Source organism: Archangium violaceum Cb vi76, assembly GCF_000733295.1.
In the GTDB taxonomy this organism is placed as follows: Bacteria; Myxococcota; Myxococcia; order Myxococcales; family Myxococcaceae; genus Archangium; species Archangium violaceum.
In genome coordinates this window covers 1-57,671 of sequence record NZ_JPMI01000255.1, presented here as the reverse complement: position 1 = coordinate 57,671, position 57,671 = coordinate 1, and the positions used below count along the sequence as shown (strand labels likewise).

The 57,671-nt window shown below is 67.8% G+C and carries 49 protein-coding genes and 1 pseudogene (1 of these 50 running past the window's edge); 24 read left to right on the top strand and 26 right to left on the bottom strand.

The window, feature by feature from the left end:
• Nucleotides 1-105, bottom strand: partial view of a mucoidy inhibitor MuiA family protein gene (locus tag Q664_RS35080; RefSeq protein WP_043405857.1) — the beginning only. Its footprint begins 2,145 nt before the window's first position; only the first 105 of its 2,250 coding nucleotides appear in the window; it begins with the start codon at nucleotides 103-105; the stop codon falls past the left edge of the window.
• A 130-nt stretch (nucleotides 106-235) separates the two neighbouring features.
• On the opposite strand from Q664_RS35080, the gene Q664_RS35075 reads away from it, so the two are divergent.
• On the top strand, nucleotides 236-2,008 hold the full coding sequence (locus Q664_RS35075) for an NAD-binding protein (protein ID WP_084610560.1): 1,773 nt from the start codon (nucleotides 236-238) through the stop codon (nucleotides 2,006-2,008).
• A gap of 66 nt (nucleotides 2,009-2,074) precedes the next feature.
• Here the strand turns inward: Q664_RS35075 and Q664_RS35070 are convergent, their stop codons facing one another.
• Together Q664_RS35070 and Q664_RS35065 are read right to left on the bottom strand one after the other, a co-directional pair.
• Entirely contained in the window at nucleotides 2,075-2,542 is a 468-nt protein-coding gene (locus Q664_RS35070; RefSeq protein ID WP_235216998.1) for a MogA/MoaB family molybdenum cofactor biosynthesis protein, read from the bottom strand.
• 190 nt (nucleotides 2,543-2,732) lie between these two features.
• Nucleotides 2,733-3,050, bottom strand: coding sequence for a Rieske (2Fe-2S) protein (locus Q664_RS35065; RefSeq protein WP_043405848.1), 318 nt, complete (start codon nucleotides 3,048-3,050; stop codon nucleotides 2,733-2,735).
• Between the two features lie 142 nt (nucleotides 3,051-3,192).
• On the opposite strand from Q664_RS35065, the gene polX reads away from it, so the two are divergent.
• On the top strand, nucleotides 3,193-4,935 hold the full coding sequence (polX, locus tag Q664_RS35060) for a DNA polymerase/3'-5' exonuclease PolX (protein ID WP_043405846.1): 1,743 nt from the start codon (nucleotides 3,193-3,195) through the stop codon (nucleotides 4,933-4,935).
• A 25-nt stretch (nucleotides 4,936-4,960) separates the two neighbouring features.
• Here polX and Q664_RS35055 read toward each other — a convergent pair whose 3' ends face one another.
• Both Q664_RS35055 and Q664_RS53090 read right to left on the bottom strand, forming a co-directional pair.
• Entirely contained in the window at nucleotides 4,961-5,671 is a 711-nt protein-coding gene (locus tag Q664_RS35055; RefSeq protein ID WP_043405887.1) for an immunity 52 family protein, read from the bottom strand.
• A gap of 15 nt (nucleotides 5,672-5,686) precedes the next feature.
• The gene (locus Q664_RS53090) at nucleotides 5,687-7,387 is read right to left on the bottom strand and encodes a Tox-REase-5 domain-containing protein (protein WP_052519047.1); all 1,701 of its coding nucleotides are present in this window, start codon (nucleotides 7,385-7,387) and stop codon (nucleotides 5,687-5,689) included.
• 404 nt (nucleotides 7,388-7,791) lie between these two features.
• Here Q664_RS53090 and Q664_RS35045 point away from each other — a divergent pair, with 404 nt between their 5' ends.
• Both Q664_RS35045 and mrtX read left to right on the top strand, forming a co-directional pair.
• Nucleotides 7,792-8,394, top strand: a complete 603-nt coding sequence (locus tag Q664_RS35045; protein ID WP_326938761.1) for an MXAN_2756 family trypsin-like serine endoprotease — start codon at nucleotides 7,792-7,794, stop codon at nucleotides 8,392-8,394.
• Complete coding sequence (gene mrtX / locus Q664_RS35040; protein ID WP_043405844.1) at nucleotides 8,391-9,113, top strand: myxosortase MrtX; 723 nt, start codon at nucleotides 8,391-8,393, stop codon at nucleotides 9,111-9,113. Before Q664_RS35045 ends, mrtX begins: the two co-directional genes overlap by 4 nt.
• Nucleotides 9,114-9,121: 8 nt before the next feature.
• Here the strand turns inward: mrtX and Q664_RS62755 are convergent, their stop codons facing one another.
• Together Q664_RS62755 and Q664_RS62750 are read right to left on the bottom strand one after the other, a co-directional pair.
• Nucleotides 9,122-9,454, bottom strand: a complete 333-nt coding sequence (locus Q664_RS62755; RefSeq protein WP_326938760.1) for a hypothetical protein — start codon at nucleotides 9,452-9,454, stop codon at nucleotides 9,122-9,124.
• Nucleotides 9,455-9,572: 118 nt separating this feature from the next.
• Nucleotides 9,573-9,962: pseudogene (locus Q664_RS62750) on the bottom strand (class II glutamine amidotransferase); the annotation flags it as partial.
• 213 nt (nucleotides 9,963-10,175) lie between these two features.
• On the opposite strand from Q664_RS62750, the gene dnaK reads away from it, so the two are divergent.
• Nucleotides 10,176-11,792, top strand: a complete 1,617-nt coding sequence (gene dnaK / locus Q664_RS35030; protein ID WP_043405841.1) for a molecular chaperone DnaK — start codon at nucleotides 10,176-10,178, stop codon at nucleotides 11,790-11,792.
• Here the strand turns inward: dnaK and Q664_RS61525 are convergent.
• Nucleotides 11,735-12,688 (bottom strand): hypothetical protein, encoded by a 954-nt coding sequence (locus Q664_RS61525; protein WP_235216993.1) that lies wholly within the window; start codon nucleotides 12,686-12,688, stop codon nucleotides 11,735-11,737. The genes dnaK and Q664_RS61525 overlap by 58 nt on opposite strands.
• Here Q664_RS61525 and Q664_RS35020 point away from each other — a divergent pair.
• The gene (locus Q664_RS35020) at nucleotides 12,663-13,352 is read left to right on the top strand and encodes a J domain-containing protein (protein ID WP_235216992.1); all 690 of its coding nucleotides are present in this window, start codon (nucleotides 12,663-12,665) and stop codon (nucleotides 13,350-13,352) included. The genes Q664_RS61525 and Q664_RS35020 overlap by 26 nt on opposite strands.
• A gap of 18 nt (nucleotides 13,353-13,370) precedes the next feature.
• Complete coding sequence (locus tag Q664_RS35015; protein ID WP_043405836.1) at nucleotides 13,371-14,126, top strand: CvpA family protein; 756 nt, start codon at nucleotides 13,371-13,373, stop codon at nucleotides 14,124-14,126.
• A gap of 12 nt (nucleotides 14,127-14,138) precedes the next feature.
• Here Q664_RS35015 and clpX read toward each other — a convergent pair whose 3' ends face one another.
• Nucleotides 14,139-15,212, bottom strand: a complete 1,074-nt coding sequence (gene clpX, locus Q664_RS35010) for an ATP-dependent Clp protease ATP-binding subunit ClpX (protein WP_043405833.1) — start codon at nucleotides 15,210-15,212, stop codon at nucleotides 14,139-14,141.
• Between the two features lie 223 nt (nucleotides 15,213-15,435).
• On the opposite strand from clpX, the gene speA reads away from it, so the two are divergent.
• The 3 genes from speA (at nucleotide 15,436) to Q664_RS58270 (ending at nucleotide 20,207) form a co-directional block, all read left to right on the top strand.
• Nucleotides 15,436-17,451, top strand: a complete 2,016-nt coding sequence (speA, locus tag Q664_RS35005; protein ID WP_043405831.1) for a biosynthetic arginine decarboxylase — start codon at nucleotides 15,436-15,438, stop codon at nucleotides 17,449-17,451.
• A 313-nt stretch (nucleotides 17,452-17,764) separates the two neighbouring features.
• Nucleotides 17,765-19,171 (top strand): hypothetical protein, encoded by a 1,407-nt coding sequence (locus Q664_RS58275; protein WP_152622516.1) that lies wholly within the window; start codon nucleotides 17,765-17,767, stop codon nucleotides 19,169-19,171.
• Nucleotides 19,146-20,207, top strand: a complete 1,062-nt coding sequence (locus Q664_RS58270) for a hypothetical protein (protein WP_160174568.1) — start codon at nucleotides 19,146-19,148, stop codon at nucleotides 20,205-20,207. The genes Q664_RS58275 and Q664_RS58270 overlap by 26 nt, the downstream gene beginning before the upstream one ends.
• On the opposite strand, the gene Q664_RS63035 is transcribed toward Q664_RS58270, so the two are convergent.
• The gene (locus Q664_RS63035; protein ID WP_075207602.1) at nucleotides 20,201-21,166 is read right to left on the bottom strand and encodes a DUF4365 domain-containing protein; all 966 of its coding nucleotides are present in this window, start codon (nucleotides 21,164-21,166) and stop codon (nucleotides 20,201-20,203) included. The genes Q664_RS58270 and Q664_RS63035 overlap by 7 nt on opposite strands.
• 296 nt (nucleotides 21,167-21,462) lie before the next feature.
• Between Q664_RS63035 and Q664_RS35000 the strand changes: the two genes are divergently transcribed.
• Entirely contained in the window at nucleotides 21,463-23,331 is a 1,869-nt protein-coding gene (locus tag Q664_RS35000) for a penicillin-binding transpeptidase domain-containing protein (protein WP_043405828.1), read from the top strand.
• Nucleotides 23,332-23,358: 27 nt separating this feature from the next.
• On the opposite strand, the gene Q664_RS34995 is transcribed toward Q664_RS35000, so the two are convergent.
• The 6 genes from Q664_RS34995 to Q664_RS34975 form a co-directional block, all read right to left on the bottom strand.
• On the bottom strand, nucleotides 23,359-24,120 hold the full coding sequence (locus Q664_RS34995; RefSeq protein WP_043405826.1) for a hypothetical protein: 762 nt from the start codon (nucleotides 24,118-24,120) through the stop codon (nucleotides 23,359-23,361).
• A gap of 16 nt (nucleotides 24,121-24,136) precedes the next feature.
• Nucleotides 24,137-25,507: a TAXI family TRAP transporter solute-binding subunit gene (locus Q664_RS34990; RefSeq protein WP_052519046.1), complete on the bottom strand. Its 1,371-nt coding sequence runs from the start codon at nucleotides 25,505-25,507 to the stop codon at nucleotides 24,137-24,139.
• Between the two features lie 110 nt (nucleotides 25,508-25,617).
• Nucleotides 25,618-26,382 (bottom strand): hypothetical protein, encoded by a 765-nt coding sequence (locus tag Q664_RS34985; RefSeq protein ID WP_043405823.1) that lies wholly within the window; start codon nucleotides 26,380-26,382, stop codon nucleotides 25,618-25,620.
• 173 nt (nucleotides 26,383-26,555) lie between these two features.
• Nucleotides 26,556-28,268: a sodium:solute symporter family protein gene (locus Q664_RS34980; RefSeq protein ID WP_043405820.1), complete on the bottom strand. Its 1,713-nt coding sequence runs from the start codon at nucleotides 28,266-28,268 to the stop codon at nucleotides 26,556-26,558.
• A complete protein-coding gene (locus tag Q664_RS60230; RefSeq protein WP_200883810.1) occupies nucleotides 28,265-28,435 on the bottom strand; it encodes a hypothetical protein in 171 nt (56 codons plus the stop codon). The genes Q664_RS34980 and Q664_RS60230 overlap by 4 nt, the downstream gene beginning before the upstream one ends.
• The gene (locus Q664_RS34975; RefSeq protein WP_043405817.1) at nucleotides 28,432-30,918 is read right to left on the bottom strand and encodes a PIG-L family deacetylase; all 2,487 of its coding nucleotides are present in this window, start codon (nucleotides 30,916-30,918) and stop codon (nucleotides 28,432-28,434) included. The genes Q664_RS60230 and Q664_RS34975 overlap by 4 nt, the downstream gene beginning before the upstream one ends.
• Before the next feature lie 89 nt (nucleotides 30,919-31,007).
• Here Q664_RS34975 and bshC point away from each other — a divergent pair, with 89 nt between their 5' ends.
• Together bshC and bshA are read left to right on the top strand one after the other, a co-directional pair.
• Complete coding sequence (bshC, locus tag Q664_RS34970; protein WP_043405814.1) at nucleotides 31,008-32,636, top strand: bacillithiol biosynthesis cysteine-adding enzyme BshC; 1,629 nt, start codon at nucleotides 31,008-31,010, stop codon at nucleotides 32,634-32,636.
• A gap of 17 nt (nucleotides 32,637-32,653) precedes the next feature.
• The gene (gene bshA / locus Q664_RS34965) at nucleotides 32,654-33,814 is read left to right on the top strand and encodes an N-acetyl-alpha-D-glucosaminyl L-malate synthase BshA (protein ID WP_043405812.1); all 1,161 of its coding nucleotides are present in this window, start codon (nucleotides 32,654-32,656) and stop codon (nucleotides 33,812-33,814) included.
• On the opposite strand, the gene Q664_RS34960 is transcribed toward bshA, so the two are convergent.
• The 7 genes from Q664_RS34960 to Q664_RS34930 form a co-directional block, all read right to left on the bottom strand.
• The gene (locus Q664_RS34960) at nucleotides 33,815-34,660 is read right to left on the bottom strand and encodes a DUF2911 domain-containing protein (RefSeq protein WP_200883809.1); all 846 of its coding nucleotides are present in this window, start codon (nucleotides 34,658-34,660) and stop codon (nucleotides 33,815-33,817) included.
• A gap of 83 nt (nucleotides 34,661-34,743) precedes the next feature.
• A complete protein-coding gene (locus Q664_RS34955; RefSeq protein WP_043405806.1) occupies nucleotides 34,744-35,916 on the bottom strand; it encodes a metallophosphoesterase in 1,173 nt (390 codons plus the stop codon).
• Nucleotides 35,917-36,003: 87 nt separating this feature from the next.
• The gene (locus Q664_RS34950) at nucleotides 36,004-38,328 is read right to left on the bottom strand and encodes a hypothetical protein (RefSeq protein ID WP_043405804.1); all 2,325 of its coding nucleotides are present in this window, start codon (nucleotides 38,326-38,328) and stop codon (nucleotides 36,004-36,006) included.
• A gap of 101 nt (nucleotides 38,329-38,429) precedes the next feature.
• The gene (locus tag Q664_RS34945) at nucleotides 38,430-39,014 is read right to left on the bottom strand and encodes a hypothetical protein (protein ID WP_235216989.1); all 585 of its coding nucleotides are present in this window, start codon (nucleotides 39,012-39,014) and stop codon (nucleotides 38,430-38,432) included.
• Between the two features lie 71 nt (nucleotides 39,015-39,085).
• A complete protein-coding gene (locus Q664_RS34940) occupies nucleotides 39,086-39,526 on the bottom strand; it encodes an OsmC family protein (protein ID WP_043405872.1) in 441 nt (146 codons plus the stop codon).
• 27 nt (nucleotides 39,527-39,553) lie between these two features.
• Entirely contained in the window at nucleotides 39,554-40,765 is a 1,212-nt protein-coding gene (locus Q664_RS34935) for a deoxyhypusine synthase family protein (protein ID WP_043405802.1), read from the bottom strand.
• A gap of 44 nt (nucleotides 40,766-40,809) precedes the next feature.
• A complete protein-coding gene (locus Q664_RS34930; protein ID WP_052519045.1) occupies nucleotides 40,810-41,097 on the bottom strand; it encodes a hypothetical protein in 288 nt (95 codons plus the stop codon).
• A gap of 104 nt (nucleotides 41,098-41,201) precedes the next feature.
• Here Q664_RS34930 and Q664_RS34925 point away from each other — a divergent pair, with 104 nt between their 5' ends.
• On the top strand, nucleotides 41,202-42,029 hold the full coding sequence (locus Q664_RS34925) for a PHP domain-containing protein (RefSeq protein ID WP_043405800.1): 828 nt from the start codon (nucleotides 41,202-41,204) through the stop codon (nucleotides 42,027-42,029).
• A 114-nt stretch (nucleotides 42,030-42,143) separates the two neighbouring features.
• Here Q664_RS34925 and Q664_RS34920 read toward each other — a convergent pair whose 3' ends face one another.
• Entirely contained in the window at nucleotides 42,144-43,733 is a 1,590-nt protein-coding gene (locus tag Q664_RS34920; protein WP_043405798.1) for a methyl-accepting chemotaxis protein, read from the bottom strand.
• Between the two features lie 212 nt (nucleotides 43,734-43,945).
• On the opposite strand from Q664_RS34920, the gene Q664_RS34915 reads away from it, so the two are divergent.
• The 9 genes from Q664_RS34915 to Q664_RS34875 all read left to right on the top strand — a co-directional run bounded on the left by Q664_RS34915 (nucleotide 43,946) and on the right by Q664_RS34875 (nucleotide 53,000).
• Complete coding sequence (locus Q664_RS34915) at nucleotides 43,946-44,329, top strand: NADH-quinone oxidoreductase subunit A (RefSeq protein ID WP_052519044.1); 384 nt, start codon at nucleotides 43,946-43,948, stop codon at nucleotides 44,327-44,329.
• Between the two features lie 15 nt (nucleotides 44,330-44,344).
• Entirely contained in the window at nucleotides 44,345-44,902 is a 558-nt protein-coding gene (locus Q664_RS34910) for an NADH-quinone oxidoreductase subunit B (RefSeq protein WP_043405797.1), read from the top strand.
• Nucleotides 44,903-45,092: 190 nt separating this feature from the next.
• Nucleotides 45,093-46,436, top strand: coding sequence for an adenylate/guanylate cyclase domain-containing protein (locus tag Q664_RS34905; RefSeq protein ID WP_063934810.1), 1,344 nt, complete (start codon nucleotides 45,093-45,095; stop codon nucleotides 46,434-46,436).
• An 88-nt stretch (nucleotides 46,437-46,524) separates the two neighbouring features.
• Nucleotides 46,525-47,037: an NADH-quinone oxidoreductase subunit C gene (locus Q664_RS34900; RefSeq protein WP_043405863.1), complete on the top strand. Its 513-nt coding sequence runs from the start codon at nucleotides 46,525-46,527 to the stop codon at nucleotides 47,035-47,037.
• Between the two features lie 35 nt (nucleotides 47,038-47,072).
• Complete coding sequence (gene nuoD / locus Q664_RS34895) at nucleotides 47,073-48,338, top strand: NADH dehydrogenase (quinone) subunit D (protein WP_043405796.1); 1,266 nt, start codon at nucleotides 47,073-47,075, stop codon at nucleotides 48,336-48,338.
• Nucleotides 48,335-50,206, top strand: a complete 1,872-nt coding sequence (locus tag Q664_RS34890; protein ID WP_043405795.1) for an NADH-quinone oxidoreductase subunit G — start codon at nucleotides 48,335-48,337, stop codon at nucleotides 50,204-50,206. Before nuoD ends, Q664_RS34890 begins: the two co-directional genes overlap by 4 nt.
• A 2-nt stretch (nucleotides 50,207-50,208) precedes the next feature.
• Nucleotides 50,209-51,684: a complex I subunit 1/NuoH family protein gene (locus Q664_RS34885; RefSeq protein WP_043405793.1), complete on the top strand. Its 1,476-nt coding sequence runs from the start codon at nucleotides 50,209-50,211 to the stop codon at nucleotides 51,682-51,684.
• Nucleotides 51,685-51,701: 17 nt separating this feature from the next.
• Nucleotides 51,702-52,463 (top strand): NuoI/complex I 23 kDa subunit family protein, encoded by a 762-nt coding sequence (locus Q664_RS34880; RefSeq protein WP_043405790.1) that lies wholly within the window; start codon nucleotides 51,702-51,704, stop codon nucleotides 52,461-52,463.
• A gap of 177 nt (nucleotides 52,464-52,640) precedes the next feature.
• Entirely contained in the window at nucleotides 52,641-53,000 is a 360-nt protein-coding gene (locus Q664_RS34875; RefSeq protein ID WP_043405787.1) for a (2Fe-2S) ferredoxin domain-containing protein, read from the top strand.
• Nucleotides 53,001-53,162: 162 nt separating this feature from the next.
• Here the strand turns inward: Q664_RS34875 and Q664_RS34870 are convergent, their stop codons facing one another.
• Entirely contained in the window at nucleotides 53,163-55,733 is a 2,571-nt protein-coding gene (locus tag Q664_RS34870) for an adenylate/guanylate cyclase domain-containing protein (RefSeq protein WP_200883808.1), read from the bottom strand.
• Nucleotides 55,734-55,846: 113 nt separating this feature from the next.
• Between Q664_RS34870 and Q664_RS34865 the strand changes: the two genes are divergently transcribed.
• Nucleotides 55,847-56,725, top strand: a complete 879-nt coding sequence (locus Q664_RS34865; RefSeq protein WP_052519043.1) for a hypothetical protein — start codon at nucleotides 55,847-55,849, stop codon at nucleotides 56,723-56,725.
• A 66-nt stretch (nucleotides 56,726-56,791) separates the two neighbouring features.
• On the opposite strand, the gene Q664_RS34860 is transcribed toward Q664_RS34865, so the two are convergent.
• The gene (locus Q664_RS34860) at nucleotides 56,792-57,661 is read right to left on the bottom strand and encodes a hypothetical protein (protein ID WP_235216996.1); all 870 of its coding nucleotides are present in this window, start codon (nucleotides 57,659-57,661) and stop codon (nucleotides 56,792-56,794) included.
• Between the last annotated feature and the right edge of the window lie 10 nt (nucleotides 57,662-57,671).

Genomic DNA, 57,671 nt, shown 5'->3' with positions numbered 1-57,671 from the left:
CGTGGGCGGCTTGCCCCCGGAACAGTCCAGCGAGAGCAACCGGGTTACCCGCGCGCCCTGATGGTAGAGCGTCACGGTGTCGAGGCGGGACTCCACGATGGGCATGCACCCTCCCGAAATGCGTTGCGCGGCACGCTAGAACGCGGCTCCTCGAGCGGGCAAGGATTGAAGGCGTTCCCCTGGCTGCTTCCCGCCCTGCCCTTCCGTTCCTGGGAGCGAGGTAGACTCGGGGCACATGCGACGTCTCCTTGCCTTCCTCCGCGATCATGAGCCCGGAATGGTCGTGGCGTGGGTGCTCTCCACCCTCGGCCTCGGGGTCGTGGGGCTCCGCGACTACCTGGGAGATCCCCTTTTCGGTGTCTCGGATCTGCTCTACCAGTCGGTGCAGCTCTTCGTGCTGCAGCTCCAGGTGTTGCCGGGCAGGACGCCCTGGACGCTCGACGTGGCCCGCTGGTCCTCCGCGGCCGTGTCCTTCTACGCGGTGCTGCGCGCCGGCTCCGTGCTCTTCGCGAGCGAGCTGGAGCGGCTGAGGTTGCGCCGGCTCTCCGGCCATGTGGTGGTGTGCGGCCTGGGGCGCAAGGGTCACCAGCTCGCCCAGGACTTCCTGTCCCGCGGCGAGCGGGTCGTCATCATCGAGAAGGACGAGGAGAACGACTCCCTGCTCGCGGCTCGGGAGTCGGGCGCGCTGGTGCTGCCGAGCGCGGCGGCCGACGAGGCCATCCTCCGCCAGGCCCGCGTGGCGCAGGCCTCGCTCCTGCTCGCGGTCACGGGTGATGACGGCGCCAACATCGAGACGGCCCTCACCGCGCGCCGGCTGGTGCGCGAGCGGGCACCCGGACGCACCACGCCCCTGCGAGTCCTCGCCCACGTGGGCGATCTCCAACTGTGCTCACTGCTTCGTGCCTCGAAGGTGCTGACAGGGCCGGAGCCGGTGGAGGCCCAGCCCTTCAACATCCACGAGGCGGCGGCCCGCGTGCTGCTTCGCGACAACCCGCTGGACCGGGAGCGGATGGAGCCCGGGGACCCGCGCTTCGTGCACCTGTGTGTGGTGGGTTTCGGGCAGATGGGCGAGAGCGTGGCGCTACAGGCCGCCCGGTTGACGCACCTGGCCAACGGCTCCCGCCTGCGGGTGACGATCGTCGACCGGAAGGCCGAGGAGCGGCGGCAGCGATTCCTCGGCAGGTGCCCGGGATTCACCCAGGTGGCGGACCTGGACGTGCTGGAGGGCGACGTGGAGTACGCCGAGGTGCTCTCGCGGCTGGAGGAGTGGGGACAGGATCCGCACCGGCTCCTGAACATCGTGGTGTGCTTCGACGATGACCGCCGTGGCCTCGCCTGTGGGCTGACGCTGGTGGAGCGGCTGCGGGGACGGCGGGTCCCGGTGCGGGTGCGCATGTCGCACGAAGCGGGGATGTCGGCCCTGGTGCATGGCTCGGGCGAGGGCCGCTGGAACGGGCGGATCAGCGTCTTCGGGATGATCGACCGGCTGTGCAACCGCGAGAGCATCCTGGGCGAGACGTTGGATCTGCTCGCGCGCACGGCGCACACGGACTACCTGCGGCGCAAGCTGGCGGAGGGAGAAGTCCTGGGGGCGCGTCCGGCACTGAGGGAGTGGCCCGAGCTGGACGAGTTCTTCCGCGAGTCGAACCGCCAGCAGGCGGACCACATCCCCGTCAAGCTGCGCGCCGTGGGTTGCCGGAGCGAGCCCACCTCATCGGGCACGGGAGGATTCGCCTTCACCGCCGAGGCGGTGGAGCTGCTCGCGCGCATGGAGCATGACCGCTGGTGCGCACGGTACCTGCTCGATGGTTGGCACAAGGGCCCTCGTGATGACGAGGCGAGGACGCACCCGTGCCTCGTTCCGTGGGAGGACCTCGAGGAGACGTACCGGGACAACGATCGTGCCGCGATCCGGCAGATTCCCGGGCTGCTCGCGCTCATCGGCCAGCGCATCGTCCGGGAGCGAGAGGAGAACGGGGAGGCAGTGAGGCCGAGGCTCGCGGGGTGATGAAGAGGACCGGCCAGACCTCGCGTGGCGATGGAAGCCCGCGAGGCCCGGCCGGACGTGCGTGACTCAGCGGGTCAGCTCACGCACCGCGTGACCCAGCTCGGGGAGGATGAGCTTGCGCAGCGCGAGCCGCACCGCCTTCGGAGAGCCCGGGAGCGAGAAGAGGATCATCCCCTGGTACGTCCCCGCGGTGGCCCGCGACATCATCGCCGCGCTGCCGATCTCCTGGAAGGACAGCATCCGGAACAGCTCGCCGAAGCCGGGCAGCGTCTTCTCGAAGAGGCCCTGCAGCGTCTCCACCGTGCTGTCCCGGCGGCCGATGCCCGTCCCGCCGTTGAAGATGACGGCCCGCGCGCCGGACTCCTGGGCCTCCTTCAGCATCGCGCGGATGGACTCGGGCTCGTCCTTGATGACGCGGTAGCCGCTCACCGGGTGCCCCTCGGCCTCCAGCAGCTCGCGCAGCACCCGCCCGCTCTCGTCCTTCGACCCGTCCCGGCTGTCCGAGCACGTCACCACGAACGTGCTCACGTGCACCGGCGCGTGCGCCTTGTGCTCCGCCACCGGCCCGGAGCCGTGCTCGTGCCCATGGTGGTGGTCATGACCGTGTCCGTGGTCATGGCCGTGGTCGTGGCCATGCTCGTGCCCGTGGGGGTGATGGTGATGTCCGTGACCATGCTTGGGGTCATGGTCGTGATCGTGTCCCTCGTGTCCCATGGCGCGCCTCCTACAAGTCCTTGTCGGGCAGATCGACGATCAGCTCTCCGTCGGCGACCTCGATCTTCACGGCGGGCTGGTCATCGCACACGCCCGGCGAGGTCTCGTTCTTGCCGGTGTCCATGTCGAAGCCGACCTCGTGGCAGGGGCACACGACCATGTTCCCCTCCAGGCGTCCACCGGAGAGCAGACAGCCCCCGTGGTTGCACCAGTCATCGAGCCCCTTGTAGCGCCCGTTGATCCTGGCCACACACAGGCTGCTCTTGCCCACCTCGTAGCCCCGCATCTCCTTTTCGGCGAAGTCCGCCGGTCCGAGCTTGATCTTCATCGACTCCGTCTTTCGTGGCTCTCTGGAATGAACGACCCGGGCTCTTGTATCCCGGCCGGGCCCGGGTCGGGGAGTGCTTGTCGGTGAACCTCACGTTTCCGCTCGCCTGCACCCCCGTCTCGAGGGCATTACCTTCCTCCCTGTGACGCCTCCCGATAAAGCCGCCGTGGTCCAGGTCCTCCGGGACATCTCGCTCCTCCTCCAGATGAAGGGGGAGAACCCGTTCCGCAGCCGCGCATACGACACCGCCGCCGACCGCATCGCCGGGCTCTCCGAGGACCTGGGAGTGCTCGTCCGCGAAGGCCGCCTGAAGGAACTGCCAGGGATCGGCCAGGCGATCGCCGACAAGGTCTCCGAGCTGCTCACCACCGGTAAGCTCGCCTACTACGACACACTGCGCGCCGAGTTCCCCCCAGGGGTCCTGGAGCTCGTCCAGGTGCCGGACCTGGGCCCGAAGAAGGCCCTGGCCCTGGCGCGCCAACTCGGTGTGGACGGAGTGGACTCGCTGGAGAAGGCCTGCCGCGAGGGCCGGGTGCGCAAGCTCTCGGGTTTCGGGGAGAAGAGCGAGGCGAAGATCCTCGCGGGCGTGGAGCTGTACCGGCGGACCCGGACACCCCGGCGGCTGCTCGGGGACGTGATGCCGGTGGCCGAGCGGCTGCTGGAGTCCATCAAGGCCACGCCCGGCGTCATCCGCGCGAGCGTGGGAGGCAGCCTGCGCCGGCGGGCGGAGACGGTGGGAGACGTGGACCTCATCGCCTCGGCGGCGGACGCCAACACGGTGTTCGATGCCTTCGCCCGCGCGCCCGAGGTGGCGAACATCATCGGCCGGGGCGAGAGCAAGTGCTCGGTGCGGCTGCACGAGAAGGACCTCCAGGTGGACCTGCGCGTGCTGCCGGACGAGGACTTCGCCACCGCCCTGCACCACTTCACCGGCTCCAAGGCCCACCACGTGCGGCTGCGGGGGATTGCCCACGACAAGGGGCTGAAGATCTCCGAGTGGGGCGTGCACCGCGCCGATGGCACCAAGCTGAGCGTGCCGGACGAGGCCGCGCTCTACGCACTGCTCGGCATGCAGTACGTCCCGCCCGAGCTGCGCGAGGACACCGGGGAGCTCGAGGCGGCGCTCGAGGGCCGGCTGCCCGGGAACCTGGTCACGCTCGAGGACCTGCGGGGCGCCGTGCACGCGCACAGCACCTGGTCCGACGGGAAGAACACGCTGGAGGAGATGGCACGCGCCGCCCAGGCGATGGGGCTCGAGTTCCTCACCGTCACCGAGCACAGCCAGGCGGCCATCTACGCCGGAGGCCTCAAGGAGGACGATCTGCGCCGCCAGTGGGACGAGATCGACCGCGTCAACGAGACCGTCCAGGGCATCCGGCTGCTCAAGGGCATCGAGGTGGACATCCTGGAGAGCGGCGCCCTGGACTACTCGGACGCCGTGCTGGAGAAGCTGGAGGTGGTCATCGGCTCCATCCACGTGCGGCACGGCATGGATGAGGAGCAGATGACGCGCCGGTTGCTGGCGGCGTTCGACAACCCGCACCTGCACATCCTCGGGCACCCCACCGGGCGGCTCATCCACAGCCGAGAGCCCTACCCCGTGCGCATGGAGGCGGTGCTCGACAAGGCCGCCGAGCGCGGCGTGGTGGTGGAGGTCAACGGCAAACCGGAGCGGTTGGACCTGAAGACGGAGCACGTGCGCATGGCGCTCCAGCGTGGGGTGAAGCTGGTGGCGAGCTGCGATGCGCACAAGGTGTCGGACCTGGCCAACCTGGCCTTCGCCGTGGCCACCGCGCGCCGGGGCTGGGCCCGGAAGGAGGACCTCCTCAACACCCTCCCCGCCCAGCAGTTCGTCTCCACCCTCCGCGAGCTGCGAGCCGCCTGACGCGGGGATGATGTCGCGGGCGGCCCTACGGGTTGTACTCGGTCAACAACCCCGCCCGCTCAAGCAACGTGCGGACCGTATCGGCCAGAGCGACATGCTCCGGGTTGTTCACGGTGAAGCGCTCGGGGGTGAGGATGATGAGGGTTCCCTTGTCTTCTACGGATTCGACGCGCACGGGCTCTGGTAGAGGCGGCACCTCCCCACGGTTGCGTGAGAGATACATGAGCCAACCTGTGTAGGGCTTGCTCGCGGGCTCATCCCTCAGATCCTGGTAGGCTTTCGAGAAGACGCCACCATCAGCTGGCTCCCAGGCCAGGACCATCGCGCGAAGCACCTGAATCAGGACGTGCGTGGTGAGAACACGCCCGGCACCTGATTCCTCCGAGGGCAGGTGGAGAAGGCAGTTGTTTGGAGGGGGAGTCACGGCAGAGCCACAACTGAGCGTCACCATCCCACCATGCCCATCCTCCTTGTGTCCCGTCCAAGCACCAAAGCCAAACCCAAACGCCCCCTCATTATATTTCTTGCTCTTGAAAAATCGCAGGAACGTCTCGTAGCTGGGCTCGAACTGGAGTTGTAGTGCTTTTTTGATTGAGTTCGCCTGCTCGAACCAATTCATGAAGATGGAGTCACAATCCGAGAGGAGACGAAAGAAGGTCTCCGCGCGTTGTGCGCATTGCTCAGCGGACTCGCGACGCGTCGGCCAATATGTCCCGGCGTAATAAGTCTCTCTCATGTCCATCGTACAGAACTAGGGTGGCGTGTGGACCACCTCTATACCCTCGACTCGTTCCTGCTTGAACAATCTCTTGAGGATGTCCACCATTCTGGCCTCGGCTACGTGCCAACGAATGCGGATACCCTTGGCCACCCGAAGTTGCCGCTGGGCCTGCCTGACGAGCCGCTTGGCGCCTCGGAAATACTTCTTGGCATTGAGGTCGGCATCGAAGTGCTTGTCATAGCCCAAGCCCTTGGTCTCCTGCAGCAGGCGCTGCTCCAGGTCGAAGCCGTCGAAGTCGGCCTTCTCGCCATTGCGCCACACGCGGTACACCCAGCCCGCCGGAGCCTTCGTCACCTTGTGCTGGAAGGCGCGCGAGCGCGGCGACATCCGCTCGTTCTTGGGCACCCACTGCCCCGGGCCTCCCACCGGCGGTACCCAGCCGCCCCCCTGGCCCGGGCCCACCTTGGCCAGGTGCAGGCCCCAGGCGATGCTCAGCCCCTGGCCCGCCACCGCCATGGTGCGCCCAGGCACCGCCACCAGCCGCAGCACCAGCTCGCCTCTCTTCGTCAGCGTCAGCAGCGGCACCGACAGCCGGCCGAGCTTCTCTCCCCATGTCACCGCCTTCACCGCCCCCGCCCCCGAGGTGCCCACCGTCAGCAGCACGTTGGCCAGCAAGCGTGAGCCCTCACGCACCTGCTCGCCGCGAGGCTTCTGGCGGAAGGCCTCCCAGTACTCGGGCGCGTTCTGGAAGAGCACGCGCACCGCCCCCGGAAGCCGCGTCAGGCCCTCCAGGCTCTCGCCTGGGTGGAAGACGAGCCGGCTCAGGCCCTCCAGCGTGTCCCCCAACGCCAGCCCCGCTCCCTCCAGCGCGGGTAGCATCACGCCCTCATCCGGCACGTAGGGGCCCAGGGGCTTCGCGCCCCGGGGCACCTCCAGCCCCGTGTCCACTGGCCACAACTGCCCGTCCTCTACCGCGTAGAAGGGGCCCACCTCGTAGCGGCCCGCCCTCAGCGTGCCGTCCGGATCCAGCCGCACCTCCCCGGCACGCTGCACCGCCTCGCCCGTCACCGCCCGCACCAGGTAGCCGTCCGGCCGCGCCACCCTCAGCCGGTGGAAGCGGTCCATGCGCGCGTGCAATTCCTCGCGCGTCACCGGCCCCTCGCCCGTGGCCACCTCCAGCAGCAGATGCGCCGCCATGCGCTGACGGGGAAACTCCCCCAGCCCCGCCTTCGCCTCCAGCAGGTGGGCCAGCTGGTGCACCGCCTGCTGGGGCGACAAGGTGCTCCCGTCTTCCGGCAGCAACTCGGGGGACACGCCCGCCTGCACCAGCAGTCCCTGGAAATGGTCCACGCTGAAGGGCACCGCCCAGGGGCGCCCCTCCCCCACCCCATCCCTCCAGCCCACGAGTCCCTCGCCCTCGTCATTCCCGGGTTCGTCCTCCTGGCGCACCGGGCGGCGTCCCCGCGAGCCGGACCCGTCCCCAGGTACGTCCGACGTCATGGCCGGGGCACCTGGCTCCTCCTCCACATCGTCCTCCGGGTCGTCGTCCTCGTCGAGCGCAGGGGCGTCGCCGGGCGGCACGGCCGTCGCCGCGGAGTCCACGGGCCCAGGCGGACGCGCCTGCGTGAAGAAGGCCGGCGTCAGGCGGTGGGAGCGGGGGCTCGCCAGCAGCCCGGCCGGAGGCGCGCCCGTGGCGCATCCGCTCAGCACCCACAGGGCCAGCGTGAGCACTCCCCAGGCACAGCGCTCCCTCGCGCTGAAGGAGACGTCAAAAGCACGCCGCAGCCTGAGTGGACGTGTCCGAAATCCAGGGCTGCATCTGCGAGAACACGGTGCGTTGGGCAGGGTCGACATCGGCGCAGTGGTAGACGTCTACCAGTCACACCACATCCAACCCACATTTGCACACATCAATGGTAGACGTCTACCACTCAAGCCCGCCAGAGCGGTTTCGTCCCCCACCGGCAGAAGGGCGCGAACCATCCCAACTTGCGGAGTGGGCGGACAACTGGACACGTGAAACACTCGCGCGGACTGCATGCCACCGCGCGGGTCCGGGCCGCCCTGTGCCTTGCGCGCCCTCTACACACGGTCACCTCGCCTGTCCCTTCCAGATGCCCTAGGCTCGCATCGCCTTGCTGCGCCGACTGCTCCCGATCGTCCTCGTCCTGCTCTCCACCCAGGTCTCCGCCTCGGAGCCGGAGCGCCCCTCGCGCGCCGATCTCCAGCGGGCGCTCGCCCAGTACGAACGCTCCGTCGTCCGGGTACGCGGCCCCCGAGCCGCCGGCCCCGGCATCATCGTGGGAACCGAGGGCCAGGTGCTCACCGCGGTGAGCCACGTCGATCTGGACGCCGCGCAGGTGGAGTACGGCGGGAGCACGCTGCCGGCCACGGTGGTACTCGCCAACGCGTACCTGAAGGTGGCCGTCGTCGCCGCCCCCGCGGGCACCTACCCCGCCGCGGCCGTGAAGCCCAACACCGCGAACCTCCCCGGCCAGTGGCTCATCGGCATCATCCCCGGCAAGGGCAAGCGCAAGGACACGCCGGCCTCGGCCCTGGCGCGCAAGGCGCCCGCGCCCTTCATCGACGTGAACCTGGCACTGCCTCCGGGCAGTCCCCTCTATGACGAGACGGGCCGGCTGGTCGCCGTGTCCGTCCAGCGCAAGGGACGCGGTTGCCGGGCCCTGCCCCTGGACGTCGTCCGGCAGCAGCTCGCCACGAAGGTGGCCACCCCGTGAGCACGTCCGCGGCCACGCCCTGGCGCCCCACCGCCGTGCAGGAGGTGCTGGGCCTGTGGGGCATCGGCTTCCTGGGCATCATCATCGCCTTCCTCCTCTTCGGAGGCTCCGGCGTCCCCAAGCTGGTGGCCACGGTGGGCTTCCTCTACCTGCCGCTCATCGCCATGCGCTGGCGCGGCGAGGACTACCGGGACTACGGCCTCACCCTGCGCACCTGGCGCCAGGACGTGCGCCTCTTCCTCGTCATGAGCGCGGTGGTGTTCCCCCTCTTCTTCGGGGCCTTCGTCCTGTGGACGGAGGTGCTGCAGCTCCTGCCCACGGAGCTGTCGCGCCTGCTGGCGCCCTTCCGGGGCTCGGGGCACTTCACCCCGCGGCTGCCGCCCCGCTTCGGCGAGTGGGTGGTGGATCAGCTCTTCGTGGTGGCCCTGCCCGAGGAGTTCTTCTACCGGGGCTACATGCAGGCCCGCCTGCGCGACGCCTGGCCCCATGGGCGGCGATTCCTCGGCGTGCGGCTGGGCCCCGCCTTCTGGCTGACGGCGCTGCTCTTCGCGCTGGGCCACCTGGCCATCTTCCAGGTGTGGCGCCTGTCCGTCTTCTTCCCCGCCCTGCTCTTCGGGTGGATGCGAGAGCGCACCGGCAGCGTGGTGGGTGCCGCCCTCTTCCACGCCGCCGCCAACCTCTTCGTGCGCTTCCTCGAGGTGTCCTTCTTCGGCGTGTGACCCGGGCGTCAGGGGGTGGACGGCAGGTGGCGCACCTGGAGGTCCGCCTCCACCGTCAGCGTGGTGCCCTCGGCCAGTTCCACCCAGCCCACCGGGCGCTTGAGGTGCGAGGCCACCACCACCGAGCGCCGGCGCCGGTGCGCCATCACTCCCGGGTGCGTGTCGGGCATGCCGGGCGTGAGGCCGCACACCTCGCAAGAATCCGTGCCCTCCAGGCGCGTGTAGTAGAGCGGCTGGCCGCCCAGGCGCGTGGCCACCAGGACGTAGCCGTTGGTGGCGAGCAGGTTCACCGTGGACGTGCGCGCGGCCCCCGTCCGGGCCGAGGCCCGCGACAGGCTCATGGCCCGTGTCCGCCAGCAGCCGGCCGGCCACCTCCGCCGGGAGCCGCGGGTCATCCCCGTGCCCCGTCTCCCACAGCCGCTTGAGGAAGTGCGCGAAGGCCACCTCGCTGTCCGTCTCCCCGCGGATCTGCCGCTTGAGGAAGTCCGGCACCTCGTCCAGCAGCCCGGCCCGGAGGCCGGCGAAGTCCTCGAGACGGCCCTGGTGCGCGAACAGCCAGCGCCGCGAGCGGAACGGCTGGGTGTTCTCCTCCGGCGACAGTCCCACCGGCAGCCGCCGCCCGTGGAACAGGAGCGCCTCCGTCTCGTGCGGCGGAGCGAGCGATTCCAGGGTCAGGTCCGCGTCCCGGGGAAAGCGGCGGAGCAGGACGTCATCCTGCGCGTAGGCGCCGATACCCACCGCGGTGGACCGCCCCTCCTCCCCCTGGAGAGCCACCTGCCCCTCCAGCCGATGCAGCTCGCACCGCACCAGGTTCGGGTCGGACGTCAGGACGGCCAGCGCGACGGACATGCGGAAAACCCCCTTGCTGCCTCTATAGATAATGACGCCCTCCAGGGCCCTCAACCCGGGCTCCCCCTCGCCGCCAACCCAGCCAACCCCTTGAAAGGACTGGGGTTTACCCATACGGAACGTTTGACAGCCCGAGTGCGAGGTGTCTAACATCCCGGCGCTTTCCCGAGGGTTGGGGATTCAACGGCCCTCCATGGCTACACCGGAGACGGAATGTCGGACGACATCGCGATCGGCATCGACCTGGGCACCTCCACCTCGTGCGTTTCCGTGGTGCAGGACGGTCAGCCGTTCGTCATCCCCAACGAGTGGGGAGAGACGACCCACGCCTCGTGCGTGTCCTTTCTCGAGGACGGCTCGGTGCTGGTGGGCAACGCGGCCAAGCGCAACATCATCACCAACCCCGAGTGTACGGTGTACTCGGCCAAGCGGCTCATCGGGCGCTACTACTTCTCCGACGAGGTGAAGAAGGCCCAGGCGGTGATGCCGTACCAGATCGTCGAGGGCGACAACAACTCGGTGCGCATCGCGGTGCGGGGGCGCGACTACTCGTTGCCGGAGATCTCCGCGCTGGTGCTCAAGGAGATGAAGGCGATCGCGGAGGGGTACCTGGGCCGCGAGATAACGAAGGCGGCCATCACCGTGCCGGCCTACTTCAACGACAACCAGCGCCAGGCCACCAAGGACGCGGGCCGCATCGCCGGGCTGGAGGTGCTGCGCATCCTCAACGAGCCCACCGCGGCGGCGCTCGCCTACGGTTTCGGCCGCGAGGTGAGCCAGCGCGTGGTGGTGTACGACCTGGGCGGCGGCACCTTCGACGTCTCCATCCTGGAGATCGGCAAGGACGTCTTCGAGGTGCTCTCCACCGCCGGTGACACGTACCTGGGCGGTGACGACTTCGACGATCGCATCATGACGTGGCTGGCCGACGACTTCATGAAGCGCACGCGGTTGGATCTGCGGCAGAACAAGTACTGCCTGCAGATGCTCAAGGACGCGGCCGAGCGGGCGAAGATCGACGTGGGCAGCACGGGCCTGGCCGAGGTGAACTGCCAGGGCATCTGCCAGGACGCCAACGGCAACGTGTTGGACCTGACGGGCCGGCTCACGCAGGACCAGTTCAACCGGATGGTGATGGACCTGGTGCAGCGCACCTTCAAGGTGTGCGACGAGGCCCTGCAGTCCGCGCGCATGACGGCGGCGGACATCGACGCGGTCATCCTGGTGGGAGGCCCCACGCGCCTGCCCATCATCCGCAACTCGGTGCGCCACTACTTCCAGAAGGAGCCCAAGGAGGGCATCAATCCGGATCAGGTGGTGGCCATGGGCGCGGCGCTGCAGTCCAACGCGCTGCTGGACGCGGCCACCGAGACCTTCCTGGTGGACGTGACGCCCCTGTCGCTGCGCATTGGCACGGTGGGCGGCTACACGGAGAAGGTCATCGACAAGAACACCCCGGTGCCCATCGACCGCTCGAAGACGTTCACCACCAGCCGCGATGGCCAGGAGAAGGTGAAGATCCGCGTCTACCAGGGCGAGTCCAACCGCGCCGACGAGTGCGAGATGCTGGGCGAGTTCGAGTTCTCGGGCTTCCGCATCGGCTACCGGGGCGAGGTGAAGATCGACGTGACGTTCGAGATCAACACCGACGGACTGGTGAACGTGTCGGCGACGGACCAGGAGACGGGGCAGAAGACGTCCACCACGCTGACCATGTCCTCGGGCATGTCCGAGGCGGACATCCAGGCGTCCATCCAGGCCAACAAGAAGATTCAACTCGCGGGGCATGGGGCGGATCTGCCCGCCGTGGCCACCAGTCGAGGGAGATAGACGAGCGCGATGTCCCAGCCTCCCCAGAACGGCGCCGGAAAGCCCCCCGCCCCTCCGGCAGAGACCCAGCCCGCGGCGCCGGGCTCGAGGACGGGTCCGGCGGCAGCCACCGCGCCGGCCATGTCCCCCGCCCGTCCACCGCCGCCGCCGGGTGCCACGCCCGCCGCGGCCCCCGCCCGGCCTTCCGTGACCGGCGCGCCCGCCCAGCCTCCCGCGCGTCCGACCGCGACGGTCCCCGCGGTTCCTTCCGGCGCGCGTCCGACGGCGACGGTCCCCGCGGTGTCCTCCGGTGCCCGTCCGGCCGCTCCCGGTGCACCCGCGACGCCCGGCACGCCCGCGGCGGTCCGTCCTCCCTCGTCTCCGGGAGCTCCCGCGGTGCCCGCCGCTCCGGGGGCAGCACGGCCTCCGTCGTCACCGGGAACGCCCGCCGCCGCATCCGGAACCCGCCCGGCCGTGCCTCCCGGTGCGCCCGCGGCCCCGGGTGTCCCTCCCGTCACGCCGCCGCGTCCTCCCGGGATGCCCCAGGTGACGCGCCCCTCCGCCTCGGGCATTCCGAGTGTGGCGTCCGTCCGTCCGCCGCCCCCTCCCGGTACGCCCCCGGCGCCTCCGGTGGCCGCCAGCGCTCCCCCGCCTCCGCCCGCCACGGCCTCGCAGACCCGCGCGCAGCCGCCCACGCTGGCGCCGGGCGCCGTGCCTCCTCCTCCCGTGAGCACCACTCCCGGCTCGGGGCCACGTCCCGCCGTGCGGCCCACCACCTCGCTGCCAGCCGTGGCGCCCGCGGGCACCTTGCCCGCGCGGCCTCCGCCCGGAGCCGGCCCGGCGCGTCCACCGCCCCCGCCTCCCGCCGCGCTCCAGCCGCCGCCTCCGCCCGTGGCGCCGTCCATCGCGCCGCTCATTCCTCCCGTGGCGCCCGTCGTCCCGCCGGCTCCTCCCGCCGCCGCGGCCCAGCCCCCTCCCCCGCCGCCCGCCGCGGCCGGGAAGACCATGGAGCTCGATCCGAGCCAGATGACCGAGCTCTCGGAGCGCTGCGCCCGGCTCGACCAGATGGACTACTTCGAGATCCTCATGGTGGAGCGCTCGGCCGCCCCCGCGGACATCAAGAAGGCCTTCTACCGCGAGAGCCGCACCTACCACCCGGACCGCTTCTTCCACCTGGACAACAAGGAGCTGAAGGACCAGGTGCACGACCTCTACAAGCGCGTCACCGAGGCCTATTACGTGCTCCGGGACGACGCGAAGCGCCGGCAGTACACGGCGAACATCTCGGGGCCGGAGCGGGCCCAGAAGCTGCGCTTCACCGAGTCCTCCGAGGCCGAGACGCGCGCCGCGTCCAAGCGCCAGGTGGAGGAGCAGATCGGCGTGCACCCCAAGGGGCGGCAGTTCTACCAGACGGGCGCGGCGGACGCCGACGCGGGCCGCTGGGCCTCGGCCGAGCGCAACCTGAAGATGGCGCTCACCTATGAGCCAGCCAACACCCGCTACAAGGAAAAGCTCGCCGAGGTGCAGAAGGTGCTACTGGAAGAGTCACGCAAGCAGGGCGACGCCTTCAAGATTCGCTGACGCGAGACGGGGGAGCGCGTGACGATCGATCTGATCATCCTGGGCCTGGTACTGCTCTTCGCGGTGGCGGGTGCCATCTCCGGAGGGGCGAAGCAGATCGCCAACCTGGTGGCCCTGGCGGTGGCCTGGTACGTGTCGCGCAAGCTGGGCACCTACGTGGGGCCGAAGATGGCGGCGGCCCTGGGTGGCGCGCCGCTGCTCATCGGAACGGTCGCCGGCACGATGCTGGTGTTCATCACCGTACTGGTGGCCATCCGCTACGCCCTCACCTACTTCCTGCAGCGGCTCTTCGGCGGGCCGGATCCGGACAAGCGGAGCCTGGATGGCGCCATCGGCTTCGTGCTCGGCGGGGCCAAGGTGGCGCTCATCAGCTACGTGGTGCTCAGCGCGCTCGTCTTCGCCGAGCAGTACATCATCGTCGCGGGCAAGCGCATGGGCGTGTCACCCAAGGACTCGGTGTCCTTCGGGTTGGCGCGCCGCCACAACCTCTTCGAGATGACGCAGTTCGCCGCCGTGAAGGACATGGTCGCGGTGGCCAGGGTGGCCGGCAATCCGGAGAGCGCCCGGCGGATGGCGGACAATCCGGCCTTCAAGTCGTTGAAGCAGGACCCGCGTTTCCAGCGGGCCCTCTCCGACAAGAAACTGCGCGAGGCGCTGGAGAAGGGCGACACGCAGGCGGCGCTGCGCAGCAACCTCGTCCTCCAGCTCCTGCAGGACCCCCAGTTCGTGGCCCGGCTGGGGGCCGCCGCCCGGGCCTCCGAGCGCGGCGAATAGCCAGGCGAGGACTCAGGCGCCCAGCCCGGCGCTCGCCTCCAGTCCAGCCAGGCGGAGCCGGACGAAGCCCTGGTCCACGGTGACCTGGCGGTGGCGGTGCTCGGGGGCCTCGAACATCACGTCCGACATCACGTGCTCGAGGATGGAGCGCAGACCACGCGCCCCCAGGCCCTTCTCGATGGAGAAGCGCACCACTTCGCGAAGGGCGCCGTCGGTGATGTCCAGCTCGATGCCGTCCAGCCCCAGCAGCTCGCGGTACTCGCGGACGATGGAGTCCGGGGGCTCGGTGAGCACGCGCAGCAGCTCCGGCTCGCCGAGCAGCTCCAACTGCACCACCACCGGCAGGCGGCCGAGGAACTCGGCGAGCATGCCGAAGTCCACCAACTGCTTGGTGGTGACGCGCCGGCGCACCTTCTGGACGTCCTGGGCGCCGAAGCCCAGGGGCCGGGTGTCCACGTTGCCGCCGTACTCGTGCAGATCCGAGAAGGTCCCCGCGCAGATGAACAGGATGTCCCGGGTGTCGATGGGCACGAAGTCACCGCGATTGAACGTCTGCGTGACATTCATGGGGACGAAGACCTCGCGGCCCTCCAACAGCTTGAGCAGGGCCTGTTGCACCCCCTCGCCGCCGATGTCGCGGCTGCCCGCCCCGTTGCGCGCGCCCTGCGAGCGCCGGGCGATCTTGTCCACCTCGTCGATGAAGATGATGCCCCGCTGCGTGTCCTCCACGGAGTGGTTGGCCTTGAAGAGCAGGTCCGCCACCATCACCTCCACGTCCTTTCCGTAGTAGCCGGCCTCCGTGTACTCGGTGGCGTCCACGGTGGTGAACGGGACGGAGAGGATCTCCGCCAGGTTGCGGGCGATATGCGTCTTGCCGCTCCCGGTGGGCCCGATGAGCAGGATGTTGCTCTTCTTGAGCAGCGAGGTGCGCCGCAGCCGGCGCGCCTGGATGCGCTTGAGATGATTGTGGGCGGCGATGGCCACGGCCCGCTTGGCTGCCTCCTGGCCGATGACGAACCTGTCCAAACGCTCGTAGATTTCCCTTGGGGTCATCAACGGCGAGTCCCTGCGTGCGGACGACTCCATGTACCCTCCCCTTGGCTCCATGCGGGCTCCCGGACCTCCTCCGGGGAAGGGTAGGAATCCGCTGGAAGACAGCCCACTCATGGGGGTGGGAAGGGGGCCCCTACCCACGCCTGGCCGGCCGCCCCTCAACCAGGAGTTGAACGCGGGGGAGTTTCCCGATACTTCCCGCGCTGTCCATTGTTGGACACCGTCCCACCCCTAGACCGGGAGATCAGGAACGCCGATGCCACCCATCACTCCTCAGCACCGCTGGACCCTCGCTGATGCGCAGGACACCTACGGCATCCGCAACTGGGGCGCGCCCTACTTCGGCGTCAACGAGAAGGGGCATGTGTGTGTCCATCCGGATGGCCCCACGGCCCCGAACATGGACCTGAAGGAGCTGGTGGACGAGGTCCGCCGCCGTGGCATCGGCCTGCCGTTGCTCATCCGTTTCACGGACGTGCTGCGCCACCGGGTGGTGCACCTCAACCAGGCGTTCCGCAAGGCCATCACCGAGCACAACTACAAGGGCGTGTACCAGGGCGTCTACCCCATCAAGGTGAACCAGCACCGGTACGTGGCGGAGACCATCGTCGAGACGGGCAAGCAGTTCGGCTACGGCCTGGAGGCCGGGAGCAAGCCGGAGCTGCTCGCGGTGATGGCGCTGCTGGACCAGGAGGACGCGCTCGTCATCTGCAACGGCTACAAGGACGAGGAGTACGTCGAGACGGCGCTGCGCTTCAGCCGCCTGGGCCGCAAGGTGATTCTCGTGGTGGAGAAGCCCTCGGAGCTGCCCCTCATCGCCGAGGTGGCGCGCAAGACGGGCATTGCTCCGCGCATCGGCATGCGGGTGAAGCTGTCCTCGCGAGGCGCGGGCAAGTGGGAGGCCTCGGGCGGAGACCGCTCCAAGTTCGGCCTGTCCTCCTCGGAGCTGATGAGCGCCATCGGCTTCCTGAAGGAGACGGGGCTGCTGGCCTCCTTCGAGCTGCTGCACTTCCACCTGGGGAGCCAGATCTCCAACATCCGCAACGTGAAGAACGCGCTGCGCGAGGTGGGCCGCTTCTTCGTGGAGGTGGCGCGCCAGGGGGCGCCGCTGAAGTACCTGGACGTGGGCGGCGGCCTGGGCGTGGACTACGACGGCTCGCAGACGAACTTCACGTCGTCCATGAACTACACGACGGAGGAGTACGCCAACGACGTGGTGTTCGCGGTGATGGAGGCGTGCGACTCGGCGGGCGTGACGCACCCCACCCTGGTGTCCGAGTCGGGCCGCGCCATCGTGGCGCACCACGCGGTGCTGGTGGTGGACGTGCTGGGCACCAGCGAGTTCGACCCGGTGAGCGTGCCGGAGAAGACGGACGACAAGGCGCCCTCGGTGGTGCGCAACCTGCTGTCCACCTTCAAGGAAGTGACGAACAAGAACCTGCTCGAGGCCTACCACGACGCCCAGGACTACAAGGAGGAGACGCTCACGCTCTTCTCCCTGGGGCACCTGTCGCTCGAGCAGCGGGTGATGGCCGAGAACATCTTCTGGGCCCTCTGCCACAAGATCATGCGGATCGCCGGCGAGTCGGGGGAGATCCCCGAGGAGCTCGAGGCGCTGGAGAAGCAGCTGTCGGACACCTACTTCTGCAACTTCTCGGTGTTCCAGTCGCTGCCGGACTCGTGGGCCATTGATCAGCTCTTCCCGATCATGCCCATCCACCGGCTGAACGAGCGGCCGTCGCGGCGCGCGGTGCTGGCGGACATCACGTGCGACTCGGACGGGAAGATCGATCACTTCATCGACAAGCGCGAGGTGAAGGACGCCCTCGAGCTGCACCCGCTCAACAACGACGACTACTACCTGGGCATCTTCCTGGTGGGTGCGTACCAGGAGATTCTGGGAGACCTGCACAACCTCTTCGGTGACACGCACGCGGTGCAGGTGTCGCTGGGGCCCAACGGCGGCTACCTGATCGACCACGTGGTGGAGGGCGATACGGTGACCGAGGTGCTCAACTACGTGAGCTACAACAAGGACGACCTGGTGGCGAAGCTGCGCAAGTCCACCGAGGTGGCGCTGCGCAACGGCAAGCTGACGCTGGACGAGTCGCGCCAGCTGCTGCGCATGTACGAGGAAGGCCTGTCCGGCTACACGTACCTGGAGCGCGAGGTGGACGCCTCCTTCGTGGCCGGGCACGGCCAGCTGCGCCTGGTGGCCCAGGACGGCGGCGCCGGCAAGGCCCCCGTCCCGCCCACCGGCACGGGGACCTGATCGCCCCACGGTAGCGCCAGGGATGTCATGAAGCCCCGCGAGCACCCCAGGTGCCGCGGGGCTTGTTTTTCAGCCGACGTAGGCATTCGTCAGGCTTTCAACCGATCGTATCCTCAGAAGAGTCAAACCGGTGATCGTTCAAGACCAAAGCAAGGTCCCACAACGATTCCAAATTGGGTTGAACATTTTTCGCTACGCCGAAGCACTAATCGCCAATACCCCAAACCAATCTTGGTTATCATCCAGGCTGGCAAAACATCCCACACATACTCCTCACTCAACACTCAACCCACATCAATAACTTGAGGAAGTCGTGCTCGACCTATTCAACCCCATAGTCCCAGACGAAAACCAGCATAAGCATTTCCGTACACTTCTGGAGCCCACATGCACCCCAGAAAGAGCTGTACTTGCTCAGTGGAGCAAAGGCTTTATCGATCGTGATGGAAAGTTTATTACCGAATTCCAGAAGACGTTCAATTCCTGTTTCTGGGAACTATACTTGAACGCGGCATTCAGGGAACTCGACTTCACACTCGATTTTTCGCATCGCGCTCCAGATTTTTACGTGCAAAGCCCGGACGGAGACTTCTTGGCAGAGGCAGTAACAGCCAATCAGCCGGACGGATTCAGACCTGAGTGGGAGTGGGATGCAACGCCACCAGAAGATCTAGACGAGTTTCTTCGACTTGCAACTATCCGGCTCTCAAACTCACTCCGCATAAAGCTCAGCAAATACAAGAAATCATATGCTTCGCAGGCCCATGTCCGCGAAAAGCCGTTTGTTGTGTGTATTGCTCCCTTTGAACAACCGGCATCCTTTCTCCAAAATACCCAAGCCATCACTCGAGTGCTTTACGGCTTCGACCAAGTGCTAACCATCAAAAATGGCCAGCAGATTACACCTGTAGGCGAAGCTCGCATGAGCAAGGTGCTTAAAGATTTCGGCGCAGAAGTCCCCCTGGCAAATTTCACCTCGCCTGCGATGAAGGAAATTAGCGCTGTTATCTTCAGCAACACTGCGACCTGGGGAAAGGTACAAGCTCGATCATCAATAAAGGACAACAGTTTGCTCTTCAGCGCTCTTCGAATAAATCCAGAATCCACCTCTCACAGAAAGATAAAATCATTCGCATCTAATTACCACGAGACGCTTCTCGATGGGCTACACATATTCTTAAATCCATATGCCAAACATCCACTCAACATCCGTGGGTTCATGAATAGGGAAATAGCGATTCATTCGTATGATCCAAGGCAAGAAATTTACCGGCCATGGTATCCGGACGGATTCCTAGTCCAACGATCAACTCTCCGCCTATTCTTTGCCAAAAACAAAAGCAATCCGAGTGCACATCAAGAAAAGCCAAGCAGAAGCTACCGTACCGCGACACGCCCAAATTGGGAGGAAGGGAAGCTACAACCTGCCGATGCCGAAACATTCCTCTTTACTGACAACCACCTTGCACATTGGCGAGGATGGACGATTCTGATCGCCAAAGACGTAACTGATGGGGATTGGCTTGCACAGGCGGTTCAGCAAAAAGTGATGACTGTTCCAGAATTCATGCGCGCCAATGGAAGTCCGGAGATCGCCTCAATGAATCCAGGGTTGAGACACCCAGAGCAAAGTTACCCCACGAAGCAAGCTGCCCTTGACGCCTGCATCACCGAAATCAACGCCCAACTTCTTCATGAAGATGAAAAAAAAGAGCATTGATCTTTTTGATCAAATAGTTGGTGACGCAAAAGTTCACATTGCCTTCGATCGCCTAAGGAAATCGCCACCACACTGGGGCGCTCGTCGCCTCATGAACGACCTTTTCCAGCGCATGGGAGACCCGGACGGCAACTTCGTGCAAGACTTCCAGTCACACGGCTTTCATTCCAGGTTGTTTGAACTTGCCTGCCATGCCTATTTTGAGGCTCAAGGTTTGAGCATAGACAGGAGCCTGCAACGCCCCGATTTTTTGATCTCCTATCAAGGCCACCAAGTAGGCGTTGAGGCAGTGACGACTAATCCCATTTCGGGGCGGGACACCGATGTCGCCATTTTCAAAATGGATGAGATTTCGTTCGAGGAAATCCTCAAAAAAACAAACAACGAATTCTCCATACGCATCGGCAGCGCGTTACTCACGAAACTCAAGAAGCGGTACTGGAACCTACCCCACTGCAAGGGCACCCCTTTTGTACTGCTTGTAGGCCCATTTCATGAGCCAGGCTCCGTTCTCTACATTGACGAATGCCTAGCCAGATATCTCTATGGGATACATAGATTTAACGACTGGACGGAACATAACGGCCTATTGGTGCGCGAGGTCCCCATCAAAACCCATGAATCTAATGGGAAATCAATACAGTCTAATTTCTTCGCACAACAATGGACAGAAAACATAAGCGCGATTGCATTTTGCAATCAATTCACCATACCCAGGTTTTACAGAATGGCAATGCAACTGGGACTATACTCCAAAACGGTTCTTGCAATTCGAAAAGGTTTCTGCATGCTGCCTGGAGGAGGCCGCGGCGATGATGTTCATGAATATCAGTACGGATTAAATGATCCACAAGCCCCTCAGGAGACATGGTGGCAAGGCGTTACCTTTTTCCACAATCCCAACGCAAGATATCCGCTTCCCAAAGAAGCCTTCGCTTGCACCAGCGCCTTTCGATATCACAACGGGCAATTAGAGCGAAAAGTATACGATGCCCACACGCTCACCTCATTCATGTACATGACCAATTCTCAGTAACCTCTCGCACTACCCCTGCGAAGCTCGTAGACCGAATAGAACCAATGCCTAATACTTACATCGCCAGACGGAGCAATAGTTCTCTTTCTCTGAAGCACCACCTGCACCACTGATTCTGTGCGGTGAGGGAACGAGACCCGCGCTCGCAGGGCCAAGTAGTCTAGTATATGCCGACTACCATCGGTGCGCAGTTGGCTCTGTTGCCGCCCCAGTCGTTGGAAGCTAGAAACCTCCTGAACAATTCTTTTTGCTACGCCCAATAATCCCCAGGATGAAAGAATTCTTTCTGCCTTTCTCCCTTTGCGATTCATGTGGCGCCAACCCACACGAGACACCTCTATAGATCCCAAGGCAGGATTCATTCTCCGAGATTCCGGTCCATTCCGCCATTCAAGGTAGAATTTCCGAGCTGCATCTTTGGCCTTGGCGGAAAGCGCTGCGTAGTTAATATCCTCGCGTTTAGCTTGGACTAATGGCAGTACGCGATCCACCGAGGTGTTTCTGCATAACGCAGCAACATCACCCTTCGAATGAATGCCAAATCGCTGGCGCTTCGGAAACAAAATGACTTGTTGATTATCCTGGCTGAACGATCCCGGATCACGCAAATCCGTCCAAAAGGCGTCGGGCGAAGATCTTTTGGAAGGATCAATGTAAATCATAACCATGGGACCCGGAACCGCATCCCACCTGGGCCTATGTTTCAGTATATAGCTTGAGCCAACGTTAACGCAGACTGAATCAGGACGTTTGCTTGTATCCTGCCGATACCCCGCCCCACACTTAATCTGCACGAAGACGATGTCCCCAGTATCACGGCCTTTGCGCCGTATAAGAATTAGCCCATCAGTGACATCGTCATTTCTTCTGTTTAACTCTTGCCATCCTGATTTCCAGTCATACACGACGACCTGTTCTACATGAGTGACGCCAAAACCTTCTTGTGGTCTCGTGTCCATTACAATACTCCGCAGTGCGGCATCTCTGGGGCAACATCTCTGGAGACGTCACGTTGATTCGGGGGCTACAATACGTATCAAACGCCGAGCAGCCGGGGGCGGACCAGAATCATCGCATCTCCATAAAGGCGCGACTCCTTGGACTGAGCTAGGCCCCCGGTGCTCGGCCTGAGAAGCGTACCGTCATGCGCTTCACTGATCAACGTTCATAAGAACTCTTCGGATTTTCGCTAACTGTGCTGCAGAGCCCCATCTGCGCCGCCGGATTCCTTGACTCGCCGCCTGCCCGCATCACAGTGCGCCGCGTGTCACGGCAAGGGTTGAGGGTTGGAGTCAGTGTCGCGGCTGCCCTGTTCCTGGCGGCCTGCGTTTCGGTGCGAGGACGGCCCTCGGAAGGCCCCGAGGCAGAGGCCCAGGCCTATCTGCAGGCATGGGCCGGGGGTGACTTCGCGACCATGGGGCGGAAGGTGGCCGAGCCTCCCGCCAACTTCGTGGAGCGGCACCAGCGCTTCCGCGACGAGCTGCGCATCCTCTCCTCCCACTTCGAGCCCGGCCGGGTCGAGCGAGAGGCAGAGAGCGCCGTGGTCACATTCCGCGCGACCCACGTACTGCGCGGGCTGGGCGAGTGGGAGGTGGACGGCTCGCTGCACCTGGTGCGCCGCGAGGGCCGCTGGTGGGTGCGATGGACTCCGGCGGTGCTGCACCCCGAGCTCCGCGAGGGAGACCGCTTCTCCCGCACGAGGACCCGCCTGGAGCGGGCCGCCATCCTCGACGGAGACGGCCTGCCCCTCACCCGACAGGGCGAGGTCATCACCATCGGCGTCGAGCCCCGGCGGGTCCAGAATCGCGCCGCCGTGGCCTCGGCGCTCCAGGCCCAGCTGGGCGTGGACCCGGCGCGACTGGAGAGGCTGCTGAACGCGCCAGGTGTGTCGCCCGAGCACTTCGTGCCCATCATCGACGTGCGGCCCGAGCGCTACCAGCAGGTGCGCCCGGCGCTGGCACCCGTGCCGGGCATCTTCTTCCGCCGCAAGAGCGCACGGCTCTCCCCAGCGGAGGGTTTCGCGGCGCACACCCTGGGCCGCGTGGGTGAGGTGACGGCCGAGCTGCTCCCTCAGCTGGGCCCGACCTACCAGCCGGGGGACATCGTGGGCCTGTCCGGGCTGGAGCTGGCCTATGAGCATCAGCTCGGGGGAAGCCCCTCCGGGGAGGTGCGCCTCACCCGTCCGTCCGGCGAGGTGCGCGTCCTCGGCCGTTTCGAGGGGACACCAGGTACGCCTCTGCGCACCACGCTGCGCCAGGAGGTGCAGTCCGCCGCGGAGGCCGCGCTCGAGGGGGTGACCCAACCGGCGGCGCTCGTCGCGGTGGACACGGGCACGGGCGCCATCCTGGCCATCGCCAGCCGGCCACTCGAGCAACCCCTGCACCGGGCCCTCACCGGCCGCTACCCGCCCGGCTCGACGTTCAAGGTCGTCACGGCGGAGGCCCTGCTCGCCGAGGGCATGAATCCGGACTCCCCGGCGTCGTGCCCGCCGGTGGCGACCGTGAGCGGCAAGTCGTTCCGCAACTTCGAGGGCGAGGCGTTCGGCAATACCCGCCTGCGCGTGGTCTTCGCCCACTCGTGCAACACCGCCTTCGTGCAGTTGGCCTCCGGGCTCGAGCCGGGCGCGCTCGGGGAGGCAGCCCGCCGCTTCGGCTTCGACGTGGCCTACGATCCGGGACTCCCCTCCCCTGGCGCCTCGTTTCCCACGCCCCGGGACGAGGCCGAATTGGCAGCGGCGGCCATCGGGCAGGGACGCGTGCTGGCCACGCCGCTGCACATGGCCTCGGTCGCCGCGGCGGCCGAGTCGGGCCGGTGGCGCGCGCCCTACCTCCTGGCGGAACTCGAGGACGGTCCACGCGCCTCGCTGGCGGCTGGAACCCGGGTGCCCTTGCAGACACTGATGCGCGCCGTGGTCACCGAGGGCTCCGGCCGGGCGGCGGCGGGCCTGATGGGGCTTGCTGGCAAGACGGGCACCGCCGAGTTCGGAACCGGTACCCCGCTGCCCACACATGCGTGGTTCATCGGCTTTCGCAACGGCATCGCCTTCGCAGTGCTGGTCGAGGGCGGTGGCGTAGGCGGCCGTGTCGCCGTGCCCATCGCCGCGAAGTTCGCCGCGGCCCTGTGATACGCGCCACGGAGTTGCCGCGCCCTGTCACCCCGGATGGACAACGGAAAGGGGGAACAGGGCTCGGTGCTGAATGTTGGGGTAATAAGCCGCGAGGTAAAGCTCGCCCCCGACACGCACCCACGTCCAGTTGGGCGACTCGGACTGCGTCCTCCACCATGCGTCCGCATCCTCACGAGTTTCAAAAGAGGCTACGGGAATGGGCTGCTCTTTCTCCACGAGTTCTTCGAGATACCACTTGAGGGCACGACTGCGAGGCAAGCGGCGGATGGTCGTTCCGCGAGCATAAACGACATCATGATACTCGTTCGCGATGAGTACGCTTGCGGGGTCTGGTGGATGGGGGTGGTTGACAAGCCAAGCCTCCGCATCTGCCTGGGTGTCAAACGATGCCACGACGAAGGGAGGGTCGTTGGACTCCACCTGCTGCAGAAAGGCAGCGAACGCTGCCTGCTGTCCGGTTGATTCAATGTATTGAATCGCATCAAGGATGGCCTGACTCTGAGCTAACTCCTCATCCAAATCCGGCTCATCGCGAACCTTCTCGAAGAAGCGCTTCGTCACATCCATGCGCCCGCTCAATTCCGCGTTACCACTTTGAGGAGCCAGGTGGCGGGAGTCGGGCCTGTTGAAGAAGTCCTCGAAGTCGTACCGCTGGCCGGTGGCGAAGATGAAATCCAGAGCGTCCCGCGCCAGACAAAGAATTCGCTTCTGCTCGGGAGCTTGGTCCTGACTCCAGCGCCGCCCAATCACCGGGTGCGCGTCCGCAAGTTCGAAAAGGGACGTCATGACCCATCCATAGCATTCAGCCGTGATTCAGAGCGATCTCGGTACGAGGCGCGCCCGACACCGTGAGCCGCTCCTCCAGCCGGTTACGGATGTAACCCACGTGCAGGCGCAAATCATAGAACTCGTCAATGTAGCTCAGCGGCACCTTCAAGCCGCCAATCTCATGCTCGAGTTGCTCGAGCAGCAGCAGATCCTTCCGCACCTGCTCGACGTCCAGTGCGCCGCGCAACCGCTCGTCAATGACTCGCAACCGCGCATACCAGCGATAGATGCGTGAACGGATGCTCCACCGGTACACCGGAGGCGTCAGCCGCAACAGCGGCACCAGCACCACGAAGAGCGGAATGAGCAGCACCACGAACCGGTGGATGAGCGCCGCGAGCCAGAAAGGCAACATGCGCCGCAGGAAGTCCGGGCCGTGCGTCAGGTAGTACCGCGCCTGCTCGTTGACGGGCAGCTCCGTGAGCATGTCATTCGGAAACCTCCCGGGCTCGCTGAGCAGATCTCCACCCCGGTGCGTCCGGACCGCCGCCTCGGTCAGCAACGCGACCACGGCCGCGTGCACGTCCTTGCGCGCCACCAGCACCGCCGCGGGTGCCACCAACTGCACCTCCCGCTCTGGCAGGTCTCGCACCAGGTCCAGCGACCCCCGATGCAACGTCACGGGTGACAGATACCGGAACCTCCGCGCGTAGGCATGCGCCTGCTCGAAGCTCATCAGCCGCACCCCGGGCATGTGCATCAGCTCGGAGATCAACGGCGCGGTGGGCCCCATGACGAACAGCGCCGCATCCACCGAGCCCTCGCGCAGCGCCGCCACGGCCTTGTCCCCACCGAGATCGACGAGCGTGGTGCCCGCCTGCCCGCCCGCGACTCCGCCCGCCGCCAGCAACTCCATCGACAGCGCCCGCACGCCGCTGCCCTCCGCCCCGACCGCGATGCGTCTGCCCACCAACTGCCCGAGCCGATCGAGCTGCGCCTCGCCCCGGTAGAACACCCACACCGGCTCCAGATACAGGCTCGCCAGCGCGACCAGCTCCTTCCGGCGCTCCTTGTCCGCCGGAGCCGTGCCGCCCTGGACGATGGCGACATCCACGCCGGAGCCCGGAGTGCCCAGCAGCGTGTAGTTCTCGATGGAGCCGGCCGTCTCCCGGACGATGAGCTCGAGCCCCGCCTCCTCGAAGTGCTCGGCGTAATGCCGGGCCACCGCGTGGTATGCCCCGCTCGCGGAACCGGTGGCGATGACGACCTGACGCGGCGGAGCGGGCTCGACGAACTGCCACGCCGCCGCCACCAGCGCCGCCAGCACCACGGCCACCACCGCGGCAATCCGCATCATCTCCAGACGCGACAGTACCCGAGGATTCTCGTTTCGCTCTCCCTGCACGCCGGCTCCTCCTTCGACTCCGGCCATCCTAGCGCGCGAGGCATCCTCCGTTCGGCTCAGGTTGCCCGACTGCTCCGGAGGCAACTTCCCGGATGTCGGGCATCAGGCCTTCACTCGAGCTTCCAATCGTCCAGGTACACGTCCATGTAATCCGTACGCACGCCTGTCGTGCCCCAGGTCAGGCTGGTGTCATGGGCCGTGAGCTGAAGCGTGCCATCGACGAAGTACTGCAGCGTGTCGCCACTCACCGCGAGCTTCACGGTGTGCCACGTCCGGGTCGCCGGTGCCCTGAGCATCTTCTGCGCGAGCGTGGTGTAGACGCCCCCCAGCTTCTTCTTGATCGTGACCAGTCCGTCCTTCCGGTAGGACGCCACGTACAGATCATTCTCGGTCTGGTAGCGCGCGAAGACATGCAGCCCCGCCCACTCGGGCGCACCCGCCTGCCACTCCTGGATGTGGGCGCGATAGCTCGGAGCCGCGGTCTTCCAGCCCACCTTCTTGCCATCCACGTACAGCCGCGAGAGGGCCCGGAAGTTGTACGTGCTCGTCCATCCCCGGCGCCACGTGCCCGCGTACCTCGAGGACAGGCACCCGGACGTCACCTCGAGATGGGCCCGCTGCAACGAGTTGCTCGAGCACTCGACGGTCGAACCATCCGCGTAGGCCTCGAAGCTCTCGCCAGCCCAGGGGCAGCTGCTCGCGGAGGTGCAGATGATGTAGTTGGAGTCGGGATAGAAGTCATACGTGCTCGCCGCGGTGGCCGCGGACTCAGCGGTCTCCAATGCGTCGGCCTCGTCCAACGCATCCGGCCCGCAAGCTCCCGCCAGCACCATCACGCAGGCGGACAACCCCAGAGCGATCGCACGACCCTTCATGGTGGCTTCTCCCTCTCCTCAGGAGGAGGGCTCCGGCCTGCCGCCATCCCAATAAAAACGAATTAACGGGCAGAAACGGGTTTCCCGCAAGTTTCTGGCGGGAGCCACCCTGAAGAGGGGGGCCCCTGCATCCTGGGGCCACCGTACGGCCAGGCGAGCGTTCAGAAGGCTCGCTAGCCCGGCGACGGCTGGGGCTCCGCGGTCCGAGGCATGACGGCCTGGAAGACCAGGGCCAGGACGGACACCAATACGCAACCAATCACGTTGAACCAGAGGTAGCCGATCGAGCTGAACATGAAGAGGGCGATCACCGTCGTCTGCGAGATGAGCGCGGCGAAGAAGACGGCGTGGCCCCGCACGTGCTTGAAGAAGAAGGCCACCAGGAAGAGGCCCAGCACCGTCCCGTAGAAGATGGACCCGAGGATGTTGACCGCCTGGATGAGGTTGTCGAGCAGCGACGCGAAGCTCGCGAAGCCCACCGCGATCAGGCCCCAGAAGACGGTGAACAGCTTGGAGGCCACGAGCACGTGGCGGTCCGAGGCATCGCGGCGGACGAGCCGCCGGTAGAAGTCGACCGTGGTCGTCGCGCCCAGGGCGTTGAGCTCGCCGGCGATGGAGCTCATGGCCCCCGCCAGGATGACGGTGATGAGCAGCCCCACGAGCCCACTCGGCATCCAGTCCTTCACGAACGAGATGAAGATGTAGTCCGAGTCCTTGGTCTCCACACCCGGCAGCGCACGCGACACCACGGCCTTGGCCTCCTCGCGGACCGAGTCGGCCGTCTTCGCCGCGGCCCGCAGGCGCTCGCGCGCGCCGTCCGCCGCGGACACATCACCGGCTTCCCGCGCGGCCAGGTAGCGATCGGCCTCGGCGCGCTTGTCGGCCTGCACCTGGGCCCACTTCTGCTCGAGCGTGGCGAACTCGCCCGCCTGTGCGGTCGCCTGGACCTTCGCGCGCAGTGGCTGGTTGAAGAGCAGCGGCGGCGCGTTGAACTGGTAGAACACGAAGACCAGGAGCCCGACGAAGAGGATGAGGAACTGCATCGGGATCTTCAGCACGCCGTTGAACAGCAGCCCGAGCCGGCTCTCCGTGATGGAGCGGCCCGTCAGGTAGCGGCCCACCTGGGACTGGTCGGTGCCGAAGTACGACAGCGCCAGGAAGAAACCGCCGGTGAGCCCGGACCAGATGTTGTAACGGTCCTGGACGTCGAGATCGAAGCTGACCACGTTCATGCGGCCGAGCGCTCCGGCGACATCCACCGCCCGCCCGAAGGAGACGTGCTCGGGCAACCGCCAGACGATAACGATGGCGGCCACGAGCATGCCTCCGAGCATCACCACCATCTGCTGCTTCTGCGTCTGGCTGACGGCCTTGGAGCCCCCCGTCACCGTGTAGACGATGACGAGCGCGCCGATGCCCACGATGGTCGGCTCGAGCGGCCAGCCGAGCACGGCCGAGAGGATGATGGCGGGCGCGTAGATGGTGATGCCGGAGGCCAGCCCGCGCTGGATGAGGAAGAGGAACGCGCCGAACAGGCGGGTCTTCAGATCGAAGCGCGACTCCAGGTACTCGTAGGCGGTGAGGACGTTCAGCCGGTAGTAGATGGGGATGAAGACCGCGCTGATGAGCACCATCGCGATCGGCATGCCGAAGTAGAACTGCACGAAGCGCATCCCGTCCTCGTAGGCCTGGCCCGGGACGGAGAGGAAGGTGATGGCGCTGGCCTGCGTGGCCATGACCGACAGGCCGATGGTGGGCCAGCGCAGATCCTGGCTCCCGCGCAGGAAGCCCGCGGCGGTGTTGCTCTCGCCGCGGGTGCGCCAGAGCCCCCACCCCACGATGAATGCCGTCGTCCCGAGGAGGACCAGCCAGTCGAGCAGTGTCACGAATAGGCCCGGGTGAGCGCCCAGAACAGGGCGATGAAGAAGGCAAGAGTGCCCAGCACGAGGAGGTAGATGTTGCGCCAGGACCCGAGCAGGGGTGGCGCATCATCGAGCTCGGGCCGCGGCGCGGGAGCCGAAGCCGGTTCAGGGGGTTTCGAGGTGTCGGTCATTGGGCGAGGAGGTTCGCGAGCAGGCGGTAGGCACCGGGCACGCCCGCGGGAAGCTGACGGAAGAACGCGATGCCCGTGTAGACGAAGGTTCCCTTGCCGTGGCGGGCCACGAGGAGTCCACCCCGGAGCGGCTCCTCACCCGGGTCTTTCATGGCGAACACGGGCTTGTAGCGCTCGTCCCACTTCGCGGCGAAGTAGAGCCCCCGCTCCTGCACCCAGCCCTCGAAGTCGGAGGCGGTGAGGCGGTTGGGTCCCTTCAGCAGCGGGAGGTTGGGGTCCACGGGCGTCATCGCCGCGGTCTCGTCCGTCACGCGATCTCGGCCAATCTCCAGGGGATAGGGCCCGAGCGAGGCGTTGAGCGGGCCCACGCGGCTGTTGGTGTTGTACTGCACGATGAGCCGCCCACCCTGCTCGACGTAGCGCATGAGCCGCTCGCGGTGGAGGGCGAGGCGCTGATTGGCATTGAAGGCGCGCACTCCGACCACGATGGCCTCGAAGCCCTCGAGCTTCTCGGAGGCCAGGCGCTCCTCGGGCAGCAGCGTCACCTCGTAGCCCACGGCCGCGAGGCTCTCGGCCACGCGGTCGCCGGGGCCGGGGATGTAACCGATCCGCCGCACCTTCGTGGCCAGGGTGAAGGGCACCAGGGCCGCCTCGGAGGGCTGGCGCACGGTCTGCGGCGGAATGTGCTCGTGCGTCACCGAGCGGACCCGCCATGACTCGGAGCGGCCTCCGCTCTCGACGACGACGCGCAGCCGGCCCCGCTCGCTCGCGCCCCTGGGCGGAGTCACCTGGAAGCGGACCGTGCGTTCATCTCCGCGAACGGCGAGCTTGAAGGGCACCTCGGCGGGTTCGGCGCGCCAGCCCGCCGGAAGCTCGAGCCGGACCTTCCCTTCCGCATCGGCCCGGCCCGCGGCCAGCACCACCGACACGGACTGGGCTCCGCCGTTGGGGAACATCAGCACCTCCCGGTCGAGCGTCGCCGTGATGGCCGGTGCCACCTCGAAGGCGCGGTACAGCTCGCCCCGCACCGGATCCGTCCAGGCGTAGACCACCGGCCGGACCACGGAGAAGCGCTTGCCACCCACCTCGTAGAGGAACGTCACCGACAGGGCGGGCTCGCCCTCGGGCCTGCCCACGAGCGCGCGGTCCTGCTCGTCCAGCGCATAGAGGCCACCGGCAACGGGCTTGCGCAGCCAGTAGGGCGTGGAGATCCGGGCGGCCTCCGGAATCGCCACCGTCCTGGAGAGCTTGAACGGCTTGTTGTCGGCCAGCTCGGCACCGGCCGACACGGACTCGCCGCCCGGCAGCGTCACGCCCACCAGCCGGAACGCCGCGGGCGAGCGGTTCAGCGCCACCAGGTTCAACGCCACCTGGCTGCCCGGCACGGCCATCGCCTCCGCCGCACGCGCCTCGAGGAACAGGCCCGCGCACGCGGCCACCAGCTCCTCGGTCTCACGCAGCTTGATGGCCTTCCACGGGTTGCTGTCCGGCAGCGCCGAGATCGCCTCATGCACGCGAAGCAGCGCCGGAACGCTCTTGTGGGGCGCGCGCGCATCGAACCCGTTCACCGCCTCGTCGATGGTCCGGACCACCTGCTCCGTGCCGCTCCACCGCCGCCACGAGAACTCGAGCCCCTCGAAGACATCGAACTTCGGCTGCGTCCCGGCGAGCGCCTTGAAGTACTCCAGTTGCATCCCCCGCTCGGCCGGCACGCCGAAGCCCTGGCTCTTGTGCTGACTGCGGCTCTCCGCGGAGATCTCCCCCCACGAGCGCCCCAGGAGCGGGTCGTAACCGCCCACGTCGAGCTTGAGGTAGGCGGACATGTCCGCGTCCGGCTTCAGGTTCCACGTGGACACGTTGTTCAGCAGCCGGTCGGCCTTCCACGGCTTCACCTCCCCGAGCTGCTCGGGAAAGCGCGACGGGTCCGCCGCCGCGGTGAAGGCCTCCTCCGCCAGCAGGGCCGACGCGGTGTGCTGGCCATGGTTCGGCGGGAGGGTGGTGAAGCGTGTGATGATCACCTCCGGCCGGAAGCGGCGGATGGCGAGCACCACATCGGCCAGCACCTGCTCACGCCCCCAGATGCGCAGCGTCTCGTCGGCGCTCTTCGAGTAACCGAAGTCCCTCGCCCGCGTGAAGAGCTGCTCGGCGCCGTCGACGCGCCGCGCCGCGAGCAGCTCGTACGTGCGGATGAGTCCGAGCAGCTCATCCTGCTCGGTGCCGATGAGGTTCTGTCCACCATCACCACGGGTCAGCGAGAGGTAGCCCGCGCGAAGACCACGCCCACCGGCCAGATAGGCCAGCAGCCGCGTGTTCTCGTCGTCGGGGTGGGCCGCCACGTACAGCACACTCCCCGTGACGCCGAGGCGCCGGAGGTCCGCCGCGATCTCTCCCGCGTGGGGTTGCCGGGGCGCTTGCGCGAGTGAAGCCGACGAGAGTCCGAGGCTCATGGCCACTGCCATTCCGAAGATCACCAGGGTCCGCATTCCGGGCGGACCCTAACAAGGAACGCCACCGCGGGGGTGTGAGGAATCCTTCAGGAATTCTTGATGAGGGTCCGTGTTACAAGCCGCCCGTGGCTTCCTCATTCTCCGCCTCCTGGCTGCGCGGTGATCCGCGAGCCCTCGAATTTCTCTCCGACCGTTTCCGGCACGGGTCCGCCCGCGCCGAGGCCATGGCCGCCGCGGCCTCCCGCCCCATGGCTCCGGCGATTCATGACGTGCTGGTGGCTCGCAACGCGCGCCTCGTGCCGAGCCCCGCCCGCGAGAAGAACCTGGAGTTGCTCGCCCGTCCCGGCACGACCGCCGTGGTGACAGGACAGCAGGTCGGGCTCTTCCTGGGGCCGCTCTTCACGGTCTACAAGGCCGCCTCCGCCATCGTCGCCGCACGCGCCCTCGCCGAGGAGACCGGCCGGCCCTGTGTCCCCGTCTTCTGGCTGCAAACCGAGGACCACGATCTTCCCGAGATCGACCACTGCTTCGTTCCGCGCTCCGCCGGTGGCCCCCTGCGCCTGGCCCTGGAGCATCCGGATGCCGCCACCTCGCGTGTTCCCGTGGCCCATCGTCACCTGGGCCCGGGCGTCACTGGTGCGCTCGCCGCGCTGCGCGCCGAACTGAGCGGCAATCCCCACGCGGAGGAGCACCTGGCGCTGCTCGAGCGCTCCTACCGCCCCGAGGCGACGCTCGCGGACGCCTTCGCCGAAGTCCTGTCGGCCCTCTTCGCGGACGAGGGGCTCGTGTTCCTCGATCCACGCGACCCGCGCCTCGCGCCGTTCGCCGCGCCCATCCACCGTCGTGCCATCGAGGAGGCCGCGCCCATCTGTAGCAAGCTCGCCGAGCGGGGCCATGCCCTCGCCCAGGCGGGCTTCTCCGAGCAGGTCCACATCCGTCCGGGCGCGCCACTGAACTTCTTCTCGCCCGAGGGTACCGGCGGCGCGCGCTACCGCCTCGATCCCTCCACCACGCCCGGCACCTGGAGCCTCGTGGGCCACCCCGAGGGCGCCTCGGTGACGACCGCCGAGCTCCTCTCCTGGTTGGAGCACGAGCCGCTCCGCTTCACGACCTCGGCCCTGCTGAGGCCGATCCTCCAGGACTCCTGGCTCCCCACGGCGGCCTACGTCGGTGGGCCTGGGGAAATCGCCTACTTCGCGCAGCTCGCGCCCCTGTATGCGCACGTGGGCCTGCCCGTGCCGCTCATCGTGCCGCGCGCCCGGTTCCGGGTGATCGACGACCGCGTGCGCCGCCTGCTCGACACGCTCGGCGTCTCACCGGATGACGCGAACGCACCGCGTGACGAGTTGCTGGCCCGCCTCGCCGCCCGCGACGCCGGAGCAGCCCTCGAGACGCCCGAGGCCGTCGAGGCCCGGCTCCTGAGCACCTTCTCCGCCGAGCTCGCCCGCCTCGGCGAGCGCATGGCCGCCATCGACCCGACCTTCGCCCAGGGGATCTCCCGCACCGACAAGACCGTCCGCAGGGGAGTCTCCCGGCTCGTGGCCCGGTACCGCCGCTCCATCACCCAACGCGACCAGACCACCCTGGAACGCGTGGAGCGCCTGCGAGGCTACCTCGCCCCGGACGGCGCGCCCCAGGAGCGCATCCACGCGCTGCCGTACTACGCGAGCCGTCTCGGCTCCCACGCCTTCACCCGCCTCGTGCTGGAGTCCTGTGAGCCGTTCTCGGGCAACCTGAAGGATCTGAGACCGTGACTGCTCCCCCTCATCCCATGGGCGACCGTCTCAACCTGGCCATCACCTGCTTTCCCACCTTTGGAGGCAGCGGACTGGTCGCGACGGAGATCGGTCTGGCCATGGCGGAGCGCGGCCACCGCGTCCACTTCATCGCGCGCGACCTGCCCGTGCGGCTCCATGGGATGACGCGCAAGGTCATCTTCCACGAGGTGACGGAGAGCGACTACCCGGCGCTCTCCCACTCGGGGACGTACCCCCTGGCGCTCGCCTCGAAGATGATCGAGGTCGCGAACTACGAGCACCTGGACATCCTGCACGTCCACTACGCGGTGCCCCATGCCACGGCGGCCTGGATGGCGCGCGAGGTGCTGGGCGACAAGGCGCCGCGCATCGTGACGACGCTCCACGGCACCGACACCACGCTCGTGGGCACGGACCCCACCTACCTGCCCATCACGCGCTTCTCCATCCTGCGCAGCGACGCGGTGACCACGCCCTCGGCGTTCCTGCGGCGCGCCACCTGGGAGGGCTTCGGCATCCCGGAGACCTTCCCCATCGACGTCATCCCCAACTTCGTCGACACGAAGCGCTATTGGCCGGCCCGCGACCGGACCCATCTGCGCCAGCTCTTCCCCGGCCTGGAGGATGGCGAGCCCGTGCTCATCCACGTCTCGAACTTCCGGCCCGTGAAGCGCATCGGCGACGTGGTGTCCATCTTCGCGGCGGTCCAGGGCAGGCGCCCGTGCCGGCTGGTGATGATTGGTGACGGCCCCGAGCGCTCCCCCGCCGAGCGCAGGGTGCGGGAACTCGGGCTCGAGGCGCGCGTGGCCTTCCTGGGCAAGCAGGAGAGTTTCGTGGAGATGCTCGCCGCGACGGATGTCTTCCTGCTCCCGAGTGAGCAGGAGAGCTTCGGACTCGCGGCGCTCGAGGCGCTGAGCTGCGGCATCCCCGTGGTCGCCAGCAACATCGGCGGCATTCCGGAGCAGGTCGAGCACGGGACGACGGGTTACCTCGCGCCAGTGGGCGACGTGGAGGCCATGGCCGGCCACGTGCTCGAGCTCGTCCGGGAGCCCGAGCGCTGGCGGGGCTTTTCCCGCCGCGCCCGGGAGAACGTCCTGGAGCGCTTCCAGCTCGGACCGGCGATCGACCGCTACGAGGCGCTCTATCGCCGGCTCCTGGCCGGAACCACCCGGTGACTACTTCTTGCCCTTCCAGTCCTGGAGGGCCTTGGCGACCAGATCCTTGTAGAAGAAGTTCTGGTCCTTCTGGCCCAGGTCCCAGGCCGTCTGCGCGAACTTGCGGGCCTCGGCGTACTTGCCCGTGCGCGCCAGGATGTCGGCCTTGATCCAGTTGTTGAACCAGTGCGACTGGATGGCCAGCGAGTCATCCGCGTAGCCGAGCGCGGTGGTGTAGTCCTTGGACGTGTCGGCCACGTAGCGGGCCGCGTTGGCCAGCGAGCGCCACGCACCGTTCACCGCGTCCTGGATGTTGGCCTGGGCGTACTTCGACGTGTCCGTCTTGACGGGCACCGAGACGCGCAGCGTGCCCCACTCGAGGTCCAGCGAGGTCTGGTCCTCGGTGGTGTTGGAGAAGAGGAACGTCATGCGCTCGCGGTTCGGAGCCTGGGTGGGGGTGACGGAGACGCGGGCGACGTCGTCCTTCTGATCGTACGCCTTGCCACCGCCGTACAGGCCGAGCTCCTTGTTCAGCACCACCGTCCACTCCTTCTCGGTGGGGATGGAGACGATGGCGTAGGTGCCCGCGGGAACGGGCTTGCCACCGAACGTCACATCCCGGCTGAAGGAGATCTTCGTGGTCATGTTGGCACCGGTGCGCCACACCTGACCGAAGGGAACGAGCTCGCCCCAGAGCTTGCGCCCCTTGACCGCGGGGCTGGAATAGTCGACCGAGATCTCGGTCAGACCCACGGCCTGCATCACCTTGGCCGACGGGCTCGCGGCGGGCAGCTCGAGCTGCGCCGAGGCGGGCAGCGAGGTGAGGGCCACCACAACAGCGACTACGCACCCAAGAAGCTTCTTCATCGTCCTGATCCTTTTGCTCGGGGAAGGCGAATGAGCGGCCGGAATCTATAGATCGGCCCCGGGCCGCACCAAACCTTTCCGCCTCACGATGTCAGCACGAGTTTGACGAGCTCTGGCGGGCTGCCCACGCGCATGGGTGGGCCCCAGAATCCGCAGCCGCGGCTCACGTAGAGGTGAGAGCCACCATGCTGGTAGAGCCCGGCGGAGTGGTCCCAGGCCAGTCCGATGAAGAAGGTCATGGGGATGAGCTGCCCGCCATGGGTGTGGCCGGAGATCTGCACGTCCACGCCCCGCTCCGCGGCGACCTTGAAGTTGGCGGGCTGGTGCGCGAGCAGCACCGAGGCGCGGTCCGGATCCCTCCCCGCGAGCGCCTGCTCGAGGTCATAGCCCTTCTTGCCGCGCCGGCGTCCGCCGCTCCAGTCATCCACGCCGATCAGGTCCAGCGAGCCGCCGGAGTCACCGATGCGCACGTGACGGTTGCGCAGCACCTGGATGCCGAGCGTCCCGAGGAACGCCGACCACTGCTCGTCACCCGAGTAGTAGTCGTGATTGCCGGTGACGAAGAAGGAGCCGAAGCGCGACTTGAGGTTCGCGAGTGCCGCCACGTGTCCGCCGAGCGTGGGCACGTCCCCATCCACGAGATCTCCCGTGATGGCGAACAAGTCCGGCCGCAGGTCGTTGGCCTGACGGACCAGCTCGTCCATGAACCTGCGCTGGATGAAGGGGCCCACGTGGATGTCCGTGAGCTGAACGATGCTGAGACCCTCCAGGGCCTTGGGCAGCTTCGGGACCTTCAACACCACCTCGGTCACCATGGGCGGAGCGAAGGCCCTCCAACTCCCGTACGCGGCCAGGCCGCCCCCCGTGACGGCGGCACCACCAGCCACCGCCTGCGCAAGGAAGCGCCGCCGCTCCTCGTCCACCGGCGAAGGAGCAGGCGCGCGAAGCCGCTGTCCCAGCACCACGAGCCACCTGCCCAGGTCCAGGACGAGAAGCGCGATCACCAGCAGGAGCGCCACGCCCATCCACGTGTAGGAGGCCACCGAGAGGGCATCCGCGAATTCCACGGGCAGTGCATCCAGCAGCTTACGCCGGAACAGCAACAGGAGGGTCATCGAGAGAAGCACGGCCACGGCCAGGAGCCGGAGCGCGCGGCTGCGGACCGTGTCCCGCACCAACCTTCGGTACAGATAGAGATGACCCAGCAGGGCGCCGGTCGCGATGAAGATCGAGAAGGAGAAGAACCGGAGCAACATGGGGAGGGATCATAGGACGATTGCCCGGACCAGGTGGGGATGAACCGGGACCGGTTGGCGCCCGCGGCGCCCTGTGCCGCGAGCCCCTCAGCGTCTGCGCCAGCTCATCACCCGCGCGAGGAACACGGTGCCGAAGACGAGCACCGTGAAGGCCGCCGTGTAGCCGAGGAAGATGAGCCAGCCGGTGGTGGTGCCGGGGATGCCCACCGAGGGGCTCATGTCCTGGAACTGCGCTCCGGAGAAGAAGCCGCACGCGAGGCTCACCGGCAGGAAGACGAACACCAGGATGCCCACCATCCGGTCGAACTGGTCCCGCTTGTACTGGTCCAGCTCCGAGGCCTGGTCCTTCATGGCCTCCACCGTCTCCTGCAATCCGTGCAGCGAGTGCCACGCGAGGTAGCGCGCGTTGATGTCCGGGTCCTCGCTCACGCGCGTGTGCCACAGGGAGTTGGTGAAGAGCATCACGTCCGAGCGGACGCTGCGCGCGGGCCGCAGGCTCTGCCAGCGCGAGGTGCGGTAGCGCTGCTCCACCTCGGCCATGCGCCGGCTGGTCTCGAAGGCCGAGTAGCGCTGGCCGATCGTCAGCAGGAAGAGGAGGAAGTCCCGATCGCACGCGAGCGGTCCACGCTCCTCCTCCTCGATGAGGAACTCGAGCCGGGCGCCGCCCGTCGAGGTCAGCCAGTGTTCCGTCTCGCCCGCGGCGTCCCGAAGCACCCGGCGGCTCTCCGATGCGGCCTCCGACGGCAGCTTCTCCAGCGTGGGCTCCGTGCCCGTGGCGAGCGCGTAGAAGAGCCCCTGCATGGAGCGCGAGTCATCGAGCATCGACGAGCGCCCGCGGGAGATGCGGTAGCCACCGTAGACGAGCCAGCGCTCCGGCCCGAGCGGCGCGAGCCAGGGCGGCAGGCCCCGCAGGGGCTCGAGCTCCCACAACTCCTTGCCCTCGACGAGCGCCGCCTGCTCATGGGCGAGCTCGTACAGCGAGGTCGCCGTCGGCCGGGACCGCTCTATCCACACGACGACGAGCCGGTTGGGGTAGACGGAGACGCGAACGGTGTGGCCCTCGGTGGGCTTCTCGTAGTGCAGCACGTCCGCCTCGGGCGTGGCGCCGAGGAAGGAGTGGACCACCGCGGGGTGGAAGGCCGCGCCCTGGTTGGAGAGATCGCACCGGCGGAAGCCCCGGGACACGAGCTCCGCGTCTGGCGCCGGTCCCCGCCACAGGAAGGGCCGGGCGAAGACGGTGTGGGCCTTGAGGACATGGACGTTGCGGCCGACGTTGAAGCGGCTCCAGAGGGCTTCCCACAGCTCGCGGCGCGACTGCCGGGTGCCCGAGTAGGGGCCCGCCACCATCGTCGAGCGTCCGACCGGGCTGGCATACCCATCCGAGTACCACGGGTCCGAGTAGTCATTGGGCTGGCGCTCGAAGCGCCGGGCCCCCCGGGCGCGCGGGTTTCCATCCGGCAGCCGATCTCCCTCGAGCTCGTCCAGATGACCCGCGAGGTTGGAGAGCGTCCCCGCGCGCTCGGGAGTGAGCGAGAAGGCATGCCAGGGCTTGGACTGGTCCGGCCGCGAGATGTGGACGGCCATGAAGTCGAAGCCCTGGCCGTAGTGGGTGTTCTCGGTGTCGGTGCGCGCGAGGAGCCGGAGAACGGTGACGTCCTGAAAGGAGGACAGGAAGAGCGCGTCCACGCGCCGCACGGAGCCGTTCGGCTCGTCATCGAGCGGGATGTCGAGCTGCACGCGCTGGGCCCGCGACAACTCGGCGCGGTAGAGGCGCTCGTCGGCCTTGAGCCGGCGGGAGATGGTCGGGGGGATGAGCGCCTCGGGCAGCTTCGTCAGCTCCACGGAGAGGCGGCCGCGATCCAGCACGGTGGCCATGAGCTCCAACAGCTCGCGGGTGGGGCGCTCCGTCTCCGACGGCCAGAGGTCCAGGGCGGCGTAGAACACGGTGCCCAGGGCGCGCTCGTATTCGCCCACCGTCTCGGTGTGCCCCTGCTCCCACTCGCCCACGTACTCGCCGAAGGCGTCGACACCCTCGGGCCAGGCGCCGTGGAGCAGCCGGTACATGGCCAGCAGCGTGGCGCCGAGCACGTCCAGGGTGGGCTCGTGGACGCGCAGGGTGAGTGGGCCGAGCGAACCCTCGGGCTGCCCCTTCCGGAGCTCCTGGGAGAAGGCATCGAGCTCCTCGGCGGACAGGAGGACGGCGCCCGTGGTGGAGCGCACCGAGCGCCGCATCCACTGGGGCAGCTTCCACGCCAGCATGCGGGGATGGGGCGGCAGGGACTGGGCGCGCGAGCCCACGCTGAAGAAGAGCTCACGCGGTCCCGGCTCCACACCGGGCGCGGGCTTCTCCGCGAGCCACACCACCTGCTCGCCCAGCAGCACCTCCACCACCTGTCGCAACTTCGCATCCATGGGAGGCACCTTATAGGCGCATCCCGTCCGGGCCAGAATCCCGCTGCGTGCAGGCAACCCGTTTCCAGTTCCCGCGGCTCCTCAGCGTGGTGCCGCCCAGGTCAATGCGCCTCTCCCTCGGCGGGTGAGGGAGTGAGGCGCAGCACCGAGCCCGCTCCCAGTTCGAGGAAGGCCTCGTCCGAGCACTGCTGGCGCAGCCGCTCCAGGGTGCGCCGCTGGTGCTCGGCCCGGGCGATGAGCGAGGAGAAGTCGAAGCGGCCCAGGCGCTCGTCCTTGCGCGACAGCCGCCGCAGCGTCCGCCACATGGACAACCGCCCCTCGGTGCCCAGGCACAGCCCTTCCAGCTCCACCACACGGCTCAGGGGCGAGTAGCCCAGCAGCTGTCCGTTGAGCTTCAGGCGGCCCAGCTTCTCGGCCACCCAGGCCGCGCCCTGCTTCAGCAGGTCACGCTTGAACCCCAGGGCCGACATCACGCTCAGGAGGATCTCGCGATCCTCCAGCAACTCCCGATGAAAGGTCTCCAGGAACTCACCCACGGCGTTGTCGGCGTTCTCCGCCTTCGCGCGGCGCGCCAGTTCCAGGCCCCCGAGCGAGCCCGCCAGATGATCATTCAGGTAGATCCTCAACAGCGCCACGTTCACGCCACCCTCCTGGTGCTCGTTCCCACCCGTGCGGAGGGTCGGCATGCCCGGGCGCTGGCGCAGGACACCACGCCCGGGCGATCGGAGGGCAGACGGCGGAGCGGGCCTTCTTCCGCCTACCGGGCCTCGTCGGGGTAGCGGAAGGTCAGGGGAATCTTCACGTCCGGGTGCAGGCTGCGCGTGACGGGGCAGCCGTGCGCCACCTCCTCCAGCCGGGCGCGGTGCGCGGCGGAGAGGCCCGCGGGCATGTCGATCTCCAGCACCAGCTCGCCGATGCGGCGCGGCGGAGGCGTCATGCGCTTCTCCACCCGGGCGCGCGCATCACCGAAGGGAATCCCCTCGCGCGAGGCGGCCAGGGCCATGGTGGTGAGGGCGCAGGAGGCGAGCGCCGCGCCCACGAGGTCCGTGGGCGAGAAGGACATGCCCGTGCCGCCGTTGTCCTTGGGGGCCTCGGTGGTGATCTTCGTGCCGGACGGGCCGTGCTCCAGCTTGCAGTGGAAGCCCGGCGCGCTCGCGACGTTCATCACGACGCCGGTGGCGGGAGTGGGTTGGCTCATGGTCATGGCTCCTGTTCTGACGCCGCCTCAGCGGACGTAGGTCTCGTGCTCCGTCGGATCCGGCTTCGCCTCGTCGGGGCTCCAGTCGATCGTCTTCAGCAGCGACTTGCGGCGCTTCTGCACGTCCTTGTCCAGGAACGTCACCGCCTCCTGCATCACGTCCATCAGCCGGCGCGGCTTGCGCTTCATCTTCGTGTCGCTGAGCAGCGCGTGGGTGAGCCACGGGAAGACGGCGGTGACGTCGGTGTGCACATACATGGAGCCGGCCTCCACGGCCTCCATGGACACCTTGCCCCAGGTGTGGCCCTCACCGGCCGGGCAGCTGGAGAGCGCGCCGTTGTCCACCGGGTCCACGCAGAACTGCACGTCGATGTCGAAGCCGTCCGTGGGCACGCCGAGAATCTGGTCCAGCAGCGGCTCGCCCTGGAGCGTGTAGTTCTTCGGCACGCCGCCGCCGAGGATCCAGATGGCCATCTTGTTGGAGAAGTGGTGGCGGCAGTAGTGCTGGATCGCCGACATCCAGTAGACGTCGTCGTTGATGTCGATCTCGAACTTGAACTCATCGCCCATGAGGCGCTTGAGCTTGACGGCGTTGAGGAAGATGGAGCCGTCCTGCACGGCGCCCACGAAGATGGGCACGCCGTACTTGTAGCAGGTGGACAGCAGCGAGGGCTGCTTCACGCCGAGCTTCTTCTCGATGGCCTGGATGTTCTTGCCGAGCAGGTAGTGGAACTCGGGCGTGGTCATCTTGCGCTGGAACTCGGGGCGGCGCAGGAGGGCGGAGAAGAGCCGGTCGGTGTCCAGCAGGGCCTCCTCCCAGAAGCCCAGGTCGTAGATGCGGATGATGCGGGCCAGGCGGTACTGGAGGTCCCCCGCGTTGGGGTTCACCTCGCGGATGGCGTGGCCGATGATGCGGTGGGCGTCGTGGTAGAGGTTGGCGCCGGTGGTGGTGAGGGCGGAGATGACGCCCTTCTCGATGAGCGGGATGATGCAGCTCTGGTGCAGGCCGGCCGGCGTCATGGCGCCCGAGAGCGTGAGGAAGATGGAGGCATCCACCTCCATGGAGCGGCGCATCAACTCGAACGCGGTGCGCTCCTGGCGTCCCACGTAGGCCGAGAAGGCGTGCTCGAGCAACTCCGTGGGCGACTCCTTGCCGGTGATGGGACGCGGATCCGCCTTGCGTGCTCCCGAGTAGTGGGCGCGCAGGTTCTTTCGGTTGTTCGAGGGGTTCTTGGCCATGGCGCGCGATCTACCACCGCCCGCGCGCCGAGGGGAGCACGGGTTTACTTGCGCTTCTTGCCCTTGGCGCCCTTGTCATCCGGCTCCACGTCCGGCGGCGTCAATTCCGTCTTGGGAGTGCCCAGCACGCGCTCGCGTACCTGCTCGGCGGTGAGGTGCCCGGTGTCCGACACGACACACGACACGTACGCCAGCTCCGCCAGGGCCCGCCGCGCCCGGGCGCGCACGGCCTCGTCGTCGGAGGACAGCATCTCGGACGCGGCGGAGATGTAGCTGCTCGCCAACGACTCGAAGAGGTACACGCGGTTCTCGATGGTGTCGTCCTTGGCCATCACGCTCCTCCTCCCGGGGAACCCACAGGCTGGCGAATCCAAGGGATATCCCACATCCTATGGATGGTAGGCGGAGCGTACAACCCGAGGCCCTGGAGTGAGCCGTGATTGATCTGCATTCCCACACCACGGCGAGTGATGGCCAACACTCGCCCGCCGAGCTGCTGTCCCTCGCGGCGAGCGCGGGGGTGACAGCGCTGGCGGTGACGGACCACGACACGGTGGCGGGGCTGGCGGAGGCGGCGGAGGCGGCGAGGGCGCACGGGGTGGAGCTGGTGCCGGGCATCGAGGTGTCCGCGTTCGTGCTGAAGAAGGAGGTGCACATCCTGGGGCACTTCGTGCGGCCGGACTTCCCGGAGCTGGCCCGTTTCGCGGAGCGGCTGCGGGTGGAGCGCGAGCAGCGCATGGAGCGGATGGTGGAGCAGATGCGGAAGCTGGGCTTCCCGGTGCGGATGGAGGAGGTGCGGGCGATTGCCGGGAGCGCGCAACTGGGGAGGCCGCACCTGGCGCGGCTGCTGGTGGAGAAGGGCTGGTGTCTGGACGTGAAGGAGGCGTTCGACCGGTTCCTGGGCGCGGGCAAGCCGGCGTGGACGGACCGGTTCAAGCTGGAGGGACGGGCCGCCATCCGGCTCATCCACCGCGCGGGAGGCACGGCCACGCTGGCTCACCCGGGCAGCTCCAAGCTGGAGCGCTACGACATCCTGCAACTGGCGCGCGAGGGCCTGGACGGGCTGGAGGCGCTGCACACGGATCACAACCCGAGCGTGCGGGAGAAGTATCTGAGGTTCGCGAAGGAGTTCGAGCTGGTGACCACCGGGGGCAGCGACTTCCACGGCGAGCAGGTGACGCCAGGCAGGCGCCCCGGTGACTCGACGACGCCCCCGGAGAACTTCGAGAAGCTGCGCGCCCGGGCCGCATCGACGCGGGCGTAGCGGGCAACCCCTGTCATGGAAGACGCGCATCCAGCTCGTGCCGGCCTGAGCGCTCAGTGGGTACGGCTGGGTGGAAGACCCTCACCCCGGCCCTCTCCCAGAGGGAGAGGGAGTTCAGCGGTCGCGGGCCACCTTGAACTTGCTGGTGAGCACCGTGAGGCTGTCCGCCACGTTCTGTAGATCCTGCGCGATCCGCGTGGTGCGGCCCGTCGCGTCCACGCCCTGCTTCACCAGCTCGGCCACGTTGCGCGCGCCCTGCACCGCCTGCTCGCTGGACTGACGCTGCTGCCGCGTGGCGATGGTGATCTGCCGCGCCGCCTCGCTCGTGCCGCGCGCCAGCTCCACGATGCGCTGGAAGACCGCCGAGGCCTGCTCCGCCACCTCCACGCCCCGGTCGCTCGTGGCCATGCCCACGCGCGCCTTGGTGGCCGCCTCGTTGCCCGAGTCCTGCACCTTCTCCACGATACGGGCGATGTCGCGCGCCGATGCGGACACGTTCTCCGCCAGCTTGCGCATCTCCGCCGCCACCAGCGAGAAGCCCCGGCCCACCTCGCCCGCCTTGGTGCCCTCCAGCGCCGCGTTCAGCGCCAGCAGGTCCGAGCGCTCCGCCACCTGGTTGATCACCTGGGCGATCTTCGACACCTGCTGCAGGTCCTGGTTGAGGCCCACGATGGCGTCCGCCACGCCCTTGGACTCCATGCGGATGTCGTTGATGCCCGCCACCACCTGCGCCACCACCGCCATCGCCTCGGCCACCGCCTCGTGCGTGCGCCGCGCGCTGGACTCCACCACCTCGGTGGAGCTCGAAATCTGTTCCGCCGTGCGGCTCAGCTCCTCGAAGGTCGCGGCGATCTGCTGGGCGTACGCCGCCTGCTGGCTGATGACGTGCTCCTGGTCCGCCGACGCGCCCGTCAGCCCACGCGAGGCGCTGGAGAGCTGCTCCAACCGCGCCAGCAACTCCGACACCGTGCCGCGCAGCGTGCCGAGCATCTCGTTGAAGGAGTGCGCCATCATGCGCACCTCGCCCGCGGAGGCCACGTCCATCTCGCTGAGCGACAGGTCTCCCTGCGACACCTCGCGCGCCGCCTGCGTCATGCGCGTCACCGGCTCGGCGATGGCCCTCCCGATGAAGAAGGTGATGAACAGGCCCACCACCATGGCGCCCAGGTACACCAGGAGGGCCTCCTGCATGGACTCCGGCTTCATCTCGTCGGCGTCGGCATCCAGACCCACCACGTAGGTGTGGTTCCCGGACAACCTGCAGAAGACCACCGGATTGTCCTGCAGGCGCACCGAGCACTCCTCGCCCTCGTTCGGTGCGCCCTTCAGCCCCTTCGGCACGGTGCCACGCTCGGACAGGATCTTGTCCCCGGGCGTGAGCACCGCCTGGAAGGACACCGCCCCCACCTGCTCCACCCGATCGAAGACCCGCGACACCTGTGGCACGAGCCGCAGACTGCCGTCCCGCGTGGCCATCGGCTGGGACTCCGAACGATCCGGAGCCGTCACCCCCGCCTGCTCCAACACGGCCGAGAGCTCATGCGACGCGAGCAGGCCCACCACCCGGGTACGATCCTCGATCCGCGCCCGCGCCGACTTCCGCTGCTGATCCGGAAAGTAGAAACCGCTGAACAGGGCCACGGCGATGCTGGGAACCAGCACCGCGAACGCCACCTGCCAGCGCAAACTGAGACGACCCCACATGCCCGGGCTCTCTCCTAATCTGATCGGAAGCCGCACCAGTCCGTGACCCTAGGCGCCCGGTGCGCGGAGCGTCAAACTCCCCGTCCCGGCCGCTGGAACCGGAGGGCGGACGGCCAGGCGTGACCCGGGGCTTTCCGCTGTCATGTCCAGGGCTTGGCTTCCGGGGTTTCTCCATTGACACGGCTGCCCGGTGTCCCTAGGGTCCGCGCCGAATGAACCCCACGCTCGACCCCAACCCCCTGGCGCCCTACCTGCCGCTGGCGATCGCGTTGCTGCTCGCGGGTGTGCTGTCGCTCATCATCGTGAAGCTGGCCGCCGCCCTGGGCCCCAAGCGTCCGAGCTCCATCAAGTCCGCCCCCTTCGAGGCCGGCTCCGAGAGCAGTGGTCCGGCGCGCCAGCGCTTCGCGGTGAAGTTCTACGTGGTGGCCCTGCTCTTCATCGTGTTCGACGTCGAAGCCGTGTTCCTGTACCCCTGGGCGGTGAACTTCCAGGCGCTCGGCTGGTTCGGCTACGTGGAGATGCTCGTTTTCGCGGCGACGCTCGTGGTGGGCCTTATCTACATCTGGAAGAAGGGCGCCCTCGAGTGGGAGCACTGAGGGGACTGAGGAATCATGGCTGAATCCGATATCGCACCCGTACTGACCACCCGCCGCGACGATGCCATGGGCTTCTTCGAGCGGATGGTGTCCAAGGGCCTGGGTTGGGCGCGCAAGTACTCGCTCTTCACCTACCCGTTCGCCACCGCGTGCTGCGGCATGGAGTTCATGTCCGTGGCCGCCGCCCGCCACGACATCGCCCGCTTCGGCGCCGAGTTCCCCCGGTTCTCGCCCCGTCAGGCGGACATGCTGATGGTGATCGGCACCATCAACCAGAAGCAGGCCCCCATCCTCAAGCGCGTGTACGAGCAGATGGCCGAGCCCAAGTGGGTCGTCGCCTTCGGCGTGTGCGCCTCGTCCGGTGGCTTCTACGACAACTACGCCGTGCTCCAGGGCATCGACCGCATCATCCCGGTGGACGTCTACATCCCCGGCTGCCCGCCTCGCCCCGAGCAGGTGCTCGACGGCCTCAAGCTGCTGCAGGACAAGATCGGCAACCAGGTGCACCGCGTGGGTCACAGGGGCTCGGCGCCGCACGATCTGCTGGCCGCCCAGTACAACCTCAACAAGTAGGCCTCCGCGCACCCCACGGTGCCGTGGTCCCAGGGCCCCGCGAACCTCTCCGGAGGTGGCGGGGCCCTCGCCTTTTCACTGCCTCCAGTTGCAGTGGCAATCGAGTGGCGAGCAGGCGGGCTCGCGAGCCGTGCGGACCTCCAGGGTACGTGCGAGAATGCGCCATTCCCCCCCCTAACGCCGAGATCGCGTGGACGAGCCTGGGCAGACACGACCCCCTCTCATCGACTTCCTGCGGGAGCCGGTGGGGAGGGCCCTCGAGGAGGAGCGCCGGCACAACACCGTGCGCCTGGCGCTGCTGCGCTTCCTCGGCGTGTCCGCCATCCTGGCCGTCACGGTGTACCTGGCCCGGGTGCAGGGGCTGGCGGACTGGGAGGTGTACCTCCCGCCCTTCAGCGCCTATTGGGTGTGCACCGCGATGACGGTGGGCGTCGTGCTGCGCTGGCCCCCGGGAGCGAGTTGGGCCGGGCTGTCGCTCGCGGTGGTGGACGTGCCGGCCATCTACTGGCTGCAGCACCTCGCCCTGCCCGTCTCGCCTTCACCCGGAGGCGTGGCGGGTTTCACCCTGGGCCTCTACTGCTGCGTCATCGTCCTGTCCGCGCTGTCCCTGCGCCGCCCGGTGCTCATCGCCGTGACGGTGACGTCCGCCCTGGCCGAGGTGGCCCTGCAAGCGGAGGCCTCCATCGGCATGGGGGCGCGGGTGGTGGCGGTGGTGGTGCTGGTGCTGACGGGCGCCGCCGCGCGCTACCTCTTCCACCGCATCCGCGTGCTCATCTCCGCGGTGACGAGCGAGGAGCTCAAGCGCGCCCAGCTCGGCCGCTACTTCTCCCCCGCTGTGGCCGATCGCCTCCAGGACCTGGCCTCGCCCGTGTCCACCCCCGAGGTGCGCGAGGTGACCATCCTCTTCGCGGACCTGCGCGACTTCACCGCCCTCAGCGAGCGGCTGACCCCCGAGGCCGTGGTGGCCGTCCTCAACGAGTACTACGGGCGCATGGTGGAGGTGGTGTTCCGCCACGGCGGCACGCTCGACAAGTTCATCGGGGACGCACTCATGGTGTACTTCGGCGCGCCCCTGCCGGATCCGGCGCACCCCCGGCGCGCCGTGGAGTGCGCCCTGGAGATGGTGCTCGAGCTGGAGGTGCTGAACGCCGAGCGGCTCGCCCGGGGCGAACCCGGCCTGCGCATGGGGGTGGGCCTGCACACCGGCCGGGTGGTGCTCGGCAACATCGGCTCCACCGCCCGCCGCCTGGAGTACACCGCCATTGGCGACACGGTGAACCTGGCCAGCCGCATCGAGCACCTCACCAAGCAGCACCGCACCCCGGTGCTCGTCTCCCGCGAGACCCGGGAGCGGGCGGGAGAGGGCTTCCACTGGCGGGAGCTGCCCCCCACCCCGGTGGCCGGCAAACGCGAGCCCGTCTCCACCTTCATTCCCGGGCCACGTGGCGCCCGGGAGGGCACCGAGGAGTCGGCCCGGAAGTCCCATTCCGGCGAACGTCGGCTTCTGACTCGCGTAAGTCGTGAGGATGCCTGAGGGATTACGTTGACGCCCCCCGGGGCGCATCCTTATAACGCGCCGGATTCCATAGCCAGCATTGGGGCCCCCTTTGAGCACTTTCGCACTGGACAGGGTCACCGCCCAGTTTCCGGAGGCGGTGGCGGAGCGCTACCTCGACCGCACTGGCGGCGCCTGGGCCGTCATCCACGCGGAGCACCTTCCCAAGGTCGCCGCGTTCCTGAAGAACGAGCTGGACTTCAAGCTCTTCACCTCCATCGACGCGGTGGACCGCCTGCACCTGGCGGAGAATGATCCGCGCTTCGAGGTCGTCTACTTCGTCTACTCGCTGTCGCGGCACGAGCACGTGCGCTTCAAGGTGCGCGTGAGCGAGGCCCGTCCGGAGCTGCCCTCTATCGTGTCCGTGTTCCGCGGCGCCGACTGGTGGGAGCGCTTCGTCTGGGACTTCTACGGCATCCGCTTCTCGGGACACCCGGACCTGCGCCGCGTGTTGCTGTACGAGGAGTTCCAGGGCCACCCGCTCCGCAAGGACTACGCCCTGCGCGACCGTCAGCCGCTCATCCCCGAGCGGCCCATCAAGGACATCTTCCGCGGCCCCGGCACCAGCGGCGTTTCCTGAGCGCCCCCACCGGCAGCCTCCCGAGGACAGACATCATGGCGGACCCCCACAAGCCCGTGTCACCCCCCAGCCCCGAAGCGCCCAACCCGGACACCGACGCCTACGCCCACGAGGCGGAGCTGGAGGCCCACCTCCAGACCAAGCGGATGTACGTGAACATGGGCCCCTCCCACCCCGCCACGCACGGCACCGTGCGCCTGAAGGTGGAGCTCGAGGGCGAGAACATCGCCGAGATCGACTGTGAGATCGGCTTCCTGCACCGCGGCTTCCAGAAGAGCTGCGAGAACGTCACCTGGACGCAGTGCCTGCCGTACACGGACCGGTTGAACTACGTGTCCGCGATGATGAACAACTTCGGCTTCCTCAACGCCGTGGAGAAGCTCATCGGCCTGGAGATCCCGGAGCGCGCCCAGTACATCCGCGTCATCGGCTCGGAGCTGCACCGCATCCATGATCACCTGACGTGCGTGGCCGCGACGGGCATGGAGCTGGGAGGCTTCGCGCCCTTCCTCTTCGGCGTCGAGGCGCGCGAGCTCATCATGGATCGCGTGGCCGAGCTGACGGGCGCCCGGCTGACCACCAACTTCGGGCGCATTGGCGGCATGAACCGCGACCTGCCCGAGGGCTGGAGCGAGAAGGTCATCAAGTCGCTCGACAAGGTGATGTCACTGGTCGACGAGATGGACGGCCTGCTCACGCGCAACCGCATCTTCGTGGACCGCACCAAGGACACGGGCATCATCTCGGCCGAGGACGCGATCGACTACGGCTGGACGGGCCCCTGCCTGCGCGCCTGCGGCATCGACTACGACGTCCGCAAGGCCAAGCCCTACTGGGTCTACGACCGGATGGATTTCGACGTCCCGATCGGTGAGAAGGGCGACAACTACGACCGGTATCTGATGCGCATCGAGGAGATGAAGCAGTCGGATCGCATCATCCGCCAGGCGCTCAAGCAGATTCCGGCCGGCCCCATCATCCTGGACGACTGGCGCATCGCGCTGCCGCCCAAGCCCGAGGTGTACGGCACCATCGAAGGTGTCATCTCGCACTTCAAGCTGGTGATGGAGGGCGTGCAGGTGCCCGCCGGTGAGGTCTACGACGCCACCGAGGCGGCCAACGGCGAGCTGGGCTGGTACATGGTGAGCGACGGCAGCGGCCGTCCCTACAAGGTCCATGTGCGCGCGCCGGGCTACCCCATCCTGTCCGCCGTGCCCCACATCATCAAGGGCAAGCTGCTGGCGGACCTCATTCCCACCTTTGACACGATCAACATGATCGGCGGCGAGGTCGAGCAGTGAGCGACAACGACACCAAGAAGCCCACCGGAGACGCCCAGCCGCCCCCGAAGGGTGCGCCCACGGATACGCCGGCGGCGAAGATCGGCTCCGAGCCCTCCAACCCGCCCGCGGGCGCGAAGCTGGAGACGCCTCCGGCCGCGCACAGCGCTCCCACCGCGGCGCCTCCCCCGCCGCCCGCGCCCAAGCCGGCCGGGCCGCCCCCGCCGAAGAACCCGGGCTTCATCACCTGCACCATCGACGGCAAGGAAGTCGTCGTGAAGCCGGGGACGAACATGGTCGAGGCGGCCAAGATGGTCGGCTCGGACATCCCCTACTTCTGCTACCACCCGCGCCTGTCCATCGCGGCCAACTGCCGCATGTGCATGGTGGAGGCCTCCAACGCCCCCAAGCTGGTGCCCGGCTGCCAGACTCCGCTCGTCGAGGGCCAGGTCATCAAGACCAACACGCCCAAGGTGAAGGAGCAGCAGCGCGCCGTCATGGAGTTCCTGCTCCTCAACCACCCGGTCGACTGCTCCATCTGCGACCAGGCCGGTGAGTGCAAGCTGCAGGACTACTACATGCGCTACGACTACCGCCCCTCCCGGCTCGAGGGCGGCAAGGTCATGAAGAACAAGCGCAAGGTGCTGGGGCCCCGCGTGGTGCTGGACCAGGAGCGCTGCATCATCTGCAGCCGCTGCGTGCGCTTCATGAACGAAATTCCGAAGGAGCCGCAGCTCGGCATCTTCGGCCGTGGCAGCCACGAGGTCATCGACACCTTCCCGGGCAGCGAGCTCAACAGCAACTACTCGCTCAACACCGTGGACATCTGCCCGGTGGGCGCGCTGCTCAGCCGCGACTTCCGCTTCCGCGCCCGCTCCTGGTTCCTGTCCGCCGCTCCGTCCGTGTGCACCGGCTGCTCGCGCGGCTGCAACATCTACGCGGACTTCATGGCGCAGGACACCTACCGCTACCGCCCGCGCGAGAACGAGGCCATCAACAAGAGCTGGATGTGCGACCACGGCCGCGCGACCTACAAGGGTCTCAACACCGGGCGCGTGCTCAGCGCCGTGGTGGGCCGTCAGCAGGGCACCGGCACCGCCCGTCCGGAAGTGGCGCGCAAGGAGGCCCTCCAGGCCGCCGCCAAGGCGCTCTCCGGCGTGAAGGGCCAGGTGGCCGTGCTCGCCTCGCCCGTGGCCTCCAACGAGGATCTGCTCGCCTCGCTCTCCTTCGCCAAGGCGACGCTGGGCGCGAAGGAGCTCTACGTGGGTGGCCGCCCGCAGGGTGAGGCGGACCACTTCCTCCTCACGGCGGACCGCAACCCCAACCGCAAGGGCCTGGAGCTGATCGCCCAGGGCCTGGGGCTGACGCTCAAGCCGTTCGAGGACCTGGTGAAGGCCATGGACGGCGGCAAGGTGAAGGCGCTCTACGCCGTGGGCACCGAGGTGCCGGGCAACGAGGAGACCTTCGCCCAGGCGGCCGCGAAGCTGGACGTGTTCGTGGCGCAGGCCACCAACGAGTCGCCCCTCACCGCGCAGGCCACCGTGCTGCTGCCGGCCTCCGCGCACGTGGAGTTCGATGGCTCCTTCGTGCAGGGGGACGGCATCGTGCAGCGCTTCCGCAAGGCCTACCCCTCCAAGGGCGACGCCCTGGCGCACTGGGCGCTGGCGGCCGAGCTCACCCGGGAGATGGGTGGCACCGCGGCCTGGACGTCCTCTCGCGAGGTGTTCCGCGAGCTGGGCAAGGCCGTGAGCGCGTTCGCCGAGTTCGATTGGGACAAGGCGGCTCCTCCCGACCGGGAGAAGCCGGGCATCAACCCGCTGCCGACCGCCGCCGACGGCCGGCCTCCGGGGTACCGTGAGTTCGGCGCTCCCAGGGTCCGGGGTATCTGACAATGAAGCGCACACTCACCATGCTGTTCTGGTTCGGCGTCATGTTCGCCCACTTCGTGGGCATCATGGCGTTGGCCTATGCTCTGGGCGGTCTCGTGGAGGGCGTCCTCCCCGGCGGCAGCCGCCTGACGAACCTGGCCATCCTGATGGTGGCCGTCGTGATGGGCATCGCGTCCCTGCTCACGGTGGCCGAGCGCAAGTGGAGCTCGCTGATGCAGAACCGCATCGGCCCCAACCGCGCCCGCATCAACCTGCCCATCCTCAAGGACAGCGCCCTGGTGGGCATCCCCCACTTCCTGGCCGACGGCATGAAGATGCTGTTCAAGGAGGACTTCCTCCCGGCCACGGCCAACAAGCTGCTCTACAACCTGGGGCCCATGCTGGCCTTCGCGCCGGTGTTCGCCCTGTACGCGGTGGTGCCCTCCGGCCCCACGGTGCAGGTGTTCGGCCACACCGTGGACATGGTGGTGGCCACCCCGGACTTCGGCCTGCTCTACGTGTTCGCCATCGCCTCGCTGGCGGTGTACGGCACGTCGCTGGCCGGCTGGTCCTCCAACAACAAGTTCGCGCTGCTCGGTGGCGTCCGCGCCGCCTCGCAGATGATCTCCTACGAGGTCGCGCTCGGCCTGTCGCTGGTGGGCCTGATGATGGCCTTCTCCACGGTGCAGCTGCCCGCCTTCGTGGGCAACGTGACCAACGAGCTGGGCCTGGGCAACGCGGCCACCGGCCAGGCCCGCTACCTGTGGGAAGGGAAGATCGGCGGCTTCGACATCGGCCTGCCCGCCTGGGGCTTCCTCCTGCAGCCGCTGGGCTTCTTCCTGTTCTTCGCCGCCGCCTTCGCGGAGACCAAGCGCGCCCCCTTCGACACGCCCGAGGGTGAGTCGGAGATCATCGGCTACTTCGTCGAGTACTCGGGCATGAAGTTCGGCCTCTTCATGATCTCCGAGTTCGTGGAGATCGTGGTCCTCTCCGGCCTCATCGTGGTGCTCTTCTTCGGTGGCTACCACCTGCCCTTCGGCGGCGAGTGGCTGTCCAACCTGGCGCTGATGAGGGAGCACGGCTGGCTGTACGGCACCATCCTGGGCACCGTGTTCTGGGCGAAGGTGATGTTCTTCGTGTGGCTGCAGCTGGCCATCCGCTGGACGTTCCCGCGCTTCCGCTACGATCAGATCCAGTCGCTGGGCTGGAAGATCCTCCTGCCCATCGGCCTCTTCAACGTGTTCGCCACGGGCGCGCTGGTGCTGTGGGATCCGTCCCTGCGGGCGCTGGCGGTGTTCGGCCTGCTGCAGATTGGCCTGCTGATCGCCCTGACCACGTCCTCCGCGCTGAAGTCCGAGGAGGGCCACGGGGGCCATGGACACGGCCACGACGCCCACGGGCACGATGCTCATGGTCACGGCCTGCCGGCCCACGGCCACGCCGCCCACGCGGACACCCATTCCGGTGCGCACTCCGGTGCCGCCGCGGCTTCGCACTAGGCTGAGAGAAAGACACCATGGCTTACAAGGCGACTCAGGATCCCCGCACCGACATCCGCGAGCGTTCCTACCTGCCGGAGCTGATCAAGGGTCTGGCCATCACCACGCGGCACTTCCTGCGCAACCTCTTCGGGACCCGCGAGGTCGGCGTCCCGTTCGAGGACCGCAAGGGCACCAGCCTCGTCACCACCGTGCAGTACCCCGAGGAGAAGGTTGCCTATCCTCCCGGGTACCGCGGTCTGCACCGGCTGGTTCCGCGCGAGGATGGCAAGCCGCGCTGCGTGGCCTGCTACATGTGCGCCACCATCTGCCCGGCCCAGTGCATCTACATCGAGGCCGGGGAGTACGAGGCGGACGCGGCGGAGGGTGAATCGCGCGTCATCGAGAAGTTCCCCACCCAGTTCGTCATCGATGAGCTGCGCTGCATCGTGTGCGGCCTGTGCGTGGACGCGTGCCCCAAGGACGCCATCCGCATGGACACGTACACGCACACTCCGCCGGAGTACAACCGGCAGGGCTTCGTCTACGACATCCCCAAGCTGCTCAAGGGGCCCGCTGTGTCGCACCCGTCCGATCCGTGGAACAAGCGCCCGGGCTCGGAGCAGCCGGCCCACGTGCACAAGGAGGCCCATACCCGCATCGGCGAGGGCCACGAGGCACACCACCACGGCCACGAGCTCGCGGCGGGGCACTCGCACGGCGACCACGCCACCCCGGGCACCCGCTCCACCGTCGTCTCCAACGAGGGCCCGGTGCCCGTGACGAAGTTCCTCAAGTAGGACACGTCCGGCTCCGCCGACTTCCGGCCCGCCCTCCCCGCTCGCATGCGGTGGACGGCGGGCCGGTGTCGTTTCAACCCCTACCTCCAACCCGGTTCCCTGCGTGCGAGGGGGCTGGCCCTCACCGGCCGCGCCACCCTTTCCGCCCATCCGCAAACGCCGTAGGGTGGGTGACGCATGAAGCGCTACCGCCTCTCCGTGTGCAAGGGCTCGAGCTGCAAGGCAGGCGGCTCCGACTCCGTGGCCGCGGCCGCCCGTGACGAGCTGTCCGCCCGCAAGCTCCAGGTGCGCTGCGAGCTGTACCGCGGAGGCTGCTACGGCTTCTGCCACATGGGTCCCAACGTCGTCATCCGCGAGGAGACGGGACGCAAGAGGGATCCGCTCTCCCCCGAGGACTTCCAGCTCATGGGCTGGGAGGGCGAGGTGTACTACTCGCACATGACCCCGGAGAAGATGAAGCGCGTGGTGGCCGAGCACATCGAGCAGGACAAGCCCGTCGTCGAGCTCTTCGGCCACCCGGACGAGGCGGACGGCTAATCCCCGCGGCCATTTCCCCTCTCCCATCGGGAGAGGGACGGGGTGAGGGTGCCAGGTGAACCCGGGTTGAATCCCCGGCCACACCGAGGGCCACGGGTTGAAGAACGGGTTCGGACACCCTCACCCTGACCCTCTCCCGGGGGGAGAGGGAATTGTCCTTCACTACCCCTCGAGCGCGAACACGCCGTCCCAGTCCTCCGGAGGCGCCGCCGCGGCGAACTTGCGGCAGCGCTCGGCATAGACGCCGGCCACCGGATCCTGGAACGTCTCCACGCCTTGCGTGAACAGCGCCAGCGCCTCGTCGAAGCGCCGCTGGTGGTACGCGGTGAGCGCCTGCTCGTAGAGCGCGAGCTGCTCCTGCACCTGCGGGGAGATCTCCCCCTTGCGGCCCACCAGCTCGTGCAGGCGCGAGGGCTCGGTCCGGTTCTTGAGCCGCACCCGATCCACTTCGCGGAAGACGTAGGCGTCCTGCGCCAGCCGCGCCGCCGTGTCCCCCACCAGCACGAAGGTGCCGTAGGCACGGTTGAGGCTCTCCAGGAACATGGAGAGCTTCACCGACTCGCCCATGACGGAGTACTTGGACTCGAAGTCGCTGCCCATGCCGCCCACCAGCACCTCGCCGCTGTCGATGCCGATGCGGCACTGCAGGAGCTGGCCATACGTCTTGTCCCAGTACTCCCGGCGCTCCGACAGCGCCGTGCGCACCTTCAGCGCGGCCTCGCAGGCGTGGTGCGCATGGCGCTCGGTGCGCACGGGCGCGCCCCAGAAGGCCATCACCGCGTCGCCCATGTACTTGTCCACCTGGCCTCGCGTGGACCGCACCACGTCCGTCACGTCCGTCAGGTAGTCGTTGAGCAGCTGGATGAGGCGCTCGGGCGTCAGCTCCTTGGAGAGCCGCGAGAAGCCCGCCAGGTCACAGAAGAAGACCGTCACCTCACGGCGCTCGGGCCGCGTCAGCAGGCGCAGGTCACGCGTGACGAGCCGCGCCACCTCGGGGCTGACATAGCGGCCGAGCACGTCGGTGACGAAGTGGCGCAGCTGCCGCTCGGAGCGCGAGGCCTGGACGATGGTGAAGATGAAGGTGAGGCCCATGGCCAGCAGCGGGCCCATCATCGCCACCCACAGGCGCTCGTTGATGAAGACGTACCAGGCCCCCCAGGCGTAGAGCAGGCCCACCGCGCCCATGGCGCTCAGGTACATCAGCACGTCTCCGAAGGAGCGCAGACCCCGGTTGAAGGTGAGCGCCACGAAGGCGCCAATGAAGGCCATGCCCAGCGTCAGGAAGAGATCCATCCGCGGCGTGGCGCGGGTGATGCCCTCGGACTGCAGCAGGTTCACCAGGGACTGCGCGAGCACCGCGCCCGCGGGCGTGTGCTGGCCGATGGGCGTGTGCTGGGAGTGCATGCCCTGGCGCGAGGTGTTGGTGAAGACGATGAGGCGGCCCTCGATGTCGTGCACCGCCCGGGGAGGCACGCCCTCGCGCACGGCGAAGAGGTTGAGCAGCACGTTCCACGCGGGAATGGCCCGCGACACCGAGCCCCGCGAGCCGCGCCCTACTTCCGCCGCGTCCCAGCGCACCAGGCTGTAGCCGGACTCATCCATGGGGATGGAGAAGCGGTCCCCCACGTACAGCCGGCCCTCCGCGTAACGCAGCTGGCGCGTGTTCGCCAGGCGCATCGCCGCCATCAGCGGCAGCGAGGGCAACACGTGCCGGGTTCCCTCGCGCGAGCGGTAGCTCACCAGATGGGGCACGGCCCTCACCACGCCGTCCGGCTCGGGCAGCACGGTGATGGACCCGTACAGGCTCGCCGAGCCGAGCAGTGGCGCCACCGGGTGCTCCAACTGCCGCACCTCCTCCAACTGCGCCACGTCCAACCCCTCCACCTGCACCTCGGCCAGCGACACGAAGAGTTCGAGCGGGCCCACGCGGTGCGTGTCGTCCGTGACGCGGCGCTCCTGCACCTTCGGCGGCTCGCGCACGCCCTGCTCCAGCGCTACCCGCTGGCCCTCCTGCTCGCTGGCCACGCCCGCCCACACCTCCAGCGCGTTGCCCGCGGGGAGCAGATAGGCAGGACGCTGATCCGCCAGCACCTTCTGCACCCGGCCCCGGGCCTCGACTTCATTCGGGTAGGTGCCCAGACGCACGCGGTACGGCCACAACCGGCTGCCCGCGGGGATGCCCCGATCCAGCGTCCAGGAGAAGGCCAGCAGCGACTTCTCCGGGTGGCGATCCAACAGCTTGCGGAGGACCTGGTCGTCGTCCAACCCCTCCAGACCCGGCGTGCCCTGGGCGAGGCAGGCGCGCGGACTGCGCTCGGTGAAGGGGAAGTCGAGCAGCACCAACTCCGCGCCCTCGTCGACGAGCCGGTTGGACAGGCCGCCCAGGATCTCCCGGGGCCACGGGTTGGAGGCGATGCCGGGGTGATCGTCCTGGCGGGCCTCGGCGAGCGTCTCGTCGTCGAGCGCCACCACCACCACGCGATCCGAGCGCGAGGAGCGGCCTCCCAACGAGCGGGCGCGCCAATCATAGGTGCCGCGCTCCCAGGACTGCAGCAACGCCGAGGGCTGGGCCAGCAACGCGATGGGTGTGGCGTCCTCGGTCAGCAGGGCACGGGGGACGCGGTAGAAGACGAGCAGCCCCAGGATGGCGCCGAAGAGCGTGGCCTGCAGGAGCGAGTAGCCGAGCCGCTGCAGGAAGCGGAGGCCGGCCGAGTAGATGGGAAGGCTTCGCACGGGAGCAGGCACCATACCGCGTTCGGCCCCCGTCCCCAGCCCTCCCGTGGCCCTGATATGCTCGCTCGCCGGGCCGTCCTTCTGGACCGGGCCCCCCTTCGGGAAAGACGCATATGAAACGCATCCTGCTGTCCGCCGCCGTGACCGCTCTCCTGCTCGTCCCCCTTGCCTGCAACTTCGACCAGCTCCTGGCCGAGAAGGTGATGGTGGGCACCCTGCTGTCCACACCGGACGTGGACGTGTCGCTGGTCGCCATGGCCGGGCTTGATGCCGGCACGCTGCCCGACGGCGGCATTCCCCCTGGAGAGGAGCGGATCACCATTCCAGGCCAGACGGAGGCCTTCGTCTTCTTCGCCACGCGCAACGGCGAGCAGGGCACTCCCCAGCCGCTCTCCGATGCCACCGTCCGCATCGAGATCCAGAACGGGGGCTCGCTCGCCCTCGAGCAACAGAGTGAGGACACGGGCATGTACAGCCTGACGAGCGACCATGGCGACGATGCGGGAGTGAAGTATGTGAATGGTGCCACCTACAACTTCGTCGCCGTGCACGGCGGCAACTCGCACGTGGGCCAGGTGAAGGACGCGCCGGCCCTGGAGCGGCTCGAGGCGCTCCATCCTGCCGGTGGCTACGTTCGGCACGCGGCCAACCAGAGCCTCACGCTGACACGGCCCACGGTGAGTGGAGGCAAGCCACTGACGCTCGGCTTCGTCACCGTGCTCCCACTCGACATGGATGGTCGAAAGGGTGCGCTCACCTACACCAACATGCCGAAGGAGCCGCTGGACTTCCTCCAGCTCGTGACGGCGACCGGCGAGTGGCAGCAGGAGACCCTCACCATCCCGGGCAGCGCCTTCCCCCTGAAGGACAGCAACTACCTCGTCGTCTTCCAGACGGCGCAGCTCGGCGGCCCGCAGTCCGACAACCTGTTCACCGGCAGCACGCTGCTCGTGGGCACCGCCGACATCGGCCTGGTGCACACCCTCGAGTAACCGCGGCCACTCCTCCCTCTCCCCCCGGGAGAGGGTTGGGGTGAGGGTATCCGGCCCCCGGGTTCCCTACCCCGCCTCCACCTCGAGCTCGAGCCTGCCCTCGAGCTTGAGGCGCAACAGGTGGCCCGCGAAGCGCTCGGACTCCTCCCGCGTGAGCACCCCGCGGAAGCCCGGGCCCTCGGCCACCTCCACTTCCATCACCGGCCCGCGCTGCAGCAGGCGGAAGAAGTCCTCGCCCCCCTCGGGACGCGGGACGAAGACGGGCAGGAACCCCTTCACGGGCAGCACCTCTCCCGGCGCGCGCACCCGGGCCACCAGGGCCGGGGCCTCCAGACGCACCTCCGCCGGCACCACCCCCTCCTCCGGGTAGAGCGGCGCGGGCGGGAGCGCCACGTCCTCGGTGGAGTCATCGAAGAGGAACCCGTAGCGCGAGGGAATGCGCCCGGAGAAGAGGTACACCAGCAGCACGGGAGCATCCCCGCCCACCCGCTCCACATGGAGGATGGCGCGCGTGGCCCCCACCTTGCGCAGCAGCAGCCTCAAGCGAGGAGGCGAGCCAGCCAGATAACGCCGCACCCGGTCCATCACCGTGGAGCGGATCTCCTCGAAGGCCGCCTGGAAGCGCGCCTCGCTCTCGGCCTCCTCCTTCGCGAGTGCCTCGCGGGCCCTCACCAGCTTCTCCTCGGCCTGGCGCAGGAAGTCCCGCATGGGCGCATCCACGGAGGTGAGCGCCGACTCCGCCGCCGGAGCCGGCTCGCCTGAAGCGGCCCGCTCCTGACTCGCCGCACGCACCGCGCCCACCAGGAAGGAGCCCTGTTGATCCAACCGCTCGCGCTCCTCCTGGAAGCGCGACCGCGCGGCGCCGTACGCCAGCCGCAGCTCGAGCCAGCCCTCATAGGCGGGCTCCAGCGTCTCCATGCCACGCACCCGGGCCAGGACCCCGCGC

Excerpts from the sequence above, each read along its gene's own strand:
- Q664_RS34880 (WP_043405790.1), top strand. The coding sequence starts at position 51,702 with ATGGCTTACAAGGCGACTCAGGATCCCCGCACCGACATCCGCGAGCGT.
- Q664_RS60230 (WP_200883810.1), bottom strand. The coding sequence starts at position 28,435 with ATGACCGACACCTCGAAACCCCCTGAACCGGCTTCGGCTCCCGCGCCG.
- dnaK (WP_043405841.1), top strand. The coding sequence starts at position 10,176 with ATGTCGGACGACATCGCGATCGGCATCGACCTGGGCACCTCCACCTCG.
- Q664_RS35065 (WP_043405848.1), bottom strand. The coding sequence starts at position 3,050 with ATGAAGATCAAGCTCGGACCGGCGGACTTCGCCGAAAAGGAGATGCGG.
- Q664_RS35075 (WP_084610560.1), top strand. The coding sequence starts at position 236 with ATGCGACGTCTCCTTGCCTTCCTCCGCGATCATGAGCCCGGAATGGTC.
- Q664_RS34910 (WP_043405797.1), top strand. The coding sequence starts at position 44,345 with ATGGCTGAATCCGATATCGCACCCGTACTGACCACCCGCCGCGACGAT.
- Q664_RS61525 (WP_235216993.1), bottom strand. The coding sequence starts at position 12,688 with ATGAGCGGCGCGATGGACGGCGCCACGGGCGGAGGCGGCGGCTGGAGC.
- Q664_RS34995 (WP_043405826.1), bottom strand. The coding sequence starts at position 24,120 with ATGACGTCCCTTTTCGAACTTGCGGACGCGCACCCGGTGATTGGGCGG.
- Q664_RS58270 (WP_160174568.1), top strand. The coding sequence starts at position 19,146 with ATGAAGATGAAAAAAAAGAGCATTGATCTTTTTGATCAAATAGTTGGT.
- Q664_RS34930 (WP_052519045.1), bottom strand. The coding sequence starts at position 41,097 with ATGGCCAAGGACGACACCATCGAGAACCGCGTGTACCTCTTCGAGTCG.
- Q664_RS34960 (WP_200883809.1), bottom strand. The coding sequence starts at position 34,660 with ATGAAGAAGCTTCTTGGGTGCGTAGTCGCTGTTGTGGTGGCCCTCACC.
- Q664_RS34865 (WP_052519043.1), top strand. The coding sequence starts at position 55,847 with ATGAAACGCATCCTGCTGTCCGCCGCCGTGACCGCTCTCCTGCTCGTC.
- Q664_RS35055 (WP_043405887.1), bottom strand. The coding sequence starts at position 5,671 with ATGAGAGAGACTTATTACGCCGGGACATATTGGCCGACGCGTCGCGAG.
- Q664_RS34915 (WP_052519044.1), top strand. The coding sequence starts at position 43,946 with ATGAACCCCACGCTCGACCCCAACCCCCTGGCGCCCTACCTGCCGCTG.
- Q664_RS34955 (WP_043405806.1), bottom strand. The coding sequence starts at position 35,916 with ATGTTGCTCCGGTTCTTCTCCTTCTCGATCTTCATCGCGACCGGCGCC.
- speA (WP_043405831.1), top strand. The coding sequence starts at position 15,436 with ATGCCACCCATCACTCCTCAGCACCGCTGGACCCTCGCTGATGCGCAG.
- bshA (WP_043405812.1), top strand. The coding sequence starts at position 32,654 with ATGGGCGACCGTCTCAACCTGGCCATCACCTGCTTTCCCACCTTTGGA.
- Q664_RS63035 (WP_075207602.1), bottom strand. The coding sequence starts at position 21,166 with ATGGACACGAGACCACAAGAAGGTTTTGGCGTCACTCATGTAGAACAG.
- Q664_RS34975 (WP_043405817.1), bottom strand. The coding sequence starts at position 30,918 with ATGCGGACCCTGGTGATCTTCGGAATGGCAGTGGCCATGAGCCTCGGA.
- Q664_RS34940 (WP_043405872.1), bottom strand. The coding sequence starts at position 39,526 with ATGAGCCAACCCACTCCCGCCACCGGCGTCGTGATGAACGTCGCGAGC.
- Q664_RS34945 (WP_235216989.1), bottom strand. The coding sequence starts at position 39,014 with ATGCCGACCCTCCGCACGGGTGGGAACGAGCACCAGGAGGGTGGCGTG.
- Q664_RS34935 (WP_043405802.1), bottom strand. The coding sequence starts at position 40,765 with ATGGCCAAGAACCCCTCGAACAACCGAAAGAACCTGCGCGCCCACTAC.
- Q664_RS34920 (WP_043405798.1), bottom strand. The coding sequence starts at position 43,733 with ATGTGGGGTCGTCTCAGTTTGCGCTGGCAGGTGGCGTTCGCGGTGCTG.
- Q664_RS34885 (WP_043405793.1), top strand. The coding sequence starts at position 50,209 with ATGAAGCGCACACTCACCATGCTGTTCTGGTTCGGCGTCATGTTCGCC.
- clpX (WP_043405833.1), bottom strand. The coding sequence starts at position 15,212 with ATGGAGTCGTCCGCACGCAGGGACTCGCCGTTGATGACCCCAAGGGAA.
- nuoD (WP_043405796.1), top strand. The coding sequence starts at position 47,073 with ATGGCGGACCCCCACAAGCCCGTGTCACCCCCCAGCCCCGAAGCGCCC.
- Q664_RS34985 (WP_043405823.1), bottom strand. The coding sequence starts at position 26,382 with ATGAAGGGTCGTGCGATCGCTCTGGGGTTGTCCGCCTGCGTGATGGTG.
- Q664_RS34875 (WP_043405787.1), top strand. The coding sequence starts at position 52,641 with ATGAAGCGCTACCGCCTCTCCGTGTGCAAGGGCTCGAGCTGCAAGGCA.
- Q664_RS34950 (WP_043405804.1), bottom strand. The coding sequence starts at position 38,328 with ATGGATGCGAAGTTGCGACAGGTGGTGGAGGTGCTGCTGGGCGAGCAG.
- Q664_RS62755 (WP_326938760.1), bottom strand. The coding sequence starts at position 9,454 with ATGAGCCTGTCGCGGGCCTCGGCCCGGACGGGGGCCGCGCGCACGTCC.